General features: G+C 66.5%; 48 protein-coding genes and 1 other RNA gene (2 of these 49 running past the window's edge). 40 read left to right on the top strand and 9 right to left on the bottom strand.

Annotated features, from left to right (window positions below):
- The 12 genes from C1I89_RS23805 to C1I89_RS23750 form a co-directional block, all read left to right on the top strand.
- Positions 1-1,163, top strand: the 3' portion of a protein-coding gene (locus C1I89_RS23805; protein ID WP_102774909.1) for a phage tail tape measure protein. It extends 1,636 nt beyond the left edge of the window; the window shows 1,163 of its 2,799 coding nt (coding positions 1,637-2,799); its start codon lies beyond the left edge, outside the window; it ends in the stop codon at positions 1,161-1,163.
- A 2-nt stretch (positions 1,164-1,165) separates the two neighbouring features.
- The gene (locus C1I89_RS23800; RefSeq protein WP_181391038.1) at positions 1,166-1,522 is read left to right on the top strand and encodes a phage tail protein; all 357 of its coding nucleotides are present in this window, start codon (positions 1,166-1,168) and stop codon (positions 1,520-1,522) included.
- Between the two features lie 49 nt (positions 1,523-1,571).
- Entirely contained in the window at positions 1,572-2,306 is a 735-nt protein-coding gene (locus C1I89_RS23795) for a phage minor tail protein L (RefSeq protein ID WP_102774907.1), read from the top strand.
- On the top strand, positions 2,303-3,088 hold the full coding sequence (locus C1I89_RS23790) for a C40 family peptidase (RefSeq protein WP_102774906.1): 786 nt from the start codon (positions 2,303-2,305) through the stop codon (positions 3,086-3,088). Before C1I89_RS23795 ends, C1I89_RS23790 begins: the two co-directional genes overlap by 4 nt.
- A gap of 2 nt (positions 3,089-3,090) precedes the next feature.
- Entirely contained in the window at positions 3,091-3,738 is a 648-nt protein-coding gene (locus tag C1I89_RS23785) for a tail assembly protein (RefSeq protein WP_102774905.1), read from the top strand.
- The gene (gene gpJ / locus C1I89_RS23780; RefSeq protein WP_102774904.1) at positions 3,738-9,908 is read left to right on the top strand and encodes a TipJ family phage tail tip protein; all 6,171 of its coding nucleotides are present in this window, start codon (positions 3,738-3,740) and stop codon (positions 9,906-9,908) included. Before C1I89_RS23785 ends, gpJ begins: the two co-directional genes overlap by 1 nt.
- A gap of 2 nt (positions 9,909-9,910) precedes the next feature.
- Positions 9,911-10,360 (top strand): hypothetical protein, encoded by a 450-nt coding sequence (locus C1I89_RS23775; RefSeq protein WP_102774903.1) that lies wholly within the window; start codon positions 9,911-9,913, stop codon positions 10,358-10,360.
- Positions 10,341-10,553, top strand: coding sequence for a hypothetical protein (locus tag C1I89_RS23770; RefSeq protein ID WP_146196938.1), 213 nt, complete (start codon positions 10,341-10,343; stop codon positions 10,551-10,553). The genes C1I89_RS23775 and C1I89_RS23770 overlap by 20 nt, the downstream gene beginning before the upstream one ends.
- A gap of 63 nt (positions 10,554-10,616) precedes the next feature.
- Positions 10,617-11,060 carry a hypothetical protein gene (locus tag C1I89_RS23765; protein WP_181391037.1) on the top strand — a complete coding sequence of 148 codons (444 nt, stop codon included), beginning with the start codon at positions 10,617-10,619 and terminating at the stop codon, positions 11,058-11,060.
- 2 nt (positions 11,061-11,062) lie between these two features.
- Complete coding sequence (locus tag C1I89_RS23760) at positions 11,063-11,560, top strand: hypothetical protein (protein ID WP_102774960.1); 498 nt, start codon at positions 11,063-11,065, stop codon at positions 11,558-11,560.
- The gene (locus C1I89_RS23755; RefSeq protein ID WP_102774900.1) at positions 11,544-11,810 is read left to right on the top strand and encodes a hypothetical protein; all 267 of its coding nucleotides are present in this window, start codon (positions 11,544-11,546) and stop codon (positions 11,808-11,810) included. The genes C1I89_RS23760 and C1I89_RS23755 overlap by 17 nt, the downstream gene beginning before the upstream one ends.
- Before the next feature lie 171 nt (positions 11,811-11,981).
- A complete protein-coding gene (locus tag C1I89_RS23750) occupies positions 11,982-12,398 on the top strand; it encodes a hypothetical protein (RefSeq protein WP_102774899.1) in 417 nt (138 codons plus the stop codon).
- A 37-nt stretch (positions 12,399-12,435) separates the two neighbouring features.
- On the opposite strand, the gene C1I89_RS23745 is transcribed toward C1I89_RS23750, so the two are convergent.
- The 7 genes from C1I89_RS23745 to ompA all read right to left on the bottom strand — a co-directional run bounded on the left by C1I89_RS23745 (position 12,436) and on the right by ompA (position 17,692).
- Positions 12,436-12,729 carry a hypothetical protein gene (locus tag C1I89_RS23745; RefSeq protein ID WP_102774898.1) on the bottom strand — a complete coding sequence of 98 codons (294 nt, stop codon included), beginning with the start codon at positions 12,727-12,729 and terminating at the stop codon, positions 12,436-12,438.
- Positions 12,730-12,767: 38 nt separating this feature from the next.
- Positions 12,768-13,442, bottom strand: a complete 675-nt coding sequence (locus C1I89_RS23740; protein WP_102774897.1) for an SOS response-associated peptidase — start codon at positions 13,440-13,442, stop codon at positions 12,768-12,770.
- 214 nt (positions 13,443-13,656) lie between these two features.
- Positions 13,657-14,045: a transfer-messenger RNA gene (gene ssrA / locus C1I89_RS23735) on the bottom strand.
- Positions 14,046-14,125: 80 nt separating this feature from the next.
- Complete coding sequence (locus C1I89_RS23730) at positions 14,126-15,304, bottom strand: MFS transporter (RefSeq protein ID WP_102774896.1); 1,179 nt, start codon at positions 15,302-15,304, stop codon at positions 14,126-14,128.
- A 244-nt stretch (positions 15,305-15,548) separates the two neighbouring features.
- Positions 15,549-16,223 carry an HAD-IA family hydrolase gene (locus tag C1I89_RS23725; RefSeq protein ID WP_102774895.1) on the bottom strand — a complete coding sequence of 225 codons (675 nt, stop codon included), beginning with the start codon at positions 16,221-16,223 and terminating at the stop codon, positions 15,549-15,551.
- Positions 16,220-16,948 carry a bifunctional 2-polyprenyl-6-hydroxyphenol methylase/3-demethylubiquinol 3-O-methyltransferase UbiG gene (gene ubiG, locus C1I89_RS23720; protein WP_102774894.1) on the bottom strand — a complete coding sequence of 243 codons (729 nt, stop codon included), beginning with the start codon at positions 16,946-16,948 and terminating at the stop codon, positions 16,220-16,222. The genes C1I89_RS23725 and ubiG overlap by 4 nt, the downstream gene beginning before the upstream one ends.
- Positions 16,949-17,098: 150 nt before the next feature.
- On the bottom strand, positions 17,099-17,692 hold the full coding sequence (ompA, locus tag C1I89_RS23715; protein WP_102774893.1) for an outer membrane protein OmpA: 594 nt from the start codon (positions 17,690-17,692) through the stop codon (positions 17,099-17,101).
- A 414-nt stretch (positions 17,693-18,106) separates the two neighbouring features.
- Here ompA and gyrA point away from each other — a divergent pair, with 414 nt between their 5' ends.
- The 15 genes from gyrA to cysM all read left to right on the top strand — a co-directional run bounded on the left by gyrA (position 18,107) and on the right by cysM (position 34,539).
- Positions 18,107-20,776 (top strand): DNA gyrase subunit A, encoded by a 2,670-nt coding sequence (gene gyrA, locus C1I89_RS23710; protein WP_102774892.1) that lies wholly within the window; start codon positions 18,107-18,109, stop codon positions 20,774-20,776.
- Positions 20,776-21,906, top strand: a complete 1,131-nt coding sequence (gene serC, locus C1I89_RS23705; protein ID WP_168202252.1) for a 3-phosphoserine/phosphohydroxythreonine transaminase — start codon at positions 20,776-20,778, stop codon at positions 21,904-21,906. The genes gyrA and serC overlap by 1 nt, the downstream gene beginning before the upstream one ends.
- Entirely contained in the window at positions 21,899-22,984 is a 1,086-nt protein-coding gene (gene pheA, locus C1I89_RS23700) for a prephenate dehydratase (RefSeq protein WP_102774890.1), read from the top strand. Before serC ends, pheA begins: the two co-directional genes overlap by 8 nt.
- 11 nt (positions 22,985-22,995) lie before the next feature.
- Positions 22,996-24,117 carry a histidinol-phosphate transaminase gene (hisC, locus tag C1I89_RS23695; protein WP_102774959.1) on the top strand — a complete coding sequence of 374 codons (1,122 nt, stop codon included), beginning with the start codon at positions 22,996-22,998 and terminating at the stop codon, positions 24,115-24,117.
- Positions 24,114-25,016, top strand: a complete 903-nt coding sequence (locus C1I89_RS23690) for a prephenate dehydrogenase (protein WP_102774889.1) — start codon at positions 24,114-24,116, stop codon at positions 25,014-25,016. The genes hisC and C1I89_RS23690 overlap by 4 nt, the downstream gene beginning before the upstream one ends.
- Before the next feature lie 5 nt (positions 25,017-25,021).
- A complete protein-coding gene (aroA, locus tag C1I89_RS23685) occupies positions 25,022-26,344 on the top strand; it encodes a 3-phosphoshikimate 1-carboxyvinyltransferase (protein ID WP_102774888.1) in 1,323 nt (440 codons plus the stop codon).
- 13 nt (positions 26,345-26,357) lie between these two features.
- Positions 26,358-27,053 (top strand): (d)CMP kinase, encoded by a 696-nt coding sequence (gene cmk, locus C1I89_RS23680; RefSeq protein WP_102774887.1) that lies wholly within the window; start codon positions 26,358-26,360, stop codon positions 27,051-27,053.
- Positions 27,054-27,206: 153 nt separating this feature from the next.
- Positions 27,207-28,919 carry a 30S ribosomal protein S1 gene (rpsA, locus tag C1I89_RS23675; protein ID WP_168202253.1) on the top strand — a complete coding sequence of 571 codons (1,713 nt, stop codon included), beginning with the start codon at positions 27,207-27,209 and terminating at the stop codon, positions 28,917-28,919.
- Between the two features lie 3 nt (positions 28,920-28,922).
- Positions 28,923-29,282: an integration host factor subunit beta gene (locus C1I89_RS23670; RefSeq protein WP_013392394.1), complete on the top strand. Its 360-nt coding sequence runs from the start codon at positions 28,923-28,925 to the stop codon at positions 29,280-29,282.
- Positions 29,283-29,438: 156 nt separating this feature from the next.
- Positions 29,439-29,753: a LapA family protein gene (locus C1I89_RS23665; protein WP_102774885.1), complete on the top strand. Its 315-nt coding sequence runs from the start codon at positions 29,439-29,441 to the stop codon at positions 29,751-29,753.
- A 51-nt stretch (positions 29,754-29,804) separates the two neighbouring features.
- Positions 29,805-31,019 carry a lipopolysaccharide assembly protein LapB gene (gene lapB, locus C1I89_RS23660; protein WP_102774884.1) on the top strand — a complete coding sequence of 405 codons (1,215 nt, stop codon included), beginning with the start codon at positions 29,805-29,807 and terminating at the stop codon, positions 31,017-31,019.
- Positions 31,016-31,957, top strand: coding sequence for a D-glycero-beta-D-manno-heptose-7-phosphate kinase (rfaE1, locus tag C1I89_RS23655; RefSeq protein WP_102774883.1), 942 nt, complete (start codon positions 31,016-31,018; stop codon positions 31,955-31,957). Before lapB ends, rfaE1 begins: the two co-directional genes overlap by 4 nt.
- Positions 31,954-32,946, top strand: coding sequence for an ADP-glyceromanno-heptose 6-epimerase (rfaD, locus tag C1I89_RS23650; RefSeq protein ID WP_102774882.1), 993 nt, complete (start codon positions 31,954-31,956; stop codon positions 32,944-32,946). Before rfaE1 ends, rfaD begins: the two co-directional genes overlap by 4 nt.
- 156 nt (positions 32,947-33,102) lie before the next feature.
- Entirely contained in the window at positions 33,103-33,549 is a 447-nt protein-coding gene (locus C1I89_RS23645; protein ID WP_102774881.1) for a ComEA family DNA-binding protein, read from the top strand.
- 81 nt (positions 33,550-33,630) lie between these two features.
- Complete coding sequence (cysM, locus tag C1I89_RS23640) at positions 33,631-34,539, top strand: cysteine synthase CysM (RefSeq protein WP_102774880.1); 909 nt, start codon at positions 33,631-33,633, stop codon at positions 34,537-34,539.
- A 221-nt stretch (positions 34,540-34,760) separates the two neighbouring features.
- Here the strand turns inward: cysM and mltB are convergent, their stop codons facing one another.
- Positions 34,761-35,915 (bottom strand): lytic murein transglycosylase B, encoded by a 1,155-nt coding sequence (gene mltB, locus C1I89_RS23635; RefSeq protein ID WP_102774879.1) that lies wholly within the window; start codon positions 35,913-35,915, stop codon positions 34,761-34,763.
- A gap of 10 nt (positions 35,916-35,925) precedes the next feature.
- On the opposite strand from mltB, the gene C1I89_RS23630 reads away from it, so the two are divergent.
- The 6 genes from C1I89_RS23630 (at position 35,926) to aspT (C1I89_RS23605) (ending at position 44,196) form a co-directional block, all read left to right on the top strand.
- Positions 35,926-36,849, top strand: a complete 924-nt coding sequence (locus C1I89_RS23630) for a histone deacetylase family protein (protein WP_181391036.1) — start codon at positions 35,926-35,928, stop codon at positions 36,847-36,849.
- 77 nt (positions 36,850-36,926) lie between these two features.
- Positions 36,927-37,676 carry an electron transfer flavoprotein subunit beta/FixA family protein gene (locus C1I89_RS23625; RefSeq protein ID WP_102774878.1) on the top strand — a complete coding sequence of 250 codons (750 nt, stop codon included), beginning with the start codon at positions 36,927-36,929 and terminating at the stop codon, positions 37,674-37,676.
- A gap of 2 nt (positions 37,677-37,678) precedes the next feature.
- Positions 37,679-38,608, top strand: a complete 930-nt coding sequence (locus tag C1I89_RS23620; RefSeq protein ID WP_102774877.1) for an electron transfer flavoprotein subunit alpha/FixB family protein — start codon at positions 37,679-37,681, stop codon at positions 38,606-38,608.
- A gap of 240 nt (positions 38,609-38,848) precedes the next feature.
- The gene (aspT, locus tag C1I89_RS23615) at positions 38,849-40,540 is read left to right on the top strand and encodes an aspartate-alanine antiporter (RefSeq protein WP_102774876.1); all 1,692 of its coding nucleotides are present in this window, start codon (positions 38,849-38,851) and stop codon (positions 40,538-40,540) included.
- A 110-nt stretch (positions 40,541-40,650) separates the two neighbouring features.
- The gene (locus C1I89_RS23610) at positions 40,651-42,462 is read left to right on the top strand and encodes a bifunctional aspartate transaminase/aspartate 4-decarboxylase (protein WP_102774875.1); all 1,812 of its coding nucleotides are present in this window, start codon (positions 40,651-40,653) and stop codon (positions 42,460-42,462) included.
- Positions 42,463-42,495: 33 nt separating this feature from the next.
- Positions 42,496-44,196, top strand: coding sequence for an aspartate-alanine antiporter (gene aspT, locus C1I89_RS23605; protein ID WP_102774874.1), 1,701 nt, complete (start codon positions 42,496-42,498; stop codon positions 44,194-44,196).
- Positions 44,197-44,199: 3 nt separating this feature from the next.
- Here the strand turns inward: aspT (C1I89_RS23605) and C1I89_RS23600 are convergent, their stop codons facing one another.
- Positions 44,200-45,123 (bottom strand): LysR substrate-binding domain-containing protein, encoded by a 924-nt coding sequence (locus C1I89_RS23600; RefSeq protein WP_102774873.1) that lies wholly within the window; start codon positions 45,121-45,123, stop codon positions 44,200-44,202.
- A 98-nt stretch (positions 45,124-45,221) separates the two neighbouring features.
- Here C1I89_RS23600 and C1I89_RS23595 point away from each other — a divergent pair, with 98 nt between their 5' ends.
- From C1I89_RS23595 to C1I89_RS23565, 7 genes are all read left to right on the top strand, one after another.
- Positions 45,222-46,424, top strand: coding sequence for a CaiB/BaiF CoA transferase family protein (locus C1I89_RS23595; protein WP_102774872.1), 1,203 nt, complete (start codon positions 45,222-45,224; stop codon positions 46,422-46,424).
- Positions 46,421-47,188, top strand: a complete 768-nt coding sequence (locus tag C1I89_RS23590) for an enoyl-CoA hydratase/isomerase family protein (RefSeq protein WP_102774871.1) — start codon at positions 46,421-46,423, stop codon at positions 47,186-47,188. Before C1I89_RS23595 ends, C1I89_RS23590 begins: the two co-directional genes overlap by 4 nt.
- 65 nt (positions 47,189-47,253) lie before the next feature.
- On the top strand, positions 47,254-48,231 hold the full coding sequence (locus tag C1I89_RS23585; RefSeq protein ID WP_102774870.1) for a tripartite tricarboxylate transporter substrate-binding protein: 978 nt from the start codon (positions 47,254-47,256) through the stop codon (positions 48,229-48,231).
- 10 nt (positions 48,232-48,241) lie between these two features.
- Entirely contained in the window at positions 48,242-50,068 is a 1,827-nt protein-coding gene (locus tag C1I89_RS23580) for an acyl-CoA dehydrogenase (protein ID WP_102774869.1), read from the top strand.
- Positions 50,069-50,197: 129 nt separating this feature from the next.
- Entirely contained in the window at positions 50,198-50,839 is a 642-nt protein-coding gene (locus tag C1I89_RS23575; protein ID WP_102774868.1) for a peroxiredoxin, read from the top strand.
- A gap of 178 nt (positions 50,840-51,017) precedes the next feature.
- Positions 51,018-52,745, top strand: a complete 1,728-nt coding sequence (locus tag C1I89_RS23570; RefSeq protein ID WP_102774867.1) for a ShlB/FhaC/HecB family hemolysin secretion/activation protein — start codon at positions 51,018-51,020, stop codon at positions 52,743-52,745.
- 58 nt (positions 52,746-52,803) lie between these two features.
- Positions 52,804-57,671: the 5' portion of a two-partner secretion domain-containing protein gene (locus C1I89_RS23565; protein ID WP_102774866.1), read on the top strand. It continues 3,262 nt past the right edge of the window; the window shows 4,868 of its 8,130 coding nt (coding positions 1-4,868); it begins with the start codon at positions 52,804-52,806; its stop codon lies off the right edge, out of view.

Below are 57,671 nucleotides of genomic sequence, written 5' to 3'. Positions count from 1 at the left end.
CGGAGTTCGAACAGCAGATCGCGGACCTGAAGGCCAAGAAGGTCCTGACGGCCGACCAGAAGAGCCTACTGGCGCAGGAAGACCTGCTGCGCCGCCAGCTTGACCTGAACGTTGCGGCAGAAAGGGAACTGCGCACGAGGCAGGAAACCGCCAAGGTCGACGCGCTGCGTGTCAGCTTGGCCTCCACGCGAGATCTGGAGCAGCAACAGTATGCCGACCAGATAGCTGGTGTGGGCCTGGGCGACCGCGCGCAGGAGGAGCTTCGCGCACGCCAGGCGATCTTGCGGGACTACCAGCGCCAGCAGGCGCAGTTCGACCGGTCGATGGCGTCAGGGCAGATGACGCCAGAGGCCTATCAGAGCCAGACGGCGCTCTTGCAGGAACACCTGAATCTGCGTCTGTCGATGCAGCAGCAGTATTTCGACCAGGTCCGGGAGGCGCAGGGCAACTGGAAGAATGGCGCAACTTCAGCGCTGGCCAACTATCTGGACTCTGCCGCGAACGTGGCCGGGCAGACGAAGATCTTGTTCTCCAATGCCTTCCAGGGCATGGAGGATGCGATTGTCCGCTTCGCGACGACGGGAAAGCTCTCCTTCAAGGATTTCGCGACCTCCGTAATCGCAGACTTGGCGCGAATTGCGGCGCGTCAGGCGATTGTAGGCATGGTCGGCAGCATCGTCGGCTCTCTCGCTGGCGCCGCCACGTCCGCTGGGGTCTCAGCAGGCGCGAGCTACCAGGGTAGCGGCATGCCCGCGGTAGGCAGCACCGAAGGGATGACGGCTTCCGGCTGGACTTCGATTGCTGGCGCGCGAGCGTCCGGAGGTCCTACGGCGGCCAATTCGCTGTACCGCGTGAACGAACTCGGCCCCGAGTTGTATTCGGAGGGGGGGAACACCTACCTGATGAGTGGCAAAAACGGGGGCTATGTCACGCCTCTCAAAGCGGGCGCAGGAGAACTGGGAAGTACGGCTGCGGCGCCGCCGATTATCAACGTGAGCGTCACGGTTTCGCGAGATGGTCAGGAATCCAATGTTTCAAGCAATGAGCAGGTCGGCAAGGCTCTGGGTGAAGCCATTGCTGCGACGGTCCGCGACCAGATCGCGAAGTCGTGGCGACAAGGGGGCATTTCCTACAACTCGTCGCGCGCGATGCAAGGGAGGTGAGCGTGTCGTTTGAAACCTTTACGTGGCGGGTTACGGACCGCACCGCAGCAAGGTACGTCCCATCGCTCCTCACGGCGCAATTCAATGATGGGTATGAAGCAGTCGCGGTCAACGGACCGCGCATGCAGGCGCTTCGTACCTCCTGGCCCTTCGTAGTGCCCGGCTCCAAGGCCGAGGTGCTGGAGGTGCATAGGTTCCTTGAGCGCAACATGGGCCGCCGGTTTATCTGGCGCGATCCATTCACTGGCGAACGCCGGTTGTGGCGCTGCGTTGTGTGGGAGTCGAACCCGCAAGGTGGTCCGATGTGGACCGTATCCGGTGAATTCAAGTACGCCGGCCAGCTCCCTCCTGGAGCGTGATATGCCCGCAGAAATCGAATACATCTCCTACTTTCAGGAGCGCATGTAGATGGGAATTTACGCCGACGTGCAGCGGCTCGATATCGGCGATCAGGTAGATCTCTACGAGATCGACCTGACAGAGTTTGGTGGCGAGCGCTTGCTTTTCCACGGGTACATGCAGGTCGGAAACATCGTTTTCGACGGGCAAGAGTACACCGCCTGGCCGATTGCTATCGAGGGCATTGAACAACGGTCAGAAGGTGTGCAGCCGCAGCCCACCCTGACTGTTTCTAACATCGGCAGCGACGTGAACGGCGATCCGGTTCCCGGTTTGGTTTCGGCGCTGTGTATCCAGTTTCAAGACATGGTTGGAGCGCCTGTCATTATGCGGCGGACGCTTGGAAAGTACCTGGATGCTGTCAATTTCCCGGATGGAAACCCTGACGCTGATCCGACGCAGCAGTTTCCCCCGCAGCGGTGGCGGATCGAGGCACGGCTCAGTTCAGATGATGAGGTTGTCAGCTTCGAGCTGGGTAGCGTGCTGGACACCGGCGGCCAGAAGATCCCCGACCTGGTCGTAATGGTGAGCGTTTGCGCGTGGCTGCGAAAGGGGGGCTATCGCGGTCCGTACTGCGGATACACCGGGGCCGCCATGTTTGACGAGGACGACAACCCCACCACTGATCCCGCCAAGGACCGCTGCGCGGGCCGCCTCTCGTCCTGCAGGCTGCGTCAAGCCGGCTTCCCGGATCAGTGCATCAACATTCTCGCCGCGCCAGCAGCGGACAGGTTACGTGCATGATTTCTAAGGAAACGATCCGGGCCGTTAAGGTCCACGCCGAGCAGGAGTATCCGAAAGAGGCTTGTGGCCTCATCGTGCAGGATGCCGAGGGGCGTGACGAGTACTGGCCGCTTCTTAATCGGGCGGACCGGCCGGAAGAGTACTTCGTCATCGCCGCCGAGGACTTGATCCGCGCCGAGGAAGCCGGCCGCGTGCTGGCAGTGGTGCATTCCCACCCCGAGGGGCCGGATGCTGCCACCGACGCTGACAGAGCCTACTGCAATCAAGAGGACGTCCCCTGGTACATCGTGGCGGTCTACAAGGACGACGAGGGCGTGCCGAAGGCGGGCAACGTCTTTGGCATCGCGCCCACCGGAAAGCCCATTCCGTTGATGGGCCGGCCATTCGTTCACGGCGTATTGGACTGCTACGCCATTATCCGTGATTGGTTCGGGCGATGCCGCGGCGTCGAGCTCCCCAACCACAAGCGCGACGACCTATGGTGGGAAAAAGGACAGAACCTCTACATGGACAACCTCGCCTCCGATGGCTGGCGAGTGTTGGCCGAGGATGAGCCGCTGCAGACGGGCGACATGATTCTGATGCAGATCGGCGCTGATGTCGCCAATCACGCTGCCCTGTACCTCGGGGTCGAGCAGCTGGAGGAGGGGCCGGCGCTCCATCCGATGAGCGAGGCAATGATTCATCACCTCTATGGCCGCCCGTCCGAAAGGACCATGTATGGCGGCATGTACAAGCACTGCACCGTGGCTATCGCCCGGCACCAGTCGCTGGAGAAATAGCAATGGACGCTACGGAAAACATGGTGCTCGACGACGAGCCCATTCGAATCGTGCGCCTGTACGGCGAGCTGGGCCGGCTGTTCGGGCGTGAGCATCGCTTAGTTGTCACCAGCGTAGGGGAAGTCATCTGCGCCTTGGGCGAGCTCATTCCGGGCTTCAAGGCGTATATGACTCGCGCTGCTGCCGAGAAGCGCGAATTCGCTTGCTTACATGGCACGCGCCGGCTTGGTCCGGAAAGGTTGCAGGAATGGCTTGATCCCGAGGAGCCAATCAGGGTTGCGGCAATCATCAAGGGTAGCAAGCGTGGCGGCTTGTTCCAGATCGTTCTTGGTGCAGTCATGATCGCCGCGGCGGTTGTTTCGGCGGGTGGGTTCGCTGCAGCGTTCTCCGCGAGCGGCATTGTTGGCGCGGCCGCGTGGACTGGCGCGGCAATGATGCTCGGAGGATTCGCCCAAGCGCTGTCGCCCGTTCCCGGCGGCCTTTCCGGAGGCGACCCGCCGAATAACAAGGCTTCGTACGCCTTCAACGGTCCAGTCAACACGGTAGCCCAGGGCAACCCGTTTCCAGTCGGCTATTCCGATTATGACGGTTACTTCTGGGCTGGCAGCGTTGAGCTGTCGAAAGGCATTTATTCCGAGGATACGCAGTAATGACCGAGACGCTTGAACGCCGGCCAGACATCATTGGGTTCGGCGGAAAAGGGGGCGGTGGCGGCCGAGTGGCCAAGGAAGCCCCGGATAGCCTGCACAGCACACAGTTTGCGCAGATCCTTGACGCGATCAACGTTGGTCCGACCGGCGGCTTGTACAGCCCCGAAGAGATGGCCATGCGTGACTTCTTCCTCAATGGCACGCCCATACAGAACGAGGACGGAACGATCAACTGGCCCGGCGTGGAAGTGCATTTCCGCACCGGTACCCAGACGCAAGACCCTATTCCTGGTTTTCCCGGCGCGGAAGCGACCTATGCGGTCGGCTACCAGGTCAAGATGGGCTCTCCCTGGACCCAGCTCATCACGGGAAGCGAGCACGATGCGGTGCGTATCACGCTCGCCACCGACCGCCTGACCGAGCAAAATACCAAGAACGGCGACCTGAACGGCTACTACATCGACTATGCCATCGATCTGCAGGTCTCGGGTGGCCAGTGGGAAACCGTGTTGACGGCTTCGATGCGCGGCAAAACCACGGCGCGCTATACGCGAACGCACCGTATCAATCTGCCGCTGCGCTCTGGCCCGTGGTCTATCCGTGTTCGCCGTACGTCGCCTGATTCCACTGGCTCGCATATCGCCAGCAGCCTGTTTGTGGACACCTACGGCACGGTCACGGATCAGCGCATGCGCTATCCGAACATTGCACTTGTCGGCTACAAGATTCCGGCGGAGCTCTTTTCCAGCGTTCCCACGCGGGCGGTGCGGGCGAAGGGGCGGATTATCCGAGTTCCGAGCAATTACAACCCGGCCACGCGCACGTACTCGGGAACGTGGGACGGCAGTTTTAAACTGGCAGTGTCTTCGAATCCCGCCTGGGTCTTGCTCGACATTATCGTGTCCGACATTTTCGGGCTCGGACAGCAGATCAAACTGGGCATGGTCGACCGCTGGCGCCTGTACACCATCGCTCGCTACTGCGATGAACTGGTGCCGGATGGCTTGGGCGGGATGGAACCCCGATTTCGCGCCGTGGGGCAAATCGCCTCGCGAGAGGACGCGGCAAAGCTTCTGCAGGATCTGGCAACTGTGTTCCGTGGCGCCGCATTCGCAGCGAACGGTACGGTTGTTGTCACTGCGGACATGCCCGCCCAGCCCGTGTACACCTACAGCCGGGCGAACATTCGCGGTAAGTTCCAGTACGCGGGAAGTCGTCGGAGCACGCGGTACACCGTGGCGCAGGTGTCCTACAGCAACATGGATGACTTCGGCCGGCAGAAGGTCGAGCCGGTGGAGAACCATAAGGGGCTGGCACGGTACGGCGTTATCGAATCGAGCATGACGGCCTTCATGTGCGTTAGCCGTGGACAGGCGCATCGTCTCGGCGCATGGACCCTGCTGACTTCGCAGGAACAGACAAATGCCGTGAAGTTCCGCGTGGCTATGGACTACGCGGTCGTTCTTCCGGGGTCTGTCATCGAGATTGCCGATAACGTCTTGGCCGGCGCCATGATCGGCGGACGGCTGGCCGCGGCTGAGTCCCGCACGTTGGTGGTTTTGGATAGGCGCGCCCGCGTCAAGCCTGGCGACGTGTTGACGATCAACATGCCCAGCGGGATGTGCGAGTCGCAATCTGTGGTAGGCGTGGAGTTCCTCGAAAATCTGGTGCGGGTGCAAACCTCCCAGTTCAGTGAGATGCCCCAGGCTGAGGCGGGTTGGAGCGTATCCGCGGACGATCTGAAGCCCGCGCCATTTCGTGTGGTGAGCGTGTCGCATATCGGCCCGATGGAGGTCGAGATTACGGCGCAGCAAGAGGCCGTGGGCAAGCATGAAGCAGTGGACTACGGAACGAAGCTGGACCCGCTGCCGACTACCGTAATTCCCGGCAGAGAAATGGCCGTTCCCGCCAACGTTCGCCTGGTGAGCAACACCAGTGTCGATCAGGGGGCGGCGTCCCATACCATGCGTATCGAGTGGGATGGGTCGAAGGACGCCCGCGCCTATGCTGTCCAGTGGCGTCGGGATAACTCGGATTGGATCGCTTTGCCGGATACGTCGTTGGAGTCCGCGGAGGTTCCGGGAATCCGTGCCGGCACGTACCAGGCTCGCGTTCAGGCCATCAGCGCGCTCGACGTGCATTCTGGCTGGGGTGTTTCCGAGTTCACTGCACTGCAAGGTACGCTGGAGCCGCCGCCAGTCCTGGCGTATCTGCGCACGGCGTCCCGCCTTTATGGAATCGGGTTGGAATGGGGGTTCCCGGAAACCATTAGCCCGCTGCGTCGGACCGAAATCTACTGGTCGCCGGCGCCGGACTTCTCGCAAGCCACGCTGCTATCGGAGGTCTCGTTTCCGACTTCGCAACTGGAGCTGCCGGGCCTCAAGGCCGGAACTGAATTTTGGTTTTGGGGGCGCTTGGTGGATTCGCTCGGCGAAAAGGGCGACTTTTTCCCCATTTCTGGCGACGGCGTTCACGGGATCACGATCACCGATCCCACCGAGTACCTGGAGGCTATCAAGGACGAAGTGCTGTCGTCGGAAGTCGGACGCCAGCTGCTGGCCGACATTGAAAACCTCAATCAGTCCATCGCGGAGATAGATGCCGAACTGACCACTCAAGGCCAGACAATGAGCGAGCAGGCCCGCAAGCTGATCGACCTGACCGAGGAGCTGCGGCTTGAGGCCGTTGCGCGTTCACAGGGCGATCAGGCGAACGCTGCGGCAATCAGCGCTGAAGCGACTGAACGCAAGCTGCAGGCTGACGCTAACGCAGCCGCGTTGGGCGCTCGGGTCGACGCATTGCAAGCGGAGGTTGCAAGCCTGGTCGGCACTCCGGCCTGGGAGGACGGCAAGGCATACCCCGCAGGGGTCGTTGTTTCCTGGCAGGGTGGCCTATACCGCGCCAAGCAGGAAGTGCCGCCTGGGGTGGCGCCTGGCGACACCGGATACTGGGACAAGATCGGCAACTACGACTCTCTCGCCGAAGCTGTGGGCGACCTGACCGGACGCATGGCCGCCGTGGAGGTTGTGACGGCCGGCAATGTCCAGAAGATCAGCCAACTGGAGGTCGTGCAGGGCGAGCAGGCCGCCGCCATTACGGACGTGCAGCAGGTCCAGGCTGGCCACGCCACGCGCATGGCTACCATCGAGTCCGAACAGGGGGAGCAGGCGAGCAAGATCCACAGCCTGGAAACCGTGACGGCTGATACGGCTCGGACCTTGCAAAACGTGGTTGTGCAGCAAGGCGATATGCAGAGCGCCATCAGCACGCTGCAAACCGTGACGGCCGACATGGCCAGCCGCTTCGATACGCTCAGCACAAAGGTGGACGGGCAGGAGAGCAGCATCAGTACGCTGCAAACCACCCAAGCGGGCCAAGCCCAGCGGATCACCACTCTGGAGGCAAATCAAGGCGATCAGGCGTCCAAGATCGAAACGATCGAGGACATACAGGAGAGTCAGGCACTGCGCATGACCAGCTTGGAAACCAAGCAGGGGCAGGATGCCAGCAGGATCCAGAATCTGGAGACCACCACCGCTGACCTGGCTAGCCGCACCAGCTCCCTGGAATCCACCCAAGGCGAACAGGCGAGCAGTATCACCGCCATTCAGCAGACCCAGGCGAACCAGGCCACGCAGATCAACACGCTGCGAACGGATGTTAACGGGAATGCTAGCGAGATTTCCTCGCTAAAGACCACCACCGACGGCCTGGCTCAGCAGAGCAATTCCATGTCCACGACTGTCGGCCAGAACACGGCCGCGATTCGTGCAGAAGAGCAGGCAAGGGTCAGCGCCGATGACGCTCTAACGCTGCGCATCAACCAGACCAACACGGCAGTCGGTCAGAATACGGCGCGCATTGCCCAGGAGGAGCAGGCGCGCGCGACTGAGGACGCCGCGCTTTCCCAACGCATTACCCGGATGGAGGCCGGGCAGCTGGAAAGCTTCGATACCGAGCGCGCATGGAACTTCGACACCAGCACTGAAGGATGGGTCCCTTACGGAACGAATCCCGGTAACGATCTGACCTGGGTTGGCGAAAGTCCGTACTACATTCGAAATACGCAGAAACCCAATGCTCCGTCGCTACTCGGACGCGCCGACAGTGGCTATTTGCCTATTTCGGAGAGATTCGACGGGAAACTGAATAACATTATTCGGGTTCGAATTCGGTTTCGAAATAAAAGCGTTCGGCAGCATTTGATTTGCTACGTTGCCATCAACAACGCCGCGTCGCCCGGGACTCAATTCTTAAATGTGCCGATCAATAGTGAAAGTACCGATTGGCAGATCGTAGATTTCGATTTGAACGAGTTTCCGGGTGGTGTGCCTACCGCGACGAATATTTCGCGTATTGTCATTGGCGATACGCGGGATTCTCAAAACGGACCTTTTGATATCGACTTCGTAGCGGTTGGACGTTACGGCGCTCCGCTATCGCATGCTCTTCTCCAGCAGGAGGCACGTGCGCGGGCCGATGCTGATGGTGCCCTGGCGCAGACTGTTGACACGCTGCGCACCGCCACCGAAGCCGAGGATGCGCGGCTGGATGCGGCCGTCAAGTCCGAGGCGCAGGCGCGTACCTCGGCCGTCGATGCGCAGGCCCAGCGCATCACGCAGCTCAAGGCCGAGTACAACGTGCAGGCCAACGGTGAGAACCTGATTCGCGACCCGTATTGGGATGCGCCTCAGATTCACTGGTCTGGGTCGCTTGCCAACAGGTTCAGCAAACGGACGCTGCCGCTCAACAACCAGAATGACGGCAACGGATATCCCTTCGTTGCCTCGATCACCGCGAGCGGCGGCGCGGCAAATGCTTTCGTTGGCGACCTCATAACCCGGCGCGATGCGTCGGAGAATCCTGGCGTGTTTGCTGGGCAACCCATTGAGGGAGGGAAAACGTACACGTTCAGCGGCAAGATCGCGCTCAACAACAACGATTCTGTGGGCGTCGTTCAAGTTCGATGCCAGTTTTTCGACGCAAACGGCGATCAGGTTTCCGATCCCATTCTGGCGACAGCAGACCTGTCCGCGCAAGGTGTCTGGCCCTGGTCTGCGACCTTTACGGCGCCGGGCGCGGCGGCATCGTTCAGGTTCCGGTATCGGTTCATCTACGGGCCGCAGGGCGGTGACTTCCGCGTCACCAACATGGGGCTGTTCGCCACGCGTATGCAGCTGCAGTCCGTGTCCGAGGCCAGCAACGCCGCGGACATTCGCACCGAGCAGACCGCGCGCGTCAACGCGGATACGGCGCTGGGCCAGCGGATCGATACGGTAACGTCTCGCGTAGGAACGGTGGAAACCTCCGTTGCAACGCAGGCCAATACCCTCGCGACGTTGGATGGCCGGGTTTCCAGTAATTGGACGGTTCGCGTTCAGGCCAACAATGCCGGCCGCAAGTACCTGGCCGGCATCGGCGTGGGCATCCAGTCCGATGGCAACGGCGGTACGGTGGATTCGTACATCACCATGGTCGCGGACCAGCTGGTGCTGCTCACTTCGGTGAACGGCACCCTGTCGTCGCCTTTCTCGGTGGTCAACGGACAGACGTTCATCAACGATGCATTCATCCGGAACGCATCGATCACCACGGCCAAGATTGGGGACGGGCAGATCACCGGCGCCAAGATCGGGAACGCGCAGATCTGGAGCGGGCATATTGCCAATGCGATGATCGGCAATGCGCACCTTGTTGATGCCGTTATCTCGACGGCTAAGATTGGCGTTGCGCAGGTTGACACACTGCGCATTGCCAACGGCTCGGTGGTGGGCGGAGCTTCGGGAGGGTGGAATACCGAGTTTGGGTCGTCTGGAAACCAGCAGGTTCCAATCGGAAACGTGCCGCTGTATCTCCCCTATGGCGGGACGCTGCTAGTTTTCATCCAGGCGAAAACGGCTGGTGGTGCATGGGGTCAACCTGGATCTCCCCTCGGCAGGTTCCCCACTTTGATTGCCAGTATCAACGGAAACCCGCTCATCCTGAATGCGACCCCATCCGGCTGGAAGAATCCTAACGGCGGGGACATGAATACCATCGTTGATGGGTTTTCATATGTATACGGACCGGTCGGTCCTGGCGCTTACACGCTATTCATGGACGTGTACCGGCCAGCTAACGGAACGGCCACGTACAGCGTTTCCGCTGCGCTTCTTGGATTCCAGAGGTAAACATGAGCTTTGAAGGCGTCAACTACAAGAACTACGAAGACGTGCATCTCGGGCACCCATTCAGGACCAAATCCGGATACGTCGGCTACTTCGATCCGGATACGCTCCTGATGACCGGTTGGGTCAACTGCCAGGGCTTCATGGTGGCGCGGGGATACCAAAAGGACGGCGTGCCGTTCATCGGTATTAGCGGCCCGATGGAGGCCCAGGACTTCATGGTTGATCCAATCGCCATGACGTTTGTGGAGCGCCCTGATATGGGGATTGAGCTGGCCGGCGGAATCCTTAGCGGGGTTCCGCTGGATGCAGCTCTATGCGTGAATGGTGCCTACTACGCCGTGACGGATTCCACTATCAAGTTGGAGGCCCCGCCCGGCAAGGTCCTGCACATCTCAGTGGAGAAACACCCGTACAAGACTTTTCGAGGAGTTTATGCAAGTCCTGAGCTTTGATATGGAGTATGACAAGCGCCGCGAACGCGAGTACCCGAAGATCGGGGATCAGGTCGACGCCATCATGAAGCTGGCGAACCACTTGCGCCAGCAGGGCGCCGAGCTTCCGACCGAGGTTTGCGAATGGGTCGACAAATGCCTGGAGGTGAAGCGCCGATATCCCAAGCAACCTGACAGTAACCCACCCGCCTAAAGCGGGTTTTTTTTCGTCCACACATACGGGAGGGCAGAAATGCGAACCCAAAGGAGCGTTTCAATGGAACCGAGTTCCACCGGATTCGGCGGCTGGGCGGCCGTAAAACTCGCCTTGGCCTTCGGGGTGCCGGCGGCGCTGGCCGCGATCATTGGCATGCTCGTCATGCCGCCGCGTTCGCCGCGGGAATTCATCGGCCGAACTGTTTGTACGGTGGTCAGTTCCTTCGTGTTCGGGCCGATGCTTGCGATTGCGGTTATCTCTTGGCGGCCGTCGCTGATCGACGCCGCCCACTGGATGGCCCAGCGCAGCGGAACGGGCGAGGATAGCCTGCTGGCGATGTTTTACGTGTTGGGGCCGTGCATGCTGCTTGCCGGCCTCCCGGCTTGGTGGGTTCTCGGCGCATATATGCGCTGGATGTCGCGCATGCGCGAGCAGGGGGTGCTGCCGTGGCTTGACGAGGTGCTGGCGCGCCTGCCTTGGCGCAGGTCCGGCGGGGAGGGCTGATCGTGGTTCTCCAAACGATCATACAGACGGCGATCAATCCCGCCCTGGCGCTTCTGCCGATCAAGATGGACACGCCTGCGGCGCGTGTCCAGTTGCTGGCCATCGGTCTGCAAGAAAGTCGCTTTCTGCATCGGCGGCAGCTGGGCAACGGTCCGGCCCGGGGGCTATGGCAGTTCGAACGTGGGGGCGGCGTGCGAGGGGTACTGACCCATCCGGCCAGCCGCGAACACGCGTATAGGATCTGCGGCCTGCATGGCGTGGAGCCGGTCGCAGCTGCTGTTCATCCGGCGCTGGAGACTGACGACGTGCTGGCGGCAGTCTTCGCGCGCCTGCTCATGTGGACGGACGCCTGGCGCCTGCCCGCCGTGGGCGACGTGCGGGGGGCGTGGGACATGTACATCCGTACATGGCGGCCCGGGAAGCCTCACCCGCAGACCTGGGGCGGGCTATACGCCCAGGCAGTCGCAGAGGTGGGAGGTGGAAATGCTGTCGTGGCTTGAACGATTCAAAGGCTGGCTTCTGCTGGCCGGCTTGGCGCTGGCCGCGCTGGCCAGCGTCTTCTACCGGGGGCGCGCCACAGGGCGCCAGGAAGAGCGACAGGAGAGGCAGGACCAGATCAACGAACAGGCGGCGCAGGCTCGCCAGGAGGTGCGAAATGTGCAGGAGAGCGTGGCCCGCCGGGATGATGATGCTGTTGCTGATAGGCTTAAGTCTGACTGGGTGCGCGGCCCCCGCCAGGGTCGGCGTTGAGTACTGCGACCACGCGCGGCCGGTCTACTTCGATTCTGCCGCGCAAGTGGACCAGACCCCGGGGCCGGTGCGGCGCCAAGTGCTGGAAGGGAATGAAACCTGGCGCGCGCTCTGCGACCCCTAGGGCGTGGGGTATAGTTGGCGCGCAGATCTATAGAAGAGGGAAAGTAGATGCGTAAGCAAGTCGCGATTTTGCTGCTGGCGGCCATGTCGGGATGCGCCTCAACGCCAGCCGACGTAAAGACGGCTCCACGGGCCAAGGCCTCTTCTGTGCTTGACCCCGCCCTGCTAAATGAGAGCGCGGACAAGGGCACCATTCGGATCATCAGGGACCGCGGTGTTTTTGGTTCGGGAATTTCCGTGCTCATCTATGTGGACGGGCGCCATGTTGCCAACGTCGATGCAAATCGTGTGCTAGATCTGCATGTTGCGCCCGGGGCTAGGAGGCTGGGGCTCCAGACAAACAACGTCACCGAGCCAATACAGTACCAAGAGGTCAACGTCCAGGCGGGAGCTACTTACGAGTATCGAGTCGGGATGACCGGGAACGGCATCACAACAGACTGGCGCATGGAGCGTATCCACTAGCCGTTGCCCATCGTGCGCCGACGCGCGCGTGGTGCCGTTAGCGCGGCGCCATTCCCTTGCGTACTTTGGAGGCAGGCTCTAGCAGTTCCTGCACAAGCTGGTCCTTTTCTTTCACGCATGGCTCTGTCGCCAACTGCTGGATCAAGTCATCGTAGATGCCTCCCATCAAGCCGGTGGGGCGTTTCAGTTCGAATGACACTTGGTGTAGGCGCAGCAAGGCCGCGCGCAAGCGCTTCACTTCCCAGAGCAGTGCCATTACATCTGGGTTCCAGGGCTGGCGCTCTCGGATTGCGCGTAGCTGGTCGGCGGTCAGGGGCTCTTTGAACGGCATAGCGGAAAACACTGGTTGTATATCCAGTATATTCCGCTTTAAATGGGGTCGATTGCGTCGGCGAGCTGGTATTTGGAATTGCCCACTTCTTTGCGCACCGGGTGCCAGGTGAACGCCGTTTCCGGTAGGCCATGCTCCAGCAGCGCAAGCGCCTGGGCGGTGGGAAACTCCGGGTCCACCCAGTGGATGGCGAGGTCGGCCGGTAGCGCTACCGGCCGCCGGTCGTGAACGTCGATCATGCCGCCCAGGGAGTCATTGGTGACGAGTGCAAAGCCGTGGGCTTCGTCTTTGTCGGCGCCGGGGCGCCAGTTACTAAGGGCTGCGAAGAACAGCGGTGCATTGTCGGTCGCGTGGATGTAGTAGGGCTGCTTGGGCGGCTTCGGCCCATCGGCCAGGGGCTTCCATTCATACCAGCAGTCCGCCGGCACCAGGATGCGGCCGCGCGCGGTGAGCATCTTCCAGGGCCAGGCGCCGGCGAGGATCTTGTCCAGCCGCGCGCTTGACATGAAGTACTTCGAATTGTGCGGGCGCCAGCCCCAGTGTAGGCGCTCCAGCTCAAAGTCGCCGGCGAAGCGGTGCATGGTCAGCGGCCTTGTGCCTGGCGGGATGTTGTAGCGCGGTCCTGCGGAATCGGCAAAGATCCGGCGCAGGTTGGGGAACAGGCGCTCGACGTAATCCATAGGGCCTGACTTCTGGACAATGCGACCGCACATAGCGCACTCCTGACCAGCGGAGAACCAGTATAGAAGCAAGGAAGCCCAGGGCGAACTTTCCGGCATTCGGGCCTGCGGAAGGCTGGATGGACATACAGCGCAAAGCCCGAATAAATGCTGACCAAAAAGCTGACCACGCAGCCCAAAACAGCCCAAAAAAAAGGCCAACTTTTTGAGTTGGCCTTTTCTAAGTGCTTGATAATAAAGCGGAATTTGGTGGAGCCGGGGGGAATTGAACCCCCGTCCGCAAGCCCTCCGCAACCAGTTCTACATGCGTAGTCGATCTATTTAGTTTTAACCCTGGACTTAGCCAACCGACAGGCCGGACCAGAGCGATTCACGTAATTTAAATTTGAACCGTGTGACCCCAGTTCAAACCGATTCCTTGTGAATGTCGCTGCTGCGGTTCGAGGGTTGCCCCCCTAGGAAGTTGCCTTCCTCCGCCTGACCCAAGGACAGATCAGTGCAGCGGCTCACCGCTTAAGCGGCGAGAGCGAAACGCTCGTCGTTGGCGTTTGTAGTGTTCCAGTGGATTAACGAGCGAACTGGTGCTCGGCATGCCCTGAGTTGTTTCGCGACCCACGTCGAATCCGGATCGGCCCCAAGTAAGACCTATTGTACTGGGAAATCCCATAGCCTGCACGGTTTCCCGTGCAGGCGTGGCCCGGGGGAGACAGCGCCGGTCAGGCCGGGTTCGGGCAGGCGGCCTTGGCCGCCGGGCGGGCGCGGGAGGCGGCCATCAGCAGCAAAGCCAGACCGACCGAAAGGCCGACGATGGCGGCGGCGGCCCAGCCCAGGGCGCCCAGGCCGTACTGGTCGATGACGTGGCCGCCGACCACGGCGCCCAGGCCGATGCCGATGTTGGCGCCCGAGATATTCAGGGACGCGGCAAACGCCGGCGCTTCGGGGGCGGATTTCATCAGCCGCACGTGGCACACGATGAAGAGCGCCGCCTGCGCGATGCCCCAGACGCCCAGCGCCACGGCCAGCAGGCCGTGCGAGGCCATGACCGGCGCCAGCGCGGCCAGGCCGGCGGCCATCAGGCTGGAGAAGAGGGCGGTGGCGCCCAGCGGGCTGCGGTCTACCAGGCGGCCGCCCAGGGTGTTGCCGACCAGGCCGACCGCGCCGAACGCCATCATGGTCCAGCCCACGATCTGGCCGTTGAAACCGGCCAGCCGCTCCAACATATCGGCCAGGTAGGTGTAGGCGGTGAACATGCCGGTGAAGACCAGCAGCGAAAGCAGCACGTGGCCGACCACGATGGGGCGGCGCAGGATGCGCAGCTGCGTAATGAGCCGGACGCCGTCGCCGTGCACCCGGATGCTGGGGAAGGCGAAAAGCAGCAGCACGGCCTTGGCGAAGGCGACGGCCGACAGCACGGCGAAGGCGGCGCGCCAGCCGAAGGCGTCGGAGATGAGCACGCCGATGGGAATGCCGAACACCGTGGCGGCCACGATGCCGAAGGCCACCGTGGAAATGGCGCGGCCGGCGCGGGCCGGGCCGACCAGCTCGACCGCCGTGGCGCTGGCCAGGGACCAGAACACGGGCAGGGCCAGCGCCGGGACGAAGCGGGCGACGGCCATGACCCAGATGTTGGGGGCGACCGCCGCCAGCGCGTTGGACAGGCCGAAAAGCAGCAGCACGCCGATGAACAGCCGCTTGCGCTCGATGTTGGCCATGAGCGCGGTCAGCAGCGGCCCGGTCGCGGCCACGGTGAAGGCGAACAGCGAGACCAGCAGGCCGGCCTGGGACACGGTGACGTCCAGGTCGCGGGCCAGTCCCGGCAGCAGTCCGACGATCAGGAATTCCGTCGTCAGGATGGTGAAGCCGGCGGCGGAAAGCAGCAGGATGGGCAATAGCATGGGCGTTCTCGGGCGCGACGCACCGCGGCGCGCGGACAGGCGATGGTGAAGGGAGGGCGCCGCCGCGGCGGAGATTGCGGCGAAGGCTTCGGGTAGACCCTGATGCCGTGCATGGGTCACACTTTAAGTGACCGGGCTATCAGGATAAAGATGGCGATCGCGGAAAGATTATTCCGTCTATCAGACTAATTCGCCTGACCGGCGCCGGGACCGGGACGGGCGCGGCCCGTCCCATCGGGCGGCTCTAGCGCAGGTCGCTGGGCAGCAGGGGCTCGATGGCCGGCCACAGCTCCGCGGGGGAGTGGGCGCAGGTCTCGGCTTCCCAGGTCGTGATGTTGTCGTCTTCGCCGACGTAGCCATAGGCCGCGGCGACGGCGGGCATGCCGGCGGCGTGCGCGGCCTGGATGTCGCGCAGGTCGTCGCCGACGTAGACGCAGCGGTCCACGGCAAAGCCGGCCTCGCGCGCGGCGTGCTGCAGCGGCAGGGGATGGGGCTTGGCGTGCGCCGTGGTATCGCCGCAGACCAGCACGGCGCTGTCGCGCGTCAGGTCCAGGTGTTCGACGATGGGCAGAGTCAGGTAGGTGACCTTGTTGGTGACGATGCCCCAGGACAGGCCGCGGCGGCGGATATCGGCCAGCAGCTCGCCGATGCCGGGGAACAGCTTGCTGTGGACGGTGGAGCCGGCCGCGTAGTCTTCCAGGAACTGCAGGCGGGTGGGCTCGTAGTCGGGATCTCCGGGCTTGAGGCCCAGCGCCACGCGCAGCAGGCCGCGCGCGCCCTGCGAGGCCACCGGACGCAGCAGTTCGTAGGCCATCGGTTCCAGGCCCTTGCGGGTGCGTTGGCGGTTGGCCGCGGCGGCGAGGTCGGGGGCGGTGTCGGCCAGCGTGCCGTCGAAGTCGAACAGGATCAGGGCGCTCATTTGCGGGTAGCCATCAGGTAGTTGACCGAAGTATCGGATGACAGGGAGTAGATCTGGGTGATCGGGTTGTATTCCATGCCGCGCATGCCGACCGGCTCCAGGCCGGCGCCGCGCGCCGCCGCCGACAGCTCGCTGGGCTTGATGAACTGCTCGTAGCTGTGGGTGCCGCGCGGCAGCAGGCGCAGCACGTATTCCGCGCCCACGATGGCGAACAGGAAGGATTTGGGGTTGCGGTTCAGGGTGGAGAAGAACACCCAGCCGCCCGGTTTGACCAGGGTCGAGCACGCGCGCACGATGGAGGCCGGGTCCGGCACGTGTTCCAGCATTTCCATGCAGGTGACCACGTCGTAGTGGCCGGGCCGTTCGGCCGCCAGCTCTTCGACCGGGACCTTGCGGTATTCCACTTGCACGCCGGATTCCAGGCCGTGCAGGCGCGCCACCTTCAGGGATTTGTCGGCCAGGTCGATGCCGGTGACCGCCGCGCCGCTTTTGGCCATGGACTCGGACAGGATGCCGCCGCCGCAGCCCACGTCCAGCACGGTCTTGCCGGCCAGGCTGCCCGCGCACTCCTGGATCCATTCGAGCCGCAGCGGATTGATGGCGTGCAGCGGCTTGAACTCGCTTTCAGGGTCCCACCAGCGGCTGGCCAGGGCGCCGAACTTGTCCAGTTCGGCCTGGTCGGCGTTGACGGCGGGGCGGGCGGTGTCGTGGGTTTGCGTGGTCATGGGCAGTCCAGCGTAAGGCGACGCTATATATAGAGGGGCTCCTGCGCGCCTGGCGAGGAGGGGCGCCGCACCACTGCACCAAAAGGGTGCGCAGGCGACGAAAAAAAGGCCTCGCTATGCGAGGCCCCTTTATTGTAGCTAGTCCGGCAATTACTTGCGGCTACCCACGATTTCGATCTCAACGCGACGGTTCTGGGCGCGGCCTTCCTTCGTCTTGTTGGAAGCGATCGGGTTCAGCTCGCCCTTGCCTTCCGTGTAGATACGGTTGGGGTCGATACCCTTGCTGACCAGGTAGCTCTTGACCGAAGCGGCACGACGCTCGGACAGCTTCTGGTTGTAGGCTTCGGTGCCGATCGAGTCGGTGTGGCCCACAGCGATGATGGTTTCGAGGTCGATGCCGTTGGCTTGCTGGGCGACTTGGTCCAGCAGCTGGCGGCCTTCGGGCTTCAGGGTCGACTTGTCGAAGTCGAAGAACGTGTCGGCGTTGAACACGACCTTGGCCGCCATCGGGGCGGGCTTCGGCTTCTGTTGCGCAACCGGAACGCCGTCGCAGCCGGGGATGCCGGTGGCCGGGGTCCAGAACGCATCGCGCCAGCACAGTTCGTTCGTGCCGTTCTTCCAAACGTCACCGAACGGATTGCGCCAGTTGTCCACCGTGTCGGGATAGGTCTGGGCCGAGGCTACACCCGAGGCCGTGACGGCGGCGAAGGCGAGCGCCAGAGCGAATTTGGAGGGTTTGTTCATGTTTCTCCTCGTTGAGCTTGAAGCTGGATAAGTGACTCGCAGCGAACCCCCGCCGCATATCAGGAAAACGGGGCCAGTATAGCAACGCCAAGAGCTGGTTCAAAGGAATAGCTACTGGGTTTCCTGCGTGCTGGAAACAATCTTAAGGCATTTGGGGGGCTTTGGCTTCCCTGGACAGGCGCATTGACGCTGGATATGACGTTTTCGGCGCTCCATCGGTTTTCCATGTTGGTTTTTGACAACAGGCCCGCAGGGCGCGGGCGGACGCGCCGGCGGCCGGGTCTGGATGTCGTCCGGCCGGGCCCGCCGGCGAGCGTCCCGGGGCGCTCCTTCTGACCGCTCGGTGAATCGAATGATAGAATTTCCTGTTTACCCGGCCCGGGTTCCTCCTTACACGATTCTGTCGTTATATATATGGATTCCTTTGCCAAGGAGACGCTTCCGGTATCGCTGGAAGAAGAGATGCGCCGCAGTTACCTCGATTACGCGATGAGCGTGATCGTGGGTCGGGCGCTACCGGATGTGCGGGACGGCCTCAAGCCCGTCCACCGGCGCGTGCTCTACGCGATGCACGAACTGAACAACGACTGGAACCGCGCCTATAAGAAGTCGGCGCGTATCGTCGGGGACGTCATCGGTAAGTACCACCCCCACGGCGACCAGTCCGTCTACGACACCATCGTCCGCATGGCGCAGGATTTCTCCATGCGCTACATGCTGGTGGACGGCCAGGGCAACTTCGGCTCGATCGACGGCGACAACGCCGCGGCGATGCGTTACACCGAAATCCGCCTGGCCAAGATCGCCCACGAGCTGCTGGCCGACATCGACCAGGAAACGGTGGACTTCGGCCCCAACTACGACGGCAGCGAACAGGAACCGCTGCTGCTGCCGTCGCGCCTGCCCAACCTGCTGGTCAACGGCAGTTCGGGCATCGCGGTGGGCATGGCCACCAACATTCCGCCCCACAACCTGCAGGAAGTGGTCGACGGCTGCCTGTACTGCCTGCGCAATCCGGCGTGTTCGGTCGACGAGCTCATGGAGCTCATCCCGGCGCCCGATTTCCCCACCGGCGGCGTCATCTACGGCATGTCGGGCGTGCGCGAAGGCTACCGCACCGGCCGCGGCCGCGTGGTCATGCGCGCCAAGACCCACTTCGAGGACATGGAGAAGGGCAACCGCCAGGCCATCGTGGTCGACGCGATTCCCTACCAGGTCAACAAGAAGACGCTGCAGGAGCGCATCGCCGAGCTGGTCAACGACAAGAAGATCGAAGGCATCTCCGACATCCGCGACGAGTCCGACAAGGACGGCATGCGCCTGGTCATCGAGCTCAAGCGCGGCGAGGTTCCCGAGGTCGTCCTGAACAACCTCTACAAGAACACGCAGCTGCAGGACACCTTCGGGATGAACCTGGTGGCGCTGGTCGACGGCCAGCCGCGCCTGCTCAACCTGAAGCAGATGATCGACTACTTCCTGCAGCACCGCCGGGAAGTGGTCACGCGCCGCACGGTGTTCCAGCTGCGCAAGGCCCGCGAACGCGGCCACGTGCTGGAAGGCCTGGCCGTGGCGCTGGCCAACATCGACGACTTCATCGCCATCATCAAGGCTGCGCCGACCCCGCCGGTCGCGCGCCAGGAACTGATGGCGCGTTCCTGGGATTCGTCGCTGGTGCGCGAGATGCTGTCGCGCGCCGACGGCGACACGCCGGGAGGCCGCGCGGCCTTCCGCCCGGACGACCTGGGCGCCGAATTCGGCCTGCAGGGCGACGGCCTGTACCGCCTGAGCGATACGCAGGCCCAGGAAATCCTGAACATGCGCCTGCAGCGCCTGACCGGGCTGGAGCAGGACAAGATCGTCGGCGAATACAAGGACATCATGTCCACCATCGCCGACCTGCTCGACATCCTGGCGCGCCCCGAGCGCATCACCACCATCATCGGCGAGGAACTGCAGGCCATCAAGGCCGAGTTCTCGACCGGCGCCAAGGACTCGCGCCGCTCGGAAATCGAGCTCAACGCAACCGAACTCGACACCGAAGACCTGATCACGCCGACCGACATGGTCGTGACCCTGTCGCACGGCGGCTACATCAAGAGCCAGCCGCTGTCCGAATACCGCTCGCAAAAACGCGGCGGACGCGGCAAGCAGGCCACGGCCATGAAGGAAAACGACTGGATCGACCAGCTCTTCATCGCCAACACGCACGACTTCCTGCTGTGCTTCTCCAACCGCGGCCGGGTGTACTGGCTGAAGGTCTGGGAAGTGCCGCAGGGCACGCGCAATTCGCGCGGCAAGCCCATCGTCAACATGTTCCCGCTGGCCGACGGCGAGAAGATCACGGTGGTGCTGCCGGTCAAGGAATTCAGCGAAGACCACTACGTGTTCATGGCGACCTCGCGCGGCACGGTCAAGAAGACGCCGCTGTCGGACTTCTCCAATCCGCGCAAGGCCGGCATCATCGCCGTGGACCTGGACGACGGCGACTACCTGATCGGCGCCGACCTGACCGACGGCAAGCACGACGTCATGCTGTTCTCCGACGCCGGCAAGGCCGTGCGCTTCGACGAGAACGACGTGCGCCCGATGGGCCGCAACGCCCGCGGCGTGCGCGGCATGATGCTGGAAGACACCCAGACCGTGATCGCGCTGCTGGTCGCGGGCGACGAAACCCAGAGCGTGCTGACCGCCACCGAGAACGGCTACGGCAAGCGCACCCCGATCACCGAGTACACGCGCCACGGCCGCGGCACCAAGGGCATGATCGCCATCCAGACCAGCTCGCGCAACGGCAAGGTGGTGGGTGCGGTGCTGGTCATGCCTTCGGACGAGATCATGCTGATCACGACCGGCGGCGTGCTGGTGCGCACGCGCGTCTCGGAAATCCGTGAAATGGGCCGCGCCACGCAGGGCGTCACCCTCATCAACGTCGACGACGGCAGCTCGCTGTCGGGCGTGCGCCGGGTCGTGGAAAGCGACGCGGACGATGACGGCGACCTCGACGAGGACGGCCAGGGCACGGATGGCGGCGACGGCAACGGCGCAGCCGACACGACGGATTCGACCGAACCTACGGAGCAATAATGGCCCGCCCCTGGAACTTCTCGGCAGGCCCCTCGGCCTTGCCCGAGGTGGTGCTGCAGCAAGCCGCTGCGGAAATGCTGGACTGGCACGGCAGCGGCATGTCCGTGATGGAAATGAGCCATCGCGGCAAGCACTTCGTGCAGATCTGCGATGAAGCCGAATCGGACCTGCGCGACCTGCTGCAACTGCCGGCGGACTACGCCGTCATGTTCATGCAGGGCGGGGGTTCCGGGGAAAACGCCATCGTGCCCATGAACCTCATGGGGCGCCGCGGCACGCCGGCGGCCGACTTCGTGGTCACGGGCCACTGGTCCAAGCGTTCCTACAAGGAAGCCGGCCGCTACGGCAGCACGCAGCTTGCGGCCAGCAGCGAGCAGGCCGTCGAGCTCGACGGCCGCGAGCAGGCCCCGCTGACCTGGGTGCCGCCGGTCGAGACCTGGCAGGTGCGCAAGGATTCCGCCTATCTGCACCTGTGCAGCAACGAGACCATCGGCGGCGTCGAATTCATGGACTGGCCGGACACCGCCGCGCTGGGCGCGCCCGACGTGCCGCTGGTGGTGGACGCCTCTTCGCATTTCCTGTCGCGTCCCATGGACGTGACGCGCTGCGGCCTGCTGTATGCGGGCGCGCAGAAGAACGCCGGCCCGGCGGGCGTGACCGTCGTCATCGCGCGCCGCGACCTGATCGGCCATGCCCTGCCGATCTGTCCGTCCGCGTTCGACTACGCCAACGTGGCCGCCGAGCATTCGCGCTACAACACGCCGCCCACTTTCGCGATCTACGTCGCGGGCCTGGTGTTCAAGTGGGTCAAGGCCAACGGCGGCGTGGCCGGCATGGAAGCCGCCAACAAGGCCAAGGCCGACCTGCTGTACGGCTACCTGGACAGCACCTCGTTCTACCGCAATCCTGTACACGCGCCGGTGCGTTCGCGCATGAACGTGCCGTTCGTGCTGCGCGACGAATCGCTCAACGAGGCCTTCCTGCAAGGCGCGGACGCCGCCGGCCTGACGCAGCTGAAGGGCCACAAGAGCGTGGGCGGGATGCGCGCCTCCATCTACAACGCCGTGCCCCTGGCCGCCGTGCAGGCGCTGGTCGAGTATCTGAAGGAATTCGAGCGCCGCTATGGATGATGAACTGCAAAGCAAGCTGCTCCCGCTGCGCCAACGCATCGACGCGCTGGACGCGCAGATCCTCGAATTGCTGACGCAGCGCGCGCGCGCCGCGCTCGAAGTGGGCGAGGCCAAGCACGCCGCGCACGCCGACGGCCCGGTGCTGCGCCCCGAGCGCGAAGCCGACGTCATCCGGCGCCTGCAGCAGACCAACCCCGGCCCGTTCCCGAACGCGGGCGTGGCGGCCGTGTGGACCGAGATCATCTCGGCCTGCCGCGGCCTGGAACGCGGCATGACGGTCGCCTTCCTGGGACCGCAGGGCTCGTTTTCCGAACAGGCGGCGATGGAGCATTTCGGCCATGCCGTGCAGCAGCTGCCGTGCGCGTCCTTCGATGAAGTGTTCCGCGCCGTCGAGGCCGGCCAGGCCGACGTGGGCATGGTGCCGGTGGAGAACTCCACCGAAGGCGCCGTCAACCGCAGCCTGGACCTGCTGTTGAACACGCCGCTCAAGATCCTGGGCGAGCGTTCGCTGGTGATCCGCCATTGCCTGATGTCGCAGTCCGGCAGTATGGACGGCATCAAGACCATTTCCGCGCATCCGCAGGCGCTGGCCCAGTGCCAGGGCTGGCTGACGCGCCACTATCCCGGCGTACCCCGCGTGGCCGCGTCCAGCAATTCCGAGGCCGCGCGCGCGGCCGCGTCCGACCCCTCCATCGCCGCGATCGCGGGCGAGGTGGCCGCGCCCGCCTGGAACCTGAAGATCGCCGCCGCCGGCATCCAGGACGACCCGCAGAACCGCACCCGGTTCCTGGCCATCGGCAATATCGAGCCGCTGGTCAGCGGCCGCGACAAGACCAGCCTGATCCTGGCCGTGCCCAACCGCGCCGGCGCGGTCTACGAAATGCTGGCCCCGCTGGCGGCCAACGGCGTGTCGATGACGCGTTTCGAATCGCGTCCGGCCCGCACCGGCCAGTGGGAATACTATTTCTACGTCGACGTGCTGGGCCACCGCAACGATCCGAACGTCGAACGCGCGCTTGCCGCCCTGCAGGCGCAGGTCGCCTACCTGAAAGTGCTGGGTTCCTACCCGGCGTCGTGAGCCTCCACAACATGACCACCGCATCCAAGCCCCTCGCCGCCCCGGCGCACGTCAGCGCCATCGCCCCCTACCAGGCGGGCAAGCCCATCGAAGAACTGGCCCGCGAGTTCGGGCTGGATCCGGCTGGCATCGTCAAGCTGGCGTCCAACGAAAACCCGCTGGGCATGCCCGGCTCGGCGCGCGAGGCCATGCTGGCCGCGGCCGAATCGCTGGCGCGCTACCCCGATCCCAACGGCTTCGACCTGAAGGCCGCGCTGGCCGAGCGCTACGGCGTGCCGATGAACTGGATCACGCTGGGCAACGGCTCCAATGACATCCTGGAAATCGCCGCGCTGGCGCTGCTGGAGCCGGGCGCTTCCGCCGTGTACGCGCAGCACTCGTTCGCGGTGTACCGCCTAGCCACGCAGGCGCGCGGCGCGCGCCACATCGTGGTGCCGGCCAGGGACTACGGCCACGACCTGGACGCGATGTTCGACGCCATCGCCGACGACACCCGCCTGGTGTTCATCGCCAACCCGAACAACCCCACCGGCACCTTCGTGCCGGGCGAGCAGGTCGCGGCCTTCCTCGAACGCGTGCACGCCGCCCACGGCGAGCGCGTCACGGTGGTGCTGGACGAGGCCTATAACGAATACCTCGATCCCGAGTTCCGTTTCGACAGCACCGAGCTGGTGCGCGGCTATCCCAACCTGATCGTCTCGCGCACCTTCTCCAAGGCCTACGGCCTGGCCGGCCTGCGCGTGGGCTTCGCGGTGGCGCAGCCGGCCCTGACCGACCTGCTCAACCGCGTGCGCCAGCCGTTCAACGTCAACACGCTGGCGCAGGCCGCCGCCGTGGCCGCGCTGGGCGACGCCGCCTATCTGCAGCAGGCCTACTCCCTGAACAAGGCCGGCAAGGCGCAGCTGTGCGCCGCGTTCGAGGCCCTGAAGCTGCGCTACGTGCCCAGCTACGGCAACTTCGTGCTGGTGCACGTGGGCGATGCGCCGCGCATCAACCTCGAACTGCTCAAGCGCGGCGTGATCGTGCGCCCGGTGGCCGGAGACGGCCTGCCCGAGTGGCTGCGCGTGTCCATCGGCCTGCCCGAAGAGAACCAGCGTTTCATCGACGCGCTGGGCGCCATCCTGTCAGCATGAACGACGCTGCACTGTCTTCCGATCAGGGGGCCGCTGGCCCCCTGATTCCTGTATTGGCCGTCGTCGGCGTGGGCCTGATCGGCGGTTCGTTCGCCGCGGCGCTGCGCAGCGCCGGGCAGGTCGGCGTGGTGCTGGGGGCGGGACGCAATCCGCAGTCGCTGGCGCGCGCGCGCGAACTGGGCCTGATCGACGAGGTCGTGTCGCTCGAAGAGGCGGCCGCGCGCGCCGACCTGATCCTGCTGGCCACGCCGGTGGGCGGCCTGGCCGACGCCTTGTCGCGCATGCGCGCGCACCTGCGCGCCGGCGCCGTGCTCACCGACGCCGGCAGCACCAAGGCCGAGGTGGCCGCCGCGGCGCGCGCCGCGCTGGGCGAGCGGGCCGCGCAGTTCGTGCCCGGCCATCCGATCGCCGGCGCCGAACGCACCGGACCGGAAGCCGCGCAGGCCGACCTCTATCGCGATCGCATCGTCATCCTGACGCCGCTGCCCGGGAATTCCGCGGCCAGCGTCGATCTGGTGCGCCGCGCCTGGCTGGCCTGCGGCTCGCAAGTGATCGACATGGACGCCGATGCACACGACAGGCTGCTGGCCTCGGTCAGCCATCTGCCGCACCTGTTGTCGGCGGTCTACATGAACCAGGTGGCCACGGCCGCCGACGCCGCCACCCGCCTGGATCTGGCGGGCAGCGGCTTTCGCGATTTCACGCGCATCGCGGCGGGTTCGCCGGAGATGTGGCGCGATATTTTCCTGTCCAACCGCGACGCGATGCTGGCCGAGCTGGCCGAGGTCCGCGCGGTGCTGGACCGGGCCGAGCACGCCATCGCCGCGGGCGACGGCGCGGCCTTGTCGACGCTGCTGGAGACGGCAGCGCGGGCGCGCCGCAACTGGCGCAAGGAGTAGCTGACATGGGCGCTTTGCCTTATCTGGATCTGCCCCGGGTGCGCCAGGCGCGGGGCGAAGTGGCCCTGCCGGGCTCCAAGAGCATTTCCAACCGCGTGCTGCTGCTGGCCGCGATCGCCGAAGGCGGCACGGCCATCACCGGGCTGCTGGATTCGGACGACACCCGCGTGATGCTGGCCGCCCTGCGCCAGCTGGGCGTGCAGGTCTCGGACCTGGACGCCGGCCGCGTCACGGTGCAGGGCGTGCCGCGCTTTCCGGTCGAAAGCGCCGACCTTTTCATGGGCAACGCCGGCACCGCCATCCGTCCGCTGACCGCGGCGCTGGCGCTGATGGGCGGCGACTACCGGCTCTCGGGCGTGCCGCGCATGCACGAGCGTCCCATCGGCGACCTGGTCGACGCCTTGAACGCGCTGGGCGCGCGCATCGATTACCTGGGCCAGCCGGGCTATCCGCCGCTGCGCATCGGCCGCGGCGAAATCGCCGGCGACGCGGTGGCGCGGGTGCAGGGGTCGGTCTCCAGCCAGTTCCTGACGGCGCTGCTGATGGCCGCGCCGCTGCAGGCGCGCGCCAGCGGCAAGCCGGTGGCGATCGAGGTCATCGGCGAGCTGATCTCCAAGCCCTATATCGAAATCACGCTGAACCTGATGGCGCGCTTCGGCGTGCAGGTGCGGCGCGAGGGCTGGAGCCGCTTCGTTATCGAGGCCGGCGCGTCCTACCGCAGCCCCGGGCAGATCGCGGTCGAGGGCGACGCGTCCACGGCGTCCTACTTCATGGCGCTGGGCGCGATCGGCGGCGGTCCGCTGCGCGTGACCGGCGTGGGCGCCGACAGCATCCAGGGCGACGTCGCGTTCGCCGACACCCTGGCCGGGATGGGCGCCCAGGTCAGCTACGGCCCCGGCTGGATCGAAGTGTCTGGCGCGCGCGTGGCCCAGGGCGAGCGCCTGAAGGCCTTCGACACCGATTTCAACCTGATCCCCGACGCCGCCATGACCGCGGCCGCGCTGGCGCTGTACGCCGACGGCCCGTGCCGGCTGCGCAACATCGGCAGCTGGCGCGTCAAGGAAACCGACCGCATCCACGCCATGCAGACCGAGCTGGCCAAGCTGGGCGCGCAGGTGGAATCGGGGCCGGATTGGCTGCGGGTCACGCCGCCGGCCGCCGACGGCTGGCGCGACGCGCACATCGGCACCTGGGACGACCACCGCATGGCGATGTGCTTCTCGCTGGCGGCGTTCGGCCCCGCGGCCGTACGTATTCTCGACCCCGGCTGCGTCAGCAAGACCTTCCCGGGTTACTTTGATGTCTACGCGGGCCTGGTTGCGGCCTAGCGACAATTACTCCATGACTTCGACTTCCTCCGAACTCTCCACCGCCGTTCCCGTCATCACGATCGACGGCCCCACCGCGTCCGGCAAGGGCACCGTGGCCCACCGGGTCGCCAAGGCCCTGGGCTGGGAAGTGCTGGACAGCGGCGCGCTGTATCGCCTGACCGCCCTGGCCGCGATCGAGCGCGGCCTGTCGGCCGACGACGAGCCCGCCGTGGCGCGCGCGGCCGAGACGCTGGACGTGCGTTTCGACGGCCCCCATATCTACCTGGAGGGCAGGGAGGTCGGCCACGACATCCGCCGCGAGGAAGTCGGCAATTTCGCTTCGCGCGTGGCGGCGTTCCCCGGCGTGCGCCAGGCGCTGCTCGAGCGCCAGCGCGCCTTTCGCCGGGCGCCCGGCCTGGTGGCCGACGGGCGCGACATGGGCACGGTGGTGTTTCCCGACGCGCCGCTGAAAGTGTTCCTGGTCGCCGACGTGGTCGCGCGGGCGCAGAGGCGCTGTAAGCAGTTGATCGAAAAGGGAATTTCTGCTAATCTAGACGACCTTTTGCGGGATATGCGCGAGCGCGACGCACGGGATACCGGGCGGGCGGCCGCGCCATTGGCTCCCGCAGCGGATGCACACGTACTGGATTCGTCGAATCTGACGATTGCGGAAACGGTGCAGGCAATACTGGATTTCTGGGGCGCCACGGCGTCCGGATCTGAATAGATTTGTTTTTTAGGCCCTGCTCAAGCCAGGCGACACCCCCACGGGCCACCCCGCAAGGGTAAGCCAGCAGGCAGGTATTTTGACTCCACTGTGGCGGGCAATCCGCTGCGGTGTGTTTTTAACGGCCATTGCGGCCCAATGGATTTCAACCCCATGTCTTCCGTTTCCACTACCGCCACCGGCGGCGAAAGCTTCGCCGACCTTTTCGCACAAAGCCTCAAGAGCCAGGACATGAAGTCCGGCGAGGTCATCAGCGCCGAAGTCGTGCGCGTCGACCACAACTTCGTCGTCGTCAACGCCGGCCTGAAGTCCGAAGCGCTGATCCCCCTGGAAGAGTTCCTGAACGACCAGGGCGAACTCGAAGTGCAGCCCGGCGATTTCGTCTCGGTGGCCATCGATTCCCTGGAAAACGGCTACGGCGACACCATCCTGTCGCGTGACCGCGCCAAGCGCCTGTCGGCCTGGCTGCAACTGGAAAAGGCCCTGGAGAACGGCGAACTGGTCACCGGCACCATCACCGGCAAGGTGAAGGGCGGCCTGACCGTCATGACCAACGGCATCCGCGCGTTCCTGCCGGGTTCGCTGGTGGATCTGCGCCCGGTCAAGGACACCACCCCGTACGAAGGCAAGACCCTCGAATTCAAGGTCATCAAGCTCGACCGCAAGCGCAACAACGTCGTGCTGTCGCGTCGCCAGGTGCTGGAAGCCAGCATGGGCGAAGAGCGCCAGAAGCTGCTCGAAACCCTGCACGAAGGTGCCGTGGTCAAGGGCGTGGTCAAGAACATCACCGACTACGGCGCGTTCGTGGACCTGGGCGGCATCGACGGCCTGCTGCACATCACCGACATGGCCTGGCGCCGTGTGCGTCACCCGTCCGAAGTCCTGCAAGTGGGTCAGGAAGTCGAAGCCAAGGTCCTCAAGTTCGACCAGGAAAAGAGCCGCGTCTCGCTGGGCGTCAAGCAGCTGGGCGAAGATCCGTGGGTCGGCCTCGCTCGCCGCTACCCGCAAGGCACCCGCCTGTTCGGCAAGGTCACCAACCTGACCGACTACGGCGCGTTCGTTGAAGTCGAAGCCGGCATCGAAGGCCTGGTGCACGTCTCCGAAATGGACTGGACCAACAAGAACGTCGATCCGCGCAAGGTCGTGACCCTGGGCGAAGAAGTCGAAGTCATGGTCCTGGAAATCGACGAAGACCGTCGCCGCATTTCGCTGGGCATGAAGCAGTGCCGCCAGAACCCGTGGGAAGAGTTCGCCACCAACTTCAAGCGTGGTGACAAGGTCCGCGGCGCCATCAAGTCGATCACCGACTTCGGCGTGTTCGTCGGCCTGCCCGGCGGCATCGACGGCCTGGTCCACCTGTCCGACCTGTCGTGGACGGAAGCTGGCGAAGAAGCCGTGCGCAACTTCAAGAAGGGCGACGAGATCGAAGCCGTGGTCCTGGGCATCGACACCGACAAGGAACGCATCTCGCTGGGCATCAAGCAGCTGGAAGGCGACCCGTTCAACAACTTCGTCGCCACTTTCGACAAGGGCGCCGTGGTTCCGGGCACCATCAAGTCGGTCGAAGCCAAGGGCGCCGTCGTGACGCTGTCCGTGGACGTCGAAGGCTACCTGCGCGCTTCCGAGATCTCCTCGGGCCGCGTCGAAGATGCCACCACCGTCCTGAGCGTCGGCGAAAACATCGAAGCCATGATCGTCAACATCGACCGCAAGACGCGTTCGATCCAGCTGTCGATCAAGGCCCGCGACAACGCCGAGACCGCCGAAACGATCCAGCGTATGTCCGATGCCAGCGCCTCGTCCGGCACCACCAACCTCGGCGCGCTGCTGAAGGCCAAGCTGGACCAACAGCGCAACGACGGTTAATTCGTGACCAAGTCGGAGCTGATCGCCGCCTTGGCGGCCCGCTATCCTCAGCTGGCCGCCCGCGACACCGATTACGCGGTCAAGACCGTGCTCGATGCGATGACCCAGGCCCTGGCCTCGGGCCAGCGCATTGAGATCCGCGGTTTTGGCAGCTTCTCGCTGTCGCAGCGGTCTCCCCGAATCGGGCGCAACCCGAAATCCGGCGAACAGGTGCTGGTGCCTGGCAAACAGGTGCCGCACTTCAAGGCGGGCAAGGAATTGCGCGAGCGGGTGGACTTGGCCGGCGGCAACGATGAGGACGCTCAATCCTCCGGATCGAGTGAACCGATGCCGTCGATGGTGAGTCTGCACGCCATGCATTGACGGCACGGCTGAAAGGCTGCCTTCGGGCGGATCGGACCGCGAACCAGGCCCCTTGAGCAATCAAGGGGCTTTGTTTTTGCGGGCCGGGTTTTTTCTCGCGGCGGGCGGGAGACGTCGCTTACAATTGAAAGTCTCGATTTCTAAGGAGCATGCGCCATGCGCTACCTCGTCTGGGCCCTGCGATTGCTCGTGTTCGTTGCGGTATTGATGTTCGCCTTGAAAAACACCGATCCGGTCGCCGTGAAGTTCTACGCCGACTACGTGGTGCAGGACGTCCCGCTCATCGTCGTGATGCTGGTGGTTTTCGTGCTGGGCGCCTTGTTCGGCCTGCTGCTGACCGTGCCCGCCGCCGTGCGCCGCCGCCGCGAGGCCATGCGTCTGCGCCGCGAGCTCGACCGCGTCCAGGCCGCCGTCAACGGCACCACGCCGGCCGTGCCGCCCGAAGCCGTCGCGCCGATGTCGCCGCTGTAATGCCGTTGCCCATCTCGTTTTCCGTACCGACCTGCCGCAAGGGCCTGAACAGTGGATTTTGAACCTTGGTGGTTGATTTTCGTGCCGGTGCTGTTCGCGCTGGGCTGGCTGGCCGCGCGCTTCGACATCCGGCAAATGCTGCGGGAAACCCGCAGCCTGCCCGACTCCTATTTCCGCGGCTTGAACTTCCTGCTCAATGAAGAGCCGGACCGCGCCATCGACGCCTTCGTCGAAGTCGCCAAGCTCGACCCCGAAACCACCGAGCTGCACTTCGCGCTGGGCAGCCTGTTCCGCCGCCGCGGCGAGATGGAACGCGCCATCCGCGTGCACCAGAGCCTGCTCAACCGCTCCGACCTGCCGGCCGCCGAGCGCGAACACGCCCAGCACGAACTGGCGCAGGATTTCCTCAAGGCCGGCATGCTGGATCGCGCCGAAAGCGGTTTCGAGCTGCTCAAGGACACCCGCTACGCCTTGCCGGCGCTGCGCTCGCTGATCCGCATCTACGAATCCGAGCACGACTGGCCGCGCGCCATCGAGGCCGTCAAGACGCTGCAAGGCCTGGTCGACGAGCCGGTGCCGCAGATCGTGCACTACTACTGCGAGCAGGCGCAGTCCGCGCTGGCGGCCAAGCCGGCCGACATCGACGCCGCCCACAAGGCGCTGGACGCGGCCGACCATGCGCTGTCGGGCATAGACGCCGCCTCCAGCCGCGGCGCCATGGTGCGCACCGCGATGCTGCGCGCGCGCCTGGCCCTGACCGAACAGGACCCCAAGCGCGAGCGCCTGTACCTGGAATCGGTCATGAACGACGCCCCCGAATACGCGGGCCTGGTCGCCGAGCAGGTGCTGGCCAACTACCGCGCCGCCCACCAGGAACAGGCCGGGCTGGACGTGCTGCTCAAGCAGTACGCGCGCCATGCCTCGCTGGACCTGTTCAACGTACTGTTCCGCGAGCTGCGCGTGCAGCAGGGGGCCGCGCCGGCCTGGACGTTCGCGCGCGGCGCGCTGCGCAGCCATCCGTCCCTGCTGGGCCTGGACCGCCTGCTCGAGGCCGAACTGGCCAATGGCGAGGGCGACGCCGACCACGGCCCGGTGCCGGGCGCCGACCTGACGCTGCTGCGCAGCCTGATCCACAAGCATACGCAGCGGCTCGACCGCTACGCATGCCGCAGTTGCGGTTTTCAGGCGCGTCGTTTTTACTGGCAATGTCCCGGCTGCAACGCCTGGGAGACCTACGCGCCGCGCCGCCTGGAAGAACTCGAATGAAATCTTTTCCCGCCGAAGCCATCTCGCACAGCCGCGTGCTCGTGGTGGGCGACGTGATGCTGGACCGGTACTGGTTCGGCGAGGTCGAACGCATCTCGCCGGAAGCGCCGGTGCCGGTGGTGCGCGTGGCGCGCCGCGAAGACCGCCTGGGCGGCGCCGCCAACGTCGCGCGCAACGTCGCGGCGCTGGGCGGCCACGTGACCCTGGTGGGCGTGCTGGGCGCCGACGAAGCTGGCGACAGCGTGCGCCGCCTGTCGACCGAGGCCGGCATCCAGGCCGACCTGATCGCCGACCCGTCGCTGCACACCACCTTGAAGATGCGCGTGCTGGGCCGCCAGCAGCAGCTGCTGCGGGTGGACTTCGAACAGCACCCCGAACAGGCCGCGCTCGACAGCGTGGACGCCGCGCTGGCCCGGCACCTGGCCAACCACGACATCATCGTGCTGTCCGACTACGCCAAGGGCGTGCTCACCCGGGTCGAGTCGCTCATCGCGCTGGCGCGGGCCGCGGGCATCCCGGTGCTGGTGGACCCCAAGGGCGACGACTACAGCCGCTATCGCGGCGCCACCCTGGTCACGCCCAACCGCTCGGAAATGCAGCAGGCCGTGGGCCGCTGGAATTCCGAGGCCGAACTCACCGATCGCGCGCAGCGGCTGCGCGCCGATCTGGATCTGGAAGCCCTGCTCGTGACGCGCTCCGAGCAGGGCATGACTTTGTTTACCGATGCGGGACGCGACCACATCGACGCGCAGGCGCACGAGGTGTTCGACGTGTCCGGCGCGGGCGACACCGTGCTGGCCACGCTGGCCGTGTCGCGCGCCATCGGCCTGCCGTGGGCCGATGCCATGGGCTGGGCCAACCGCGCCGGCGGCATCGCCGTGGGCAAGCTGGGCACGTCCGTCGTCACCGCCGCCGAACTGGCTGGAGAATCCTCATGATCGTCGTTACCGGAGCCGCGGGCTTCATAGGCAGCAACCTGGTGCGCGGGCTCAACCGCCGCGGCATCGAAGACATCATCGCCGTCGACGACCTCACCGAAGGCGACAAGTTCGTCAACCTGGTCGACTGCAAGATCGCCGACTACCTGGACAAGGACGACTTCCGCCGCCGCGTGGCCGACGGCAGCATCGGCGAGGTCCGCGCGGTCCTGCACCAGGGCGCCTGCTCGGACACCACCGAGCGCAATGGCCGCTACATGCTGGACAACAACTACCGCGTCACGCTGGAACTGTTCGAGTTCTGCCAGGCGCGCCGCATTCCCTTCCTGTACGCCTCGTCGGCCGCGGTCTATGGCGGCTCTTCGGTCTACGTGGAAGACCCCGCCAACGAAGGCCCGCTGAACGTCTACGGCTATTCCAAGCTGCTGTTCGACCAGGTCCTGCGCCGGCGCATGGACAGCCTGACGGCCCAGGTGGTGGGCCTGCGCTACTTCAACGTCTACGGCCCGCACGAGCAGCACAAGGGCCGCATGGCCTCGGTGGCCTTCCACAACATGAACCAGTTCCTGGAACACGGCCACGTGCGCCTGTTCGCGGGCTGGGACGGCTACCCCGACGGCGGCCAGAGCCGCGACTTCATTTCCGTCGAGGACGTGGTGGCGGTGAACCTGCACTTCCTGGACCATCCGGAGCAGTCGGGCATCTTCAACTGCGGCACCGGCCGGGCGCAACCGTTCAACGACGTGGCCGCCGGCGTGGTCAACGCGCTGCGCGCCGAACGCGGCGAGGCCGAACTGCCGCTGGCGCAGCTGGTCGAGCAGGGCCTGATCCGCTACATCCCGTTCCCCGACGACCTCAAGGGCCGCTACCAGAGCTACACCCAGGCCGACGTCTCGCGCCTGCGCGCGGCCGGTTTCCAGGCGCCCATGCGCGACGTGCGCACCGGCGTGTCGGAGTACGTGCGGTACTGGCGCAACCTGACGCGCTAGCGCCCGCGCGCGGGGCATCGCCCCACGCAGACCACATCCACCCGCGGGTTTCCGGGGTGGATGTTTTCATTCACGGCGAACTCCTGGCGACGGGCCGCGCGGCATGATCGCTGCGTGGCTCGACAACCGTCGCGCCCGGTCCTTCAGGAGACTCGCATGAACCCGTTCCTACATTCCGTCACGGCGCGGCCGTCGCCGTCCACGCAATGGCGCAGCGCCGCCCGGCCCGGGCGCCAGCGCCAGGCCGGCGGCCAGCCGTGCGCCGCGCAGCCGCGCCCGTTGCGGCAGGCGCTGGGCGCGCTGCTGCTGACCGCGGGGCTGGGCCTGGCGGCCTCGCCGGCGCAGGCGGTGGACGTGAACCAGGCCAGCGTGCAGCAGCTCGAAGGCGTGCGCGGCATCGGCCCGCGCACCGCCGAAATCATCGTCCAGGAACGCGAGCGCGGCGGCAAGTTCGAATCGCTCGACGACCTGGCCGAACGCGTGCGCGGCATCGGCGCGAAAAAGGCGCAGGCCCTGGAGGCCGCGGGCCTGCAGGTGGGCAAGGCGGCCGCGGCGCCGAAGCCCGCCGCCGCAAGGCCGGCGCCGGCCCGCGCCAAACCCTGACGCCGGCGTCCGCGCCGGTGGCCCTGGCGGCAGCGCGGATTTAGCCGCCGCGCGCCGCCGGGCGGAGTTATCATCATCCGCATGACTACTACCTATCCCACTATCGAGCAAACCGTCGGCAACACGCCGCTGGTGCGCCTGCAGCGCATCCCCGGAGCCGCGGGCGCCGCGCGGGGCAACGTCATCCTGGCCAAGCTGGAAGGCAACAACCCCGCCGGTTCCGTCAAGGACCGTCCCGCGCTGTCCATGATCAAGCACGCGGAAGAGCGCGGCGACATCAAGCCGGGCGACACCCTTATCGAAGCCACCAGCGGCAATACCGGCATCGCGCTGGCCATGGCGGCCGCCATGCGCGGCTACCGCATGATCCTCATCATGCCGGACAACCTGTCGTTGGAGCGCCGCGCGGCGATGACCGCCTATGGCGCAGAGCTGATCCTGACGCCGGCCGACAAGGGCGGCATGGAATACGCCCGCGACCTGGCCACCGAAATGCAGGCCGACGGCCGCGGCCTGGTCCTGGACCAGTTCGCCAATCCGGACAACCCCCGCGCCCACATCGAAACCACCGGCCCCGAAATCTGGAACCAGACCGAAGGCCGGGTCACGCATTTCGTCAGCGCCATGGGCACCACCGGCACCATCATGGGCGTGTCCACCTACCTCAAGTCGCGCAATCCCGCCGTGCAGGTCGTGGGCGCCCAGCCGGCCGAAGGCTCGTCCATTCCCGGTATCCGCAAATGGCCCGAGGCCTACCTGCCGAAGATCTTCGATCGCAGCCGGGTGGACGCCTACGAATCCATCGCGCAAACGGAAGCCGAGGTCATGGCCCGCCGCCTGGCCGCCGAAGAAGGCATCTTCGGCGGCATCTCGTCGGCCGGCGCCCTGGTCGCCGCGCTGCGCGTGGCCGAGCGCGTCAACGACGCCACCATCGTGTTCATCGTCTGCGACCGCGGCGACCGCTACCTGTCCACCGGCGTTTTCAACTGACCGTTGATGGTGTAGATGGTGGATGGCGTGGACGGCGTAGGATGGGTGCAGCGCGAGACGCCCTGACCCAGAACCCCACCGCCCAACGCGCGTAACCCATCAGCCGGCCCAAGCCGGCATTTTGGCTCGCCGCCAGATGGGTTACGCGCGCTGGATATTTGAGTTCTTGCTCAAGGACTCTCGCGCTCCACCCATCCTACGGCCACCACAAAGCCCCCTCATCACCGCCCCACGCGCGCCTCGATCTCGTCGGCCAGGTCGGCCACCGAGGTGGCGTAGAAATAGCTGCGGTTGTACTTGGTCAGCGCGAAGAAGTTGGGCGTGCCCACGCGGTACTGCGCGGTGCCGCGGGCTTCTTCCACCAGGTCGACGACGCCCAGCGGCTGGCTGGTCCAGCCGTCGGCGGAGGCGCCGGGGCGCAGGCGCGCGCCGGCGGCGGTCAGCGAGTTCCAGCTTTGCTTGGGTTCGAGGCCGCCGTCGACCAGCGGCGCGGGATCGACCGGCAGGATCACGGGAGCGAACACCGGCAGGCCGCGCTGCCAGCCGTGCTGGGACAGGAAGCTGCCCACCGACATGATCGCGTCGCGGGTGTTGTTGCTCAGGTCGATATGGCCGTTGTCGTCGCCGTCCACGGCGTAATGCATCACGCTGGTGGGCATGAACTGCGGCATGCCGATGGCGCCCGCGTACGAGCCGCGGGTTTCCAGATCGAGCTTGTCCTGCATGGCCAGCGTGAGGAAGTCGGCCAGCTGCCCGCGGAACATGGTGGCGCGTTCGGGCTTGGCCGGATCGGGATAATCGAAAGCCAGCGTGGTCAGGGCGTCCAGCACGCGGAAATTGCCCATATTGCGCCCGTACAGCGTTTCCACGCCGATGATGGATGCGATGATGGGCGCAGGTACGCCGAAGCGCTGCGCGGCCTGGTTGAGCAGGTCGCGGTTTTCGTTATAGAAGTCCACGCCCCAGCCGATGCGCTTGGGTTCCACGAAGCGCGAGCGGTACGTCAGCCAGCTGCGCCAGATTTTCTTGCCCGGGGGCGACGGCGCAATCAGGCGCGCCACCGTGGCGTTATAGCGCGAGCCCTCCAGCGCGGCGACCATGGGCGCCAGCGGCAGCTGGCGCTCGGCGGCCAGGCTTTCCACGAATGAACGGACTTCCGGGCGCAGCGCGCCGTTGGCGCCGAGGGCGGCGGGGCCGTCGTCGGCCAGTCCGGAGCCTGGAGTCGGCGCACTGGGTCCGATGCGGATGGGAGCGGGAGAGGACGAGGCCGCGGCGGATGGCGAGGCCGGGGCGGTAGCGGTGGGGGCGGTGGTGGTACAGCCCGCCAGCAAGGCGCAAAGGGTTCCGAGTTGCAGTATTCGCCGACAGATGAACATAATCTTCCTTATGGAGACCATGTATCTTACCCACCCGGCATGCCGCTTGCATGAAATGGGCAGTTGGCATCCCGAAAGCCCGCAGAGGCTGGACGCCATTTCCGACCAGCTGCTTGCGAGCGGATTGATGCCTTATCTGGACGACCGCCAGGCCCCGCAGGCGTCGCGTCACGACGTGCTGCGCGTGCATACCGTCCAGTACCTGAACAGTCTGCGCGAAAACACGCCCGAACAAGGGTATTTCCCGATAGATCCCGACACGCTGATGAATCCGCACACCTACGAGGCCGCGCTTTACGCCGCGGGCGCCGGGGTGGCGGCGGTGGATGCGGTGATGGGCGGCGAAGCCCGCACGGCGTTCTGCGCGGTCAGGCCGCCCGGCCACCATGCCTGCCGTTCGCAGGCCATGGGATTCTGCTTTCTCAACAACGTCGCCATTGCGGCGCAGCATGCGCTGGAATTCCACGGCCTGGCGCGCGTGGCCATCGTCGATTTCGACGTCCACCACGGCAACGGCACCGAAGAAGTCTTTGCCGGCGACGAGCGCGTCCTGATGTGCAGTTTCTTCCAGCATCCGTTCTTTCCGAACAGCGGCGCGGAACACCCGGCCGCGAACATGCTGAACGTGCCCGTGCCCGCGTACACGGCGGGCGCCGCCGTGCGGGCCATCGTCAGCGACTCCTGGCTGCCCAGGCTGGAGGCGCACCGGCCCGAACTGATCCTGGTGTCGGCCGGCTTCGATGCGCACCGCGAGGACGACATGGGCCAGATGGGCCTGGTCGAAGCCGACTACGCGTGGATCACCGACAGGCTGGTCGAAGTGGCCGAGCGCCACTGCCAGGGGCGGATCGTCAGCACGCTGGAAGGCGGTTACAACTTGTCAGCTTTGGGGCGCAGCGTCGTCGCGCACATACGAGCCCTGGCTAAGCTGTAGAATCAGGAAAAAATTGTGCACTGCAATCCCGGCGCAAGCCGGGGCAAGTATTTCATTTTCATTTTGGAGACAGCGGGATGAAGGTATTGGTACCTGTCAAGCGCGTGGTTGACTACAACGTCAAGGTGCGCGTCAAGTCTGATCAAACCGGCGTGGACATCGCCAACGTGAAGATGTCCATGAATCCGTTCGATGAGATCGCCGTCGAGGAAGCGACGCGCCTGAAGGAAAAGGGCGCGGCGGCCGAGGTGGTGGCGGTGTCTTGCGGCGTTGCGCAATGCCAGGAGACGCTGCGCACGGCCATGGCCATCGGCGCCGACCGCGGCGTGCTGGTGCAGACCGACGCGGAGCTGCAGCCGCTGGCGGTGGCCAAGCTGCTGCGCGCGCTGGTCGACAAGGAGCAGCCGCAGCTGGTGATCCTGGGCAAGCAGGCCATCGACGACGACGCCAACCAGACTGGCCAGATGCTGGCCGCGCTGCTGGACTGGCCGCAGGCCACGTTCGCCAGCAAGGTGGAGCTGGCCGACGGCAAGGCGACGGTGACGCGCGAAGTCGACGGCGGGCTGGAGACGGTGACGCTGAAGCTGCCGGCCATCATCACGACGGACCTGCGCCTGAACGAGCCGCGTTACGTGACGCTGCCCAACATCATGAAGGCCAAGAAGAAGCAGCTGGACACGGTCACGCCTGAAGAGCTGGGCGTGGACCCGGCGCCGCGGTTGAAGACGCTGAAGGTCAGCGAGCCGCCCGCGCGCAAGGCCGGCATCAAGGTGGCCGACGTTGCGGCCCTGGTGGACAAACTCAAGAACGAAGCGAAGGTGGTTTGAACATGACGACGCTGGTTATTGCAGAACACGATAACGCCCAGCTGAAGGGCGCAACCCTGAACACCATCGCCGCGGCCGCCAAGATCGGCGGCGACGTGCATGTGCTGGTGGCCGGCGCCAACGCGCGCGCCGTGGCCGAGCAGGCCGCTGCCGCCGCCGGCGTGTCCAAGGTGCTGCTGGCCGACGCCGCGCAGCTGGCCGACGGGCTGGCCGAGAACCTGGCCGCGCAGGTGCTGGCGGTGGCCTCGGGCTACAGCCACATCCTGTTCCCGGCGACGGCCTCGGGCAAGAACGTGGCTCCGCGCGTGGCGGCCAAGCTGGACGTGGCGCAGATCTCCGACATCATCGGCGTGGAATCGGCCGATACGTTCCAGCGCCCGATCTACGCGGGCAACGCGATCGCCACGGTGCAGTCGGGCGACGCGGTCAAGGTGATCACGGTGCGCACGACCGGCTTTGACGCCGTCGCCGCGCAAGGCGGTTCGGCCGCGATCGAAGAGGTGGCGGCGGTGGCCGATTCGGGCCTGTCGAGCTTCGTGGGCCGCGAAGTGGCCAAGAGCGACCGTCCGGAACTGGCTGGCGCGCGCGTGGTGGTGTCGGGCGGCCGCGGCCTGGGCAGCGCCGAGAACTTCAAGATACTGGACCCGCTGGCCGACAAGCTGGGCGCGGCGCTGGGCGCGTCGCGCGCGGCGGTCGACGCCGGCTATGCGCCCAACGACTGGCAGGTCGGCCAGACCGGCAAGATCGTGGCCCCGCAGCTGTACGTGGCGGTGGGCATCTCGGGCGCCATTCAGCACCTGGCCGGCATGAAGGACTCCAAGGTCATCGTGGCCATCAACAAGGACCCGGAAGCGCCGATTTTCGGCGTGGCCGATTACGGCCTGGTCGGCGACCTGTTCCAGGTCGTGCCCGAACTGACCAGCGCGCTGTAATGGTTTAGATCCGGGTTTGAAACCGGTGTGCATCCGGTTTGAATCCGGTTTAATCCCGCGTTATCCAAAACCCGCCGGCGTGCGCGCCGGTGGGTTTTCTGTTTTTGGAGACACCCGTTCACCGCTATTTAATCGGAACGCTATAAATCTTTTGCTTTATTGCAAGATTCTGATAATGTTTCCGACGCGCAGCAAGATTCGCGCAAGTGCTTGGCCTGTACAGAACGAAGGAGATTCGGGATGGAATGGTTTTTTGACACTTTGCGGAAATATCCGGAGCTCGCGATATTCCTGACCTTGGGCCTGGGTTACTGGATAGGCGCCAAGAAGATATTCGGGTTTAATCTCGGCGCGGTCACCGGAACGCTGCTGGTGGGCGTGCTGGTCGGGCAGCTCGATATCACTATCGCTCCCATCGTCAAGCAGGTTTTCTTCCTGCTTTTTCTTTTCGGGCTGGGCTATGGCGTCGGCCCGCAATTCTTCCGCGGCATGAAAAGCGATGGCCTGCCCCAGGTCATATTCGCGGTCGTCATTTGCGTCGTGTGCCTGCTGGTCACCTGGGGCACCGCGGTGGCTTTCGGTTTTGACGCCGGCACCGGCGCGGGCCTGCTGTCGGGCGCGCAGACGATCTCGGCGGTCATGGGCGTGGCCACCGACACCATCAACGGCCTGAACGTGGACGCCGCGACCAAGAAGCAATGGATCGACAGCATCCCCGTGGCCTACGCGGTCTGCTACATCTTCGGCACCGTGGGCAGCGCCTGGATACTGGCCTCGCTGGGCCCCAAGCTGATGCGCGTGGACATCGTGAAAGAATGCAAGGAGTACGAGGCCAAGATGTCCGGCGGCGCCGATTCCATGGAGCTGTCGGGCTACCGCAAGTTCACGGCGCGCGCCTACAGGCTGGAGCGCGAGGATTGCGTGGGCAAGACGGTGGGCGAGCTGGAGTCGCGCTTCGTCGATGCGCGCGTCTTCGTCGAGCGCATCCGCCGCGGCGACCAGATCCTGGATTGCGATTCCAAGACCGTGCTGCAGGCCGGCGACGTGCTCGGCGTGACCGGCAGGCATGATGCGCTGGTGCAGCAGGCGCCGGGCATCATCGGCGGCGAGGTCGAGGACCGGGACGTGATCAACCTGCCCGCCGAGATCGTCGAGGTGGTGCTGACCAACAAGAACCTGGCCGGCAAGACGGTGCAGGAAATCGCCGAGCACGACGCCGTGCGCGAACTGGGACGCGGCGTGTTCCTGCGCAAGGTGGTGCGCGGCGGCCACGAGATGCCGGTCAACTGGGGCCTGAAGCTGGACCGCGGCGACCGGCTGTTCCTGCTGGGCGCCAAGCGCGACGTCGAACGCGTGGTCGGCAAGGTCGGCTACGTCGATCGCGCCACCGACCAGACCGACATGGTGTTCGTGGGCTTCGGCATTCTGCTGGGCGGCCTGTTCGGCTCGCTGGTGCTGACCGTCAAGGGGATACCCATCACGCTGTCGACTTCCGGCGGCTCGCTGATCGCCGGCCTGGTCTTCGGCTACCTGCGCTCGGTGCATCCGACCTTCGGCCGGGTGCCGGAACCGGTGCACTGGTTCCTTACCTCCGTGGGGTTGACGACCTTCGTGGCGGTGGTCGGCATCTCGTCCGGACCGGGCTTCGTCCTGGGCTTCCAGCAACTGGGCGCCAAGCTCTTCGTCGCCGGCGTGATCGCCACCAGCGTGCCCATGATCCTGGGCGTGCTCATTGCCCGCTACATCTTCAAGTTCCACCCGGCCATCGCGCTGGGCGTCTGCGCCGGCGCCCGGACCACGACGGCTGCTATCGGGCAGATCACCGAAACGGCCAAGAGCCAGGTGCCCGCCCTCGGCTATACGGTGCCCTACGCGATCGGCAACACGCTGCTGATCATCTGGGGGATCGTCATCGTCATGCTCATGACCTAGCGGCTCGTCCGCGGGCCGCCAGGCCCGCGGACCGCTGCCCAAGGCTGGCGGGCGCAACGGCCCGCCACGCAGCCAACGCCCGTCACCACGCAAACCAGGAGTACTGAACCATGGCTTCCACCGCGCCTCTCACCGTCAGTCTGGCCTCGGCACTGAAAACCACCCGCTCGCACCAGCGCGACCTCGAACAGCTTTCGCCGTTCGAACTGAAGGACTACCTGATCACGCTGGCCAAGGACAGCCAGCAGCTGTCGGCGGCGACCATGCTGAACGCCGGCCGCGGCAATCCGAACTGGATCGCCACCGAGCCGCGCGACGCCTTCTTCCTGCTGGGCCGGTTCGCGATGAAAGAGGCGCGCCGGGTGCGCGACGAAGGCATCCTGGCGGGCATGCCGGACAAGCAGGGCTGCGCCGGCCGGCTGCGCAAGTTCCTGTCCAAGCACAAGGGCGAGGACGGCCGCGACTTCCTGGCGGGCGTGCTGGAATACGGCGTGAAGGTCAAGGGCTTCGATGCGGACGAATGGGTCCACGAGCTCACCGACAGCATCATCGGCGACCACTACCCGGTGCCGCCGCGCGCGCTGGTGCACATCGAGCAGATCGTGCACGACTACCTGATCAAGGAAATGTGCGACGGCCGCCCGCCCAAGGGCAAGTTCGACCTGTTCCCGGTCGAGGGCGGCACGGCGGCGATGTGCTATATCTTCGATTCGCTGCTGCAGAACGGGCTGCTCAAGCAGGGCGACACCATCGCGCTGTTCCTGCCCACGTTCACGCCCTATATCGAAATCGCGCACCTGGAGCGCTTCCAGTTCAAGATCGTGCCCATCAACGCCAGCAGCATGCGGGCCGACGGCACGCATGACTGGCATTACCCGCCCGAGGAAATCGCCAAGCTGGAGAACCCCAAGATCAAGCTGGCGGTCACGGTCAATCCCAGCAACCCGCCGTCGGTGGCCTTCAGCCCGGTCGAAATGAAGCAGATCGTGCGCCTGATCCGCAAGAACCCCGACCTGGTGCTGGTCACCGACGACGTGTACGGCACCTTCGTGCCGAACTTCCGCTCGCTGATGGCCGAGGTGCCGCACAACACGATCTGCGTGTATTCGTTTTCCAAGAACTTCGGCTGCACCGGCTGGCGCCTGGGCGTGATCGCGACCCACGAAACCAACATCATGGACCGCCGCATCGCCGAACTGCCGGCGTCGTGGAAAAAGCGCCTGCACAAGCGCTACAGCGCCATGACGATGGAGCCGGAAAAGCTCAAGTTCATCGACCGCATGGTCGCCGACAGCCGCAACGTGGCGCTGAACCACACGGCCGGCCTGTCCCTGCCGCAGCAGGTCCAGATGGGCTTTTTCGCGCTGTCCCACCTGCTCGACCTGAAGGACGCCTACAAGCACCTGACGATGGAAATCGTGCGCAAGCGGCGCGACGCGCTGTGGCAGGGCCTGGGCATTCCCATGCCGCCGGAAGATCCGACGCGCGCCTGGTATTACGTGGAACTGGACTTCATGGTCTGGGCCAAGGTGATGTACGGCGACGGCTTCTGCAAGTACATGGTCAACAATTACGAGCCGGTGGACTTCCTGTTCCGCCTGGCCGAGAAGACCGGCGTGGTGCTGATGGACGGCGGCGGTTTCGGCGGCCCGCCCTGGTCGATCCGGATCTCCCTGGCCAACCTCGACGACGGCGACTACGCCAAGATCGGCAAGCACATGGTGGCGGCCGCGACCGAATACGTCGACGCGTGGAAGGCCTCCGAGCTGGTGCGTTCGGGTCCGACCGCGGGCAAGGGCCAGAAGGTCAAGGCCGCGGCCGGCAAGAAGGCCGGCGCGGCCGTGGCGCGCAAGGCGGTCAAGCAGGCGGTGCAGCGCGCGGATACGGCGGCCAAGTCGGCCAGGAAGGGCGCCGGCAAATAGGCGGCCACGGCAACCCCAGGGTGATATGAACATATGACTTGCAGCGTCGGGTTTTTCAATAGCGTCCCCATCGCAGTGCTGTTCGTGACGGTGGGTTTGGGATACCTGATCGGCAAGCTCCGGATCGGCCCGATCCAGCTGGGCGGGGTGTGCGGAACGCTCATCGTCGCCCTGCTGATCGGGCAGACCGGCTGCCAGATCCGCGGCGACCTGAAGGAAGTCGCGTTCGCGCTGTTCATCTTCGCCATGGGGTACTCGGGCGGTCCGCAGTTCTTCGCCAACCTGAACCGCTCCAGCCTGCGCTTCATCGCGCTGCCGCTCATCGAGGCCGTGCTGGTGCTGACCATCGTGCTGGCGGCGGTGCCGCTGTTCGGCCTGGACGCCGGCACGGCGGCCGGGCTGGCGGCCGGCGCGGCCACCGAATCGGCCGTGGTCGGCACGGCCGCCGAGGCGCTCAAGCACCTGGGCCTGGCCGACGCCGAGGTCCAGCGCATGGAAGCCAACATCGCCACCGCCTACACGCTGACCTATCTGGTGGGCCTCATCAGCATCGTGTTCTTCACCAGCCAGGTCGCGCCGGCGCTGCTGCGCATCAACCTGCGCGAAGCGTCCAAGGCGATGGAGGAAAAACTGGGCGTGGCCGCCGGCGACGGCGAGGACGCCAACATGCCCACGCTGCCGCGGCTGGTGGGCCGCGCGCACGTGGTCAAGGACGCCGGCGGCATGAGCGTGGCCGAGGTGGAGGCCAGGCTGGGCGGGCGCACCGCCGTCAGCCGCATCCTGCGCGACGGGGCGGCGGTGGACGCCTCGCCCGAGGACGTGCTGGCGGTGGGCGACATCGTGGTGGTGCTGGGCATGCGGCGCTTCGTGCTGGGCGCCGGCGGCGTGATCGGCCCCGAGATCCAGCTGCCCGAGGCGCATGCCGACGACCTGCAGCTCAGCGAACTGGCGGTCATCGTCAACAAGAAGGCGGTGAACGGACACACCGTGGGCGAGCTGGCCCGGCGGCCGCGCGCGCAGCGGGCGCGCGGCGTGTTCCTGCAGTCCATCGTGCGCTCCGGCCATTCCCTGCCGATCACGCCGTCCACCGTGGTGCAGTACGGCGACCTGATCACGCTGGTGGGCGCCGAACCCGAACTGTCGGCGGCCGGCGCGGCGCTGGGCAACGAGCTGCGCCGCAGCGGCGTGACCGATCTGGTGTTCCTGGCTTTCGGCATACTCGCGGGCCTGCTGATCGGCAGCCTCAGCGCAAACCTGTGGGGCATTCCGGTATCGCTGGGCAGCGGCGGCGGGGCGCTGGTCAGCGGCCTGGTCTGCGGCTGGATCAACGCCAAGCGGCCGGCGCTGGGCCACATGCCGGACCACGCGGTGCAATTGCTCAAGGACCTGGGACTGGCGATCTTCGTGGCCTGCGTCGGCCTGTCGGCCGGGCCGGAGGCGGTGAAGCTGATCCGCGAGCACGGCGCGGTGCTGCCCGTGATCGGTCTCCTGGTGTCGCTGGGACCGGCATGCCTGTCGCTGTGGGTGGGCCACAAGATCCTGAAGATAGAAGGGCCGCTGCTGGTGGGGGCCATCGCCGGCCAGCACGTCAGCACGCCGGCCATCAGCGCCATCCTGAATTCCAGCGGCAGCGCGGTGCCGCTCCTGGGCTACACCGTGACTTACGCCATCGCCAACGTGCTGCTGCCGGTGCTGGGGCCCATCATCGTGTCGCTGGCCCACCACCTGGGCTAGCCGTTACCGCAGCAAGGTGCAGCCCTGCCACGCCTGATCCTCGATCAGGCGTTTTATTTCGTCCTGGCACAGCTCGATGACCCGGTTGACCGCGGGCGAGGGCGGCAGGCTTGCGCTGGCGCACAGCACCAGTTCGCGCGACAGCGCCGGGTCGAGCGCGTGCGCGACGATGGAGCCTTCCGCGATCTCGGGCTGCGCGGCCGAGCTGGGCAGGATGGTGGCCGCCATCGCCTCGCGCACGGCGGGGATCAGGATGGCCGAGGTGCTGGCCTCGGCGAACAGGTTGCAGGTCAGGCCGGCGGTCAGGAAGGCGTGGTCCAGCCGCGCGCGCAGCGTGTTGGGCAGGCTGGGCAGCACCAGCGGCAGCGCGGCGAAGTCCTCGATGGCCAGGGTGCGGCGCGGCAGCGCCACGCTGGCGTGCGCCAGCAGGAACAGGCGTTCGCGCAATAGCGGCGTGCGCAGGAGGCCCTGCATGGGCTGCTGGTCCGGCGACAGCGAAAAGTCGATGCGTCCTTGCAGCACCAGCTTGGTCAGGTCGGCGCTGGGCACGTCGACGATCTCCAGCACCACCGAGGGCAGCTCCGCCTTGACCCGGCGCATCAGCGGCAGGGCCAGCATGCGCGCCGTGCTGGAGGCCAGCCCGATCGAGACCGTGCCGGTGATCTGGTCGGCGGTCCGCGACAGCAGGCTGCGCGTGCTGTCGACCTGGCGCAGGATGATCTGCGCGTGGCGGTACAGCAGCAGGCCTTCGGCCGTGGGCTGCACGCCCTTGGCGCCGCGCACCAGCAGCGCCACGCCCAGGTTCTCTTCGAGCAGCGACATCTGCTGGCTTAGCGCGGGCTGCGCCACGTGCAGGCTTTCGGCGGCCCGCGTCATGTTCTGCAGTTCCACCACGCGGACGAAATACTTCAGCTGACGCAGATTCATGGAATAAGAAAAACTTATGGATGGATCAGAAAATAGTATTTTCTATGCCTCTGCGGCGCTGCCTAGAATGGGCCTCACATCAGAGGAGGACGACCGACATGAGTCTGCCATTGACCGGGCTGAAGGTGCTGGATCTGACCCGGGCGCTTTCCGGGCCTTTCTGCACAATGATTCTTGGAGACCTGGGCGCCGAGGTCATCAAGGTGGAACCCATGCCGGCGGGCGAGATGGCGCGCCAGTGGGGGCCTTTCGATGATGACATAAGCGTTTATTATCTTAGCGCCAACCGCAGCAAGCAAGGGATAGGCGTGGACTTCCGCAAGCCCGAGGGGCTGGCGCTGCTGCGCAAGCTGGCCCTGGCCTCCGACATCGTGGTCGAAAACTTCAAGGTTGGCACCATGGACGCGATGGGCCTGGGCTATGACGCGCTGGCCGAGGAGCATCCCGGCCTGATCATGGCGTCGATCTCCGGCTTCGGCAGCAAGGGCCCGGCGCGCGACTGGGCCGGTTTCGACCAGGTGGCGCAGGGCTATTCCGGCTTCATGAGCCTGACCGGCACGCCCGAGTCCGGCCCGATGCGGGTCGGCGTCGCCATCGGCGACCTGACCGCGGGCATGTGGCTGGTCATCGGCATCCTGTCGGCCGTGGCGCAGCGCGCCGCCACCGGGCGCGGACAGCACGTCCAAACCTCGCTACTGGCGGGGCTGATGGCGCTGCTCAGCGTGCAGGGCCAGCGTTATCTCAGCAAGGAGGAGGTGCCGCAGCCCTGCGGCAACGTGCATCCCGTCATCGCGCCCTACGGCACTTTCGAGACCGCCGACGGTCCGCTCAACCTGGCGCCGGCCACCCAGGCCATGTGGGTCAAGCTCTGCGCCATCCTGGACCTGTCCCACCTGACGTCCGACCCGCGCTTTCTCACCAACGCCGAACGCATGCAGCACCGCTATGAGCTGAAGCTGGAGCTGGAGGCCGGGCTCAAGCGCAAGACGCGCATGGAATGGACCGCGCTGATGATAGACGCCGGCATTCCGGCCGGCCCGATCAATACCCTGGAGGACGTGTTCGCGGACCCGCAGGTGCAGGCTTGCGGATTGGTGCGCACGCTGGCGCATCCGGTGCTGGGCGAACTGCGGCAGGTGGGCCTGCCGCTGGAGCTGGGCGGCGCGCAGGCCGCCGCCGACCGCGCGCCGCCCGTGTTCGGCCAGCACACGCGCGACGTGTTCGCGCGCTATGGCATGGACGGCGCCGAAATCGACAGGCTGCTGGCCGATGGCGTGGCCTACCAGGCGGAGGCGGCATGAACGCGCCCGGCGAGACGCCCAGCCTGTCGGTGGACGGGCACGTCGCCACGCTGCGCCTGCGCCGGCCCGGCCACGCCAACCGGCTGTCCCCGCGCGACCTGGAGGTGCTGAGAGACCATCTGGCGACCGTGAACGCCGACGACGCCGTCCGCGTGCTGCGCATCCAGTCCGACGGCAAGTACTTCTGCAGCGGCTACGACATTGCTTCCCTGGCCTCGGACAGCGCGCCCAGCTCGCTGTACTTCGGGCAGACCATGGACCTGATCGAAGCGGCCCGGCCCGTCACCATCGCCGCGGTGCAGGGCGGGGCGTATGGCGGCGGCACCGACCTGTGCCTGGCCTGCGATTTCCGCATCGGCACGCCGCAGGCCGATATGTTCATGCCGGCCACGCGGCTGGGCCTGCATTTCTATCCCGGCGGCATGTCGCGCTACGTCACGCGCCTGGGCCTGGACCAGGCCAAGCGCCTGTTCCTGACCGCCGAGCGCATCCAGGCCGACGAAATGCTGCGCATCGGCTTTCTGACCGAGCTGGTCGACGAGGACCGCCTGCAGCAGCGCCTGGACGCGCTGAGCGCGCAGATCGCCGAGATGGCGCCGATACCGCTGTTCGGCGTCAAAGCCCAGCTCAACCGGATCGCGCGCGGCGAGATCGACGTGGCCGCCATCGAGGAGGCGGTGCTGCAGTCCGAGCGTTCGCGCGACCTGGCCGAAGGCGCGCTGGCCTGGCGCGAAAAGCGCAAGCCGCGCTTCACCGGCCGCTGAAGCGGCCGGCGCATCAACAGAGGGCCGCAAGACAAGCGGCTCCGACATCCACAAAGGAGACTTCGATGAAACCCGCCATCACCGCCTGCGGCGCCTTGCTTGCCGCCGTTGTTTCGTTGTCCGCCATGCCGCAGGCCGCGCAGGCCGCCGCGCCGTATCCGTCCAAGCCGCTGACCCTGGTGATCGGATTCCCGCCCGGCGGCGGGGCCGACCAGGTGGGGCGCGTCTACGCGAACGCGCTGGCCCGCCAGCTCAAGCAGCCCGTCGTCATCGAAAACCGTCCGGGCGCCGGCTCGACCATCGGCGCCAGCCTGGCCGCGCGCGCCGCCGCCGACGGCTATACCCTGTACCTGGGCAATTCCAGCGTCATGGGCAGCGACAGCGCGCTGTACAAGGTGGATTACACGCCCGACGACTTCGTGCCCGTGGCGCAGCTGACCACCGGCCCCATGGTGCTGATCGCCAACGCCAAGCTGGGCTTCAAGAGCGTGCAGGACCTGATCGACCGCGCCAAGAGCAAGCCGGGAACCATCAACGTGGCCTCGTCCGGCAACGGCGTCATCACCCATCTGGCCGCGGTCGAATTCATGTCGCTGACGGGCGTGAAGCTGATGCACATTCCGTTCAAAGGCGGCGCGGCCGCGGCGCAGTCGGTGGCCGCGGGCGACACCGACGTCTCCTTCGCCACGGCGCCCTCGGCCAAGGCCGTGATCGACAGCGGCAAGGTGGTGGCGCTGGCGGTGACGTCGGGCCAGCCCTCGCGCCTGCTGCCCTATCCGCCGATCGCCGCGACCGTGCCCGGTTACGAGCTGTCCAACTGGTGGGGCGTGTTCGCGCCCAAGGGCACGCCGCCGCAAGTCCTGGAAACGCTGTTCAAGGCCAGCAACGAAGTGCTGGCGCTGGCCGAGGTGCAGCAGGGCATGGCGGCCGGCTACGAGGAAGTCACGCCGTCGGCCTCGCTGGAAGCCTTCGGCGCCTTCGCCCGCAAGGAGGGAAGCAAGGGTTTAAGATTGGCCAAACAAAGCTTGGACAGCGCCAATTGATGGAGACACCATGCCCTACGCAACCCCATTGCAGGACTTCCGTTTCGCCCTGCGCGAACTGGCCGGACTTGAAGAGGTCCTGAAACTTCCCGGCTTCGAAGAGGTCACGCCCGATCTGGTCGACGCCATCCTCGAAGAGAACGGCCGCTTCGTGGAACAGGCGATCGCGCCGCTGAACGTGCCGGGCGACACCCGCCCGCCGGTCTGGCAGGACGGCCACGTCGCCGCCACGCCGGGCTATGCGCAGGGCTTCAAGGATTACGCGGCCGGCGGCTGGCAGGGTCTGCAGCATCCGGCGGCCTGGGGCGGGCAGGGGCTGCCCAAGCTGGTGGCGGCGGCGCCGGGCGAGAACATCCAGGCGGCCAGCCTGGCGTTCTCGCTGTGTCCGATGCTGACCGACGGCGTCATCGAAGCCCTGCTGACCGTGGGTTCGGAGGCGCAGCGCCAGCAGTACGTGCCCAACCTGATCGGCGGCAAGTGGACCGGCACCATGAACCTGACCGAGCCGCAGGCCGGCTCGGACCTGGCCCAGGTCGCCACCCGTGCGGTGCCGCAGCAGGACGGCAGCTACCGGCTCAGCGGCCAGAAGATCTTCATCACCTACGGCGAGCACGATCTGGCCGAGAACATCATCCACCTGGTGCTGGCGCGCATGCCGGACGCGCCGGCCGGGGTGAAGGGCATTTCGCTCTTCATCGTGCCCAAGTTCCTGGTCGAGCCCGACGGCTCGCCCGGCAAGCGCAACGACGTGTGGTGCGCCTCGCTGGAGCACAAGCTCGGCATCCACGGCAGCCCCACCGCCGTGCTGCTGTACGGCTCGGGCAAGGGCGACGTGGGCGAGGGCGCCATCGGCTACCTGGTCGGCGAGCCCAACCGCGGCCTGGAATACATGTTCATCATGATGAATGCCGCCCGCTATTCGGTGGGGCAGCAGGGCATCGGCGTGTCCGAGCGCGCCTACCAGCACGCCCTGGCCTATGCGCGCGAGCGCGTGCAGGGCCGCGCCGTCGAAGGCTCGCCCGGTCCGGTCGCCATCGTGCGCCATCCCGACGTGCAGCGCATGCTGATGACCATGAAGGCGCTGACCGAGGCGGCCCGCGCCATCTCTTACGTGGCCGCGGCGGCGCACGACAAGGGCACGCATCATCCCGACCCGGAGCAGCGCGCGCGCAACCGCGCCTTCTACGAATACCTGGTTCCCATCGTCAAGGGCTTCTCCACCGAGAACGCGGTCGAGATCGCGTCGCTGGGCATCCAGGTGCATGGCGGCATGGGCTACATCGAAGAGACCGGGGCCGCGCAGTTCTACCGGGACGCGCGCATCCTGCCGATCTACGAGGGCACGACCGCGATCCAGGCCAACGACCTGGTCGGACGCAAGACGCAGCGCGACGGCGGCGCCGCCGCGCATGCCGCCATCGCGGCGATGCGCGAGACGTTGCGCGCGCTCAGCGCCGAGGCCGCGTCGGCCGCGGCGCAGGACCGCGCCGGCCTGGGCCTGCTGCGCGATAACTTCGACGCCGCGATCCAGGCGTACGAGGCCGGCGTCGCCTACATCCTGGAGCAGTCCGCGGCCAATGTGCGGGCGGCCTATTCCAGCAGCGTGCCCTACCTGATGCTGGCCGGCGTCACGCACGGCGGATGGCAGATGGCGCGCGCCGTGCTGGCCTGCCGCCGGCATCTGGCCGGCGGCTCCACCGACCCGTTCCATGCCTCGAAAATCGCCACCGGCCTGTTCTACGGCGCGCATATCCTGCCGCGCGCGCTGGCATTGTCGGCGGCGGTGCGCGCCGGGGTCGTGGCCGACGCCTGTGGCGCCAGCCTGAATATTGCATAAGGTTATATGTCTTGCGTATTTCCCCGACTGCGGGTTTGATGGAAGAATCGTCTTCCGGGAGACGATCAGCCTGCGCCGCCCGTTTCGGCGGGCGGCCAGCCCCCACTGAATCCGCATACAGGAGATATCATGAGTCAATTACGCCTGGGCGATACCGCCCCCGATTTCGAACAGGAATCCTCGGTCGGCCCGATCCGCTTCCATGAGTATCTGGGCAACAGCTGGGGCGTCCTGTTTTCGCATCCGGCCGACTTCACGCCGGTCTGCACCACCGAGCTGGGCTACACCGCCAAGCTGGCCGATGAATTCGCCAAGCGCAACGTCAAAGTGCTGGCCCTGTCGGTGGACGACACCGACTCGCACACGCGCTGGATCGAAGACATCAACGATACCCAGTCCACCACGGTCAACTTCCCGATCCTGTCGGACAAGGACCGCAAGGTATCCGAGCTCTATGACATGATCCACCCGAACGCCAACGCCACCCTGACCGTGCGTTCGGTGTTCATCATCGACCCCAACAAGAAGGTGCGCCTGATCATCACGTATCCGGCCAGCACCGGCCGCAACTTCAATGAGATCCTGCGTGTCATCGATTCGCTGCAGCTGACCGACAGCCACAGCGTGGCCACGCCGGTGAACTGGGAAAACGGCGACGACGTGATCATCGTGCCGTCGCTGCAGGACGAGGCCGTGATCAAGCAGAAATTCCCCAAGGGCTACAAGGCCGTGCGTCCCTACCTGCGCATCACGCCCCAGCCGGACAAGTAATTCCGGGTTTCATGCCCGGCGCGAACCGCCGCCTTCTCCTTGTGGAAGGCGGCGTTTTTTTCTATGCACGCCGCATGCGCGCAGACATATAGGACGCAATAAAGACGACGGTGCCAGCAAAACGAACTAGCGTTTCTTCGCAGAGATTCATCGAAGCGCTTTTCAATCAAGGGCATCCGTGCGCACCAATAATCCGAAGCGGACGCGCGTCCGGCACGAGGGTTGGCGCAAGGCGCTGTCGGCGGCACTGACGGCGCTGTGCGTTTCCTCCGCGGCCGCGCAGCAAGCCCTGGCCGGGGCCGGCATCGACGCCACCGACATCCAGCGCCGCCAGCAACAGGAGCTGGATGTCCAGCGCGCCCGCGCGCAGCAGCGTCCCGACGTGCTCTCGGCGCCCGGGGAAGGGCGCGCGCAGCCGCTGGTATTGCCGCGCGAGACTCCCTGCTTCCTGTTGCGCCAGGTCGCCTGGGACGGCCCCGAGCCGCCGTCGCAACTGCGCCGGCTGGCCGCCGCCGTCATCGGCGCCTGCGTGGGCGGGCAGGGCCTGAAGGCGCTGCAAGAGCACCTGCATGCGCGCCTCGTCGAACAAGGCCTGGTCACGGCCCGGGTGCTGCTGCCCGAACAATCGCTGGCTGGCGGCACGCTGACCCTGCGCTACCTGCGCGGGCGCATCGCCGCGGTCCGCAGCGAGGGCGCCGTGGGCTGGTGGCGCACCGCCATGCCCACCGGACCCGGCGGGTCGTTCAACCAGCGCGACCTGGACCAGGCGCTGGAGAACATCCGGCGCCTGCAGGGCCAGGCCGACGCCGTCATCGACGTGGCGCCCGGCGCCGAGCCGGGCGATTCCGACGTCCTCATCAAACCGGGCAGCGGCAAGCGCTGGCACGCCTACCTGGGCGGCGACAACGCCGGCATGGAATCCACCGGCAAGAACCAGATCAACGCCGGCCTGACGCTGGATTCGCCGCTGTTCCTGTACGACCGCCTGTCCGTCTCATGGAACGGCAACGCAGGCCTGCGCCGCGACGACGCGCTGACGCGCGCGGCCTCCATCGACTACAGCGTGCCTTTCGGCTACTGGGCCTTCTCCATCGCGGCCAGCCGCTCGCGCTATCGCCAGACCGTGGCGGGTTTCGACGCACCCATCGTCTACGGCGGCAGCACCCAACGGCTGGACTTCGGCGTGTCGGTGGTTGCCTATCGCAGCAGCCGCTACAAGGGCACCGCGGCGCTGAAGCTGCTGCGCAAACGGGTCGGCAGCCGCGTCAACGACGTCGACATCGCGGTGCAACGCCGCGACGTCACGGGCTACGAGTTCAGCTACGGACACCGCCAGTACCTGGGCCGCGCCGTGCTCGACGTGGGCGCCGGCGTGCGCGGCACGCTGCCCCGATTTTCCAGGCAGCCCGGCCAGGTCTACGGCGATCCCGCCTGGACCGGCCGCAGCGCCGTTCTCAGCGCCAGCGCCGGCCTGTATCTGCCGTTCGACGCGGCGGGCCGGCAGTGGGTCTACCAGCTCAACTGGCAGATCCAGCATGCCAGGACGGCGCTGGTCCCCGCCGACTATTTCACCATCGGCAACCGCTATGCCGTGCGCGGCTTCGACGGCGAGTCGACGCTGGCCGCCGAAGATGGCTGGAGCCTGCGCAATGACCTTTCGCTGCAGCCCGGCGGCGCCTGGCCGCAGCTGTACGCCGGCCTGGACGCCGGCCGCGTGGGCGGCCCGTCCGCCGCGTCCCTGTCCGGCCGCACCCTGGTAGGCGCCGTCGCCGGCCTGCGCGGACGCTTCGCCATGCCTTACCTGAAAGCCAGCTACGACCTGTCGGCGGGCTGGCCGCTGAAGAAGCCCGCAAACCTCAAGACGCGCCGCACCGTGCTGGCGGCCTCGCTGATGCTGGAGTTCTAGCACAGGGCGAGGCCGCGCCGGCCGTGGGGTTGCATCGATCATCGGGAGTCGCCGCAACATGTCCAAGCTCCGTCGCGCCATCGTCTGGCTGATCCTCTACACGCAGGTCTGGACGCCCGTGCTGGCGCAGGCCCTGCCCATCGCCGTGGACCGCGGCGCGCCGGGTCCGCGCCCCGTGATCGGCGTCAGCCGGGGCGTACCGGTGGTGCAGATCGCGCCGCCGTCCGCAGGCGGCGTATCGGACAACCGCTACACGCAGTTCAACGTCGGCGCCTCCGGCGCCGTGCTGAACAACAGCGGCGGCGCCAGCAGCACGCAATTGGCCGGGCAGATCGGCGGCAACCCCATGCTGGGCAACCGCCACGCGGCCACCATCCTGAACCAGGTCACCGCGCCCAATCCCTCGCAACTGCTGGGCACGCTGGAAGTCGCCGGCCGGCGCGCCAATGTCATTGTCGCCAACCCGGCCGGCATCACCTGCAAGGGCTGCGGCTTTCTGAACGCCGGGCGCGCCACGCTGGCCACCGGCAGGCCGACGGTCGGCCCGGACGGCGGCATCGGCCTGGACGTGGCGTCCGGCACGCTGCGCGTCGAAGGCGAGGGCCTGCTCGGGTCCAACCTGAAACAGCTCGACCTGATGGCGCGGTCGCTGGAGGTCCGCGCCGGCATCTGGGCCGGGCAGCTGAACGTCACGGCGGGCGCGGCGCGCGTGGACTACGGCACGGGCGCGGTCACGGCGCGTCCGGGCGAGGGCCCCGCGCCGGCCCTGGCGGTGGACACGGCGGCGCTGGGCGGCATGTACGCCAACAGCATCCGGCTGATCGGCACCGAGGCCGGCGTGGGCGTGAACGTGGGCGGCAATCTGGTGGCGCTCACGGGCCCGCTGGAACTGAACGCGGCCGGCGACGTAACGATCGCATCCGGCGGCACGCTGCAGTCCGCGCGCGAGCTGCGTGTGACGGCCGCGGGCGACCTGTCGGTCGAAGGCCGCGCGCAGGCCAAGGCGTCGGCGACGCTGCGTGCAGGCGGCAAGGCCTCGGTATCGGGCGAGGCCTGGAGCGATGCGGACCTGGACATCCAGGTCGCGGGCGACCTCCGTCTGGACGGCAGCGCGCTGGCCGACGGCGGCGCCTTGCGCCTGGCCAGCGGCGGCGACCTGTGGCTGGCTGAAGGCAGCCGGGTCTGGGGGCGCGGCGTCCAGGCCACCGCCGGCCGCGGCCTGAGCGCCGACGGCAGCATCGGCGCGGCCGGCAGGCTCGACATCTCCGCGGGAGGCGACGCGCGCATCGGCGCGGCGGGCGCGCTCGACGCGATGGACACGGCCCGCCTGCGCGCCGATGGCGACGTGACCGTCGCCGGTCAGCTGCGCGCCAATGGTGGCGCCGACGTCAATGCGGGCGGCGCGCTGCGCGTGCAGGGCCTGATCGGCTCGGCGCAGGGAACGCTGAACCTCGCGGCCGGCCAGGACCTGAAGCTGGGCGAACGCAGCCACGTCTGGGCCGATGGCGCGCTCGTCGCGCGCGCCGGCAATGACATCGAAACCGGCGGCACGCTGGCCGCGGGCGCCGCCATGACGCTGGCGGCCGGCCGCGACCTGCGGCTGGGCGGCACCGTCGCCGCGCTCGGCAAGCGCGGCCCCGGCAAGCTGGCCGCCTCCAGCGGGCGGGATCTGCGCGTCAGGCAGGACGCGCAGGTGCAGGCCGCGGACACGATGGATCTAGTCGCCGGCCGCGACCTGGCCGTTGCCGGCACGGTGACCTCGATCAAGGCGCTGATGCTGGCCGCGGCGCGCAATGCGCGCGTGGACGGTACGGCGGCCAGCGATGCGGCCTTGATGCTGACGGCCCGCGGCATCACGGTCGGCGGCCAAGGGCGCATGCTGGCGGGCGAATCGCTAGGGCTGGATGCGGGCAAGGCGCTCGTCAACAACGGCCTGCTCGCTTCCAACGGCCGCGCGGTCCTGAACGCCGGCGCCACGCTGACCAATACCGGCACGGCGATGGCCGGCGGCGATCTCGACGCCCGTGCAGGGCAGGCACTGGACAACGCCGGCCGCCTGGTCGCCGGCGTGGACGCCAAGGGCAAGCTGAGCCGGCCGGGCAGCGTGACGCTATCGGCGCAGACCATCGCGCATGCCGGCGTCACGCTGGCCGGCAAGGACGTGAAGGTGGCTGCCAAGGCGCTGAAGCTGGCGGGCGAACTCAGCGCCACCGGCGACGCCAGCGTTGAAGTGGACGACGAACTGGACAACGCCGGCGGCCTGATCGAGGCCGGCGGCAAGCTGGCCGTGTCGGCGGCCAAGCTGATCAATCGCGCCGCACCGCCTGCCACCGACGCGCCGGCGCGCGGTCTGCAGGGCAAGGCGGTCGAGATCCAGGCCGACGTGGTCGACAACCGGGGCGGCCTCATCCACGCCGCCCAGGACCTGAAGCTGCGGGTCCGCAAGCTCGACAACCGGGCCGACGGCGAACTGCTGGCCGGCCGCAACAACAGCCTCGACGTTTCCGGCGCGCTGGCCAACGACGGCCTGATCGACGGCGCCGTAACGGACATCACGGCGCCAGGGCTCATCAACCGCGGCCGCATCTACGGCGACGCCGTGTCGATCGGCGCGAAGAGCCTGCTCAACGACGCCACGGCCGTCATCGCCTCGCGCACCGACCTGGACCTGGGCGTCACCGAGCTGACCAATCGCGAGCACGCGCTGATCTACGCGGCCAGGGACCTGCGCATCGGCGGCGCGCGCGACGCCAAGGGCCGCGCCACGGGCCAGGCGCAATCGCTGCTGAACGCCTCGGCCACCATCGAGGCGGCGCGCGACGCCGATATCTCGTCCGTGCTGCTGCGCAACCGCAACGACCGCTACGCCAGCGAGACGGTGACCGTGTCGTCTACGCCCAAGGTGTATTACTCGCCGGCCGGCACGACCGACATGTACGACGCGCAGGACCACTGGCTGTGCGACGACGTCACACCCATGTGCGGCAGAGACCCGGTCTGGCTCAACGACGATCCCGGACGCCAGTTCCTGCTGCCGTCCGAGCGGTATCCCGCCGACCGCTACGGCCCGCCCTTTTTCCACGAGGAGGGGATGAAGGACAAGTCACGTCGGAACGTGCCGATCTGGCTGTCCCAAATCACGGGCGACGAAGGTTGCCCCGATGAAGACGAGGCGAGTTGCTGGCCGCGCCCCAAACAGTACCGTTATGCCAGGGACGACCGCATCTGGGGCATATTCGGGGTGACGCCGCCCGACCCGCTGCCCAAATGGTACGAACCCGGGTACGAGGCCGCCTACATCGAATACAAGACCCGGCACCTGGAGCTGGACAAGCACATCTGGGCCTTCAACCGCGACTACGCCCGGCGGCTGGTTCCTCACTTCACCTACTACCGGGTCACCGAGACCGTCACCGAAACGCGCACCACCTCGTCCGATCCGGCCCGGATACTGGCCGGCGGCGCGATGCGGCTGAACGGCGAGGTCATCAACGATAAAAGCCGGATCGCCGCCGGCGGCGATCTGGCGGTGGAAGGACCGGCGGTCCGCAACATCGGCGCCAGCGGCCAGCGGGTCGTCACCCGCGAGGGCACCGCCACCTATACCCAGGCGCGCCGGAGCCACCGCCGGGAAACCACGGTCCCCTATGTCGCCACCCTGGCCAGCGATTCCGCGGAGGTGCCGGTGGGCACGGTCGGCGGCCACGCCCAGGTCGATCTGCGCGGCCGTGCGCCCGCGCCGGTCGAGGTGGTCGGCGTGGGCCTGCCCGGCGGCAGCGAGGTGCGCAGCGTCTCGGGCTCGGCCGGCATCCCCGACAGCCAGCTGTTCACCGTGGACGGCCGCCCCGACGCGCCTTACCCCGTGGCCACCGACAAGCGATTCGCGGGCCGGGACCCGGCCGTGTCCAGCGACTATCTGCTGGAGCTGCTGCGCGGGGCCGGCGCAGCGGGGCCGGACGCGCGCTTCCTCACGCCCTCGGGCCAGCCGCGGCGCCTGGGCGACGGCCTGCATGAACAGCAGGCCGTGTCCGACCAGATCCTGGCCACCACCGGCCAGCGCTTCCTGGAGAACTACGGCAGCCAGGACGCGCAGTACAAGGCCCTGCTTGCCGCCGGCGCCCGGTTCGGGCGCGAACACGGACTCAGGCTCGGCGTCGCGCTGACCGAGGCGCAGCAGCGCCAGTTGACGACCGACCTGGTCTGGCTGGTCGAACAGACCGTGACACTGCCCGACGGCACCACCCGCACGGTGCTGGCGCCAAAGGTCTACCTGCTGGTGCGCGAGGGCGACCTCAAGGGCGACGGCACGCTCATGGCGGGCCGTACGGTCCGTATCGCCGCGGACGGCGAGGTCGCCAACAGCGGCACGCTCGCCGCGCGCGAGGCCACCGTCATCGGCGCCGGCCGCATCGTCAACCAGGCCGGCGGCACGATACAGGGCCGCCGCGTCGACCTCGACGCGCGCACGGACCTGAGCAACGTGGCCGCGCGCATCCAGGCCGGCACGGCGACGCTTCGCGCCGGGCGCGACCTCGCCCTGACTTCGACGGCAGAATCCGAGCAGCACGGCAACATCTGGGGCACGCATGTCAGCGGCGTGGCGCGGGTGGACGCCGACCGCCTGGCCATGCAGGCCGGGCGCGACCTGAGCCTGACCGCCGCGCAGGTGCGCGTGCAGGACGACGCGCGCCTGGAGGCCGGGCGCGACATCCGGTTCGACACGCTCACCGAGCGCCACGGCGAACGCATCGTCGCCGACAGGCGCAACCGCCACGACCTCGACACCCGCAAGGAGGTCGGCACGACACTGGCTGCCGGCGGCAACCTGACGGCGGTCGCCGGTCGCGACATCGACGCCCGCGCCGCCGACGTCACCGCCGGCAAGCATCTGGGCGTGGGCGCGCAGCGCGACATCAACCTGCGCGC

The organism is Achromobacter pulmonis, assembly GCF_002885955.2.
GTDB classification, from domain to species: Bacteria; Pseudomonadota; Gammaproteobacteria; order Burkholderiales; family Burkholderiaceae_B; genus Achromobacter; species Achromobacter pulmonis_A.
The sequence above is the reverse complement of the archived record's forward strand: the minus strand, read 5'-3'. Positions and strand labels throughout refer to the sequence as shown.

Excerpts from the sequence above, each read along its gene's own strand:
- C1I89_RS23620 (WP_102774877.1), top strand. The coding sequence starts at position 37,679 with ATGACGACGCTGGTTATTGCAGAACACGATAACGCCCAGCTGAAGGGC.
- rpsA (WP_168202253.1), top strand. The coding sequence starts at position 27,207 with ATGTCTTCCGTTTCCACTACCGCCACCGGCGGCGAAAGCTTCGCCGAC.
- C1I89_RS23580 (WP_102774869.1), top strand. The coding sequence starts at position 48,242 with ATGCCCTACGCAACCCCATTGCAGGACTTCCGTTTCGCCCTGCGCGAA.
- hisC (WP_102774959.1), top strand. The coding sequence starts at position 22,996 with ATGACCACCGCATCCAAGCCCCTCGCCGCCCCGGCGCACGTCAGCGCC.
- C1I89_RS23585 (WP_102774870.1), top strand. The coding sequence starts at position 47,254 with ATGAAACCCGCCATCACCGCCTGCGGCGCCTTGCTTGCCGCCGTTGTT.
- aspT (WP_102774874.1), top strand. The coding sequence starts at position 42,496 with ATGACTTGCAGCGTCGGGTTTTTCAATAGCGTCCCCATCGCAGTGCTG.
- cmk (WP_102774887.1), top strand. The coding sequence starts at position 26,358 with ATGACTTCGACTTCCTCCGAACTCTCCACCGCCGTTCCCGTCATCACG.
- C1I89_RS23775 (WP_102774903.1), top strand. The coding sequence starts at position 9,911 with ATGAGCTTTGAAGGCGTCAACTACAAGAACTACGAAGACGTGCATCTC.
- rfaD (WP_102774882.1), top strand. The coding sequence starts at position 31,954 with ATGATCGTCGTTACCGGAGCCGCGGGCTTCATAGGCAGCAACCTGGTG.
- C1I89_RS23630 (WP_181391036.1), top strand. The coding sequence starts at position 35,926 with ATGGAGACCATGTATCTTACCCACCCGGCATGCCGCTTGCATGAAATG.
- C1I89_RS23575 (WP_102774868.1), top strand. The coding sequence starts at position 50,198 with ATGAGTCAATTACGCCTGGGCGATACCGCCCCCGATTTCGAACAGGAA.
- pheA (WP_102774890.1), top strand. The coding sequence starts at position 21,899 with ATGGATGATGAACTGCAAAGCAAGCTGCTCCCGCTGCGCCAACGCATC.
- rfaE1 (WP_102774883.1), top strand. The coding sequence starts at position 31,016 with ATGAAATCTTTTCCCGCCGAAGCCATCTCGCACAGCCGCGTGCTCGTG.
- C1I89_RS23750 (WP_102774899.1), top strand. The coding sequence starts at position 11,982 with ATGCGTAAGCAAGTCGCGATTTTGCTGCTGGCGGCCATGTCGGGATGC.
- C1I89_RS23795 (WP_102774907.1), top strand. The coding sequence starts at position 1,572 with ATGGGAATTTACGCCGACGTGCAGCGGCTCGATATCGGCGATCAGGTA.
- C1I89_RS23645 (WP_102774881.1), top strand. The coding sequence starts at position 33,103 with ATGAACCCGTTCCTACATTCCGTCACGGCGCGGCCGTCGCCGTCCACG.
- C1I89_RS23725 (WP_102774895.1), bottom strand. The coding sequence starts at position 16,223 with ATGAGCGCCCTGATCCTGTTCGACTTCGACGGCACGCTGGCCGACACC.
- C1I89_RS23785 (WP_102774905.1), top strand. The coding sequence starts at position 3,091 with ATGGACGCTACGGAAAACATGGTGCTCGACGACGAGCCCATTCGAATC.
- C1I89_RS23610 (WP_102774875.1), top strand. The coding sequence starts at position 40,651 with ATGGCTTCCACCGCGCCTCTCACCGTCAGTCTGGCCTCGGCACTGAAA.
- C1I89_RS23600 (WP_102774873.1), bottom strand. The coding sequence starts at position 45,123 with ATGAATCTGCGTCAGCTGAAGTATTTCGTCCGCGTGGTGGAACTGCAG.
- C1I89_RS23790 (WP_102774906.1), top strand. The coding sequence starts at position 2,303 with ATGATTTCTAAGGAAACGATCCGGGCCGTTAAGGTCCACGCCGAGCAG.
- C1I89_RS23765 (WP_181391037.1), top strand. The coding sequence starts at position 10,617 with ATGGAACCGAGTTCCACCGGATTCGGCGGCTGGGCGGCCGTAAAACTC.
- C1I89_RS23730 (WP_102774896.1), bottom strand. The coding sequence starts at position 15,304 with ATGCTATTGCCCATCCTGCTGCTTTCCGCCGCCGGCTTCACCATCCTG.
- C1I89_RS23590 (WP_102774871.1), top strand. The coding sequence starts at position 46,421 with ATGAACGCGCCCGGCGAGACGCCCAGCCTGTCGGTGGACGGGCACGTC.
- ompA (WP_102774893.1), bottom strand. The coding sequence starts at position 17,692 with ATGAACAAACCCTCCAAATTCGCTCTGGCGCTCGCCTTCGCCGCCGTC.
- gyrA (WP_102774892.1), top strand. The coding sequence starts at position 18,107 with ATGGATTCCTTTGCCAAGGAGACGCTTCCGGTATCGCTGGAAGAAGAG.
- cysM (WP_102774880.1), top strand. The coding sequence starts at position 33,631 with ATGACTACTACCTATCCCACTATCGAGCAAACCGTCGGCAACACGCCG.
- C1I89_RS23755 (WP_102774900.1), top strand. The coding sequence starts at position 11,544 with ATGCTGTCGTGGCTTGAACGATTCAAAGGCTGGCTTCTGCTGGCCGGC.
- ubiG (WP_102774894.1), bottom strand. The coding sequence starts at position 16,948 with ATGACCACGCAAACCCACGACACCGCCCGCCCCGCCGTCAACGCCGAC.
- C1I89_RS23625 (WP_102774878.1), top strand. The coding sequence starts at position 36,927 with ATGAAGGTATTGGTACCTGTCAAGCGCGTGGTTGACTACAACGTCAAG.
- serC (WP_168202252.1), top strand. The coding sequence starts at position 20,776 with ATGGCCCGCCCCTGGAACTTCTCGGCAGGCCCCTCGGCCTTGCCCGAG.
- mltB (WP_102774879.1), bottom strand. The coding sequence starts at position 35,915 with ATGTTCATCTGTCGGCGAATACTGCAACTCGGAACCCTTTGCGCCTTG.
- C1I89_RS23690 (WP_102774889.1), top strand. The coding sequence starts at position 24,114 with ATGAACGACGCTGCACTGTCTTCCGATCAGGGGGCCGCTGGCCCCCTG.
- gpJ (WP_102774904.1), top strand. The coding sequence starts at position 3,738 with ATGACCGAGACGCTTGAACGCCGGCCAGACATCATTGGGTTCGGCGGA.
- C1I89_RS23665 (WP_102774885.1), top strand. The coding sequence starts at position 29,439 with ATGCGCTACCTCGTCTGGGCCCTGCGATTGCTCGTGTTCGTTGCGGTA.
- C1I89_RS23740 (WP_102774897.1), bottom strand. The coding sequence starts at position 13,442 with ATGTGCGGTCGCATTGTCCAGAAGTCAGGCCCTATGGATTACGTCGAG.
- aroA (WP_102774888.1), top strand. The coding sequence starts at position 25,022 with ATGGGCGCTTTGCCTTATCTGGATCTGCCCCGGGTGCGCCAGGCGCGG.
- C1I89_RS23595 (WP_102774872.1), top strand. The coding sequence starts at position 45,222 with ATGAGTCTGCCATTGACCGGGCTGAAGGTGCTGGATCTGACCCGGGCG.
- C1I89_RS23770 (WP_146196938.1), top strand. The coding sequence starts at position 10,341 with ATGCAAGTCCTGAGCTTTGATATGGAGTATGACAAGCGCCGCGAACGC.
- C1I89_RS23745 (WP_102774898.1), bottom strand. The coding sequence starts at position 12,729 with ATGCCGTTCAAAGAGCCCCTGACCGCCGACCAGCTACGCGCAATCCGA.
- aspT (WP_102774876.1), top strand. The coding sequence starts at position 38,849 with ATGGAATGGTTTTTTGACACTTTGCGGAAATATCCGGAGCTCGCGATA.